Origin of the sequence: Parasaccharibacter sp. TMW 2.1884 (assembly GCF_023337695.1) — a bacterium.
Classification (GTDB): Bacteria; Pseudomonadota; Alphaproteobacteria; order Acetobacterales; family Acetobacteraceae; genus Bombella; species Bombella apis.
On sequence record NZ_QORR01000001.1, the window covers coordinates 1 to 53,970 of the forward strand.

The window sequence follows — 53,970 nt, forward strand, 5'->3', positions numbered from 1 at the left end:
CCAGAATGTACTGCGCCCCCGCCGGGATGGTCACGCCCTGCTGCACCGTCGGAGCCTGTGCCGGATTGTCCGTCACATAAGCATCCGTCACGCCGGGCAGCTCCAGCAGCGCCCCCATGAGGGAAGCATTCTGCCCGATGCTGTTGGCCGCCACGCTGGCCTGCCGCCGGGCCTCGAAGTCGGTGCGGCTTTCGGCATCAGCACCCGTGGCACCGGGGGCAGGATTGGTGAGGGATGCCAGCCCCAGCCCCGCCTGATAGAGCGTCAGGCTGTTGGCGGGGCAGCTCACGGCCCCCGCAGTCTGGCAGGTGAGGTCGAGGCTGGCCGTGGCGGACTGGGGAAGCGTGATGGCCTGCGGGGCCACATAGAGGCTGCCATCCGTCCCCTGTGCCACGACCGTACCGGCGGCGATGGTCTGGCCGGGGGCGTTCACGCTGGCCTGCACCGTGACGGTCGTTGCTGTGGCGGGGCGGCGCTCGATGAAGTAGATGCGCCCGATGGCCTCCTGCATCCGCCCGGAAGAAGAGGCCGGGTCCACGCCATTGAAGATGGCGATCATCGCCCCCAGAAAGTCGCCAAGGATGGCGGTCTCGGAAAGGGCGATCTGCCCCTGCGGGGTGGAAAGGGCCGTGTTGGCCCCGCCGCCCAGGGCGGCGTTCATGTCGGCCAGAACCCCGGCAAGGATGTCCTGCTCGGAAGGGGCGGTGAAGCCCGCATCGGTGAGGATGGGGGCCGGGACGTTGGTCGTGGCGTCAGAACTGGGCATGGTCCGTGCTCCCATCGCTGAAGGTTACGAGAATGACGCCGGTGAGCTGGCGTTCCTTGGTGGGATTGGCGAGGTGGCAGGTGGCCGCCGCCACGCCGGGAACAGACGCGGCGGCATCCTCGATCTCCGAAGAATAGAAGGAGAGGTCCACGTCCGAGCGCAGGATGTCCGTGTCGTAGGGGATGCCCTGCCCGGTGTCGTAGAGCACCTCGCCCAGCCATGTGCGGGCGGCAGAGCATACGTCCTGAAGGATGGCCGCCTTGTCCGTCAGCACGACCAGATTGCCCGTGCTGTCCAGTGTCAGGTCCCAGTCAGGGGTGAGGGAGAGGGTTTTCATGAGAACTCCGGGCAATAAAAAACCCTCCCGGTGAGGGGAGGGTTGGGCACCATGGCGCAGGACGGTTACTCTGGCGGTGAGGTCTTCCCGCCGCCCGCCTGCACGCCGCCATGCGCATGCTGTTTCAGCGAGACGCCGGCCGCCTTCACATCACCGCTTGTCTCGATATCGCAGTTGACCCGCACCTTGGCCGCCTCGATTGAAACCGTGCCCGGCGTCACGATGCGCCAGCCGCTATCTGTCGCCTGAATGAACTGGTCCGGCCCGTTATTGAGGAAGCCGCCCACATAGACACAGTCCTGCATGGCGAACTGCCGGAACGAGGCGGGGGGAGAGGGCTGCCGTGTGGTGACGGCATGGGTGTGATCCCGGCCAGAAATGACGATGAAGCCAATGTCCCCCGGCTTGGGGTCGATGATGAGGGCCGAACTGCCGCCCTGGATGCGGAGATAGGGGACGCTGTGGATGACCTGCCGGGGGTGGGGCTTGCCCTGTTTGTCCTGCTGGTGGACCATCGGTTGCACATCCACCATGCCAGTGATGGAGGCCTGCCCAGCGTGTACCGCCTTCACCTGCACCAGCATGGAGGGGCCGATCTTGCGGATATGGTCCTGAATCCGCCCGTTCATGATCGTGTTGAGATTAATCCCGGTTCCCGTTCGGTCCCAGTAGGGGGTGTTGTTTGTTGGCATGGGTCTTCCCCTTTATTGTTCTGATGCCTTAGATGGACGAATGACCTTACGGGAGTTGACCATGAAACACTTTCTCCTCATTGCCGCCGCTACCATCGTCCTGTCCGGCGTGGCTCGGGCAGATGATGGACTGACCCTTGCCCAGAGGAATGAGCGGCAGATGGAAGCCAACAGGAAAGTAATTGATTCTTTGTGTGCGCCTCATTGCAGCCGTCCAGTCATAGAGCCATCCCAAAGCGATTGGGACGCTGTTTCAAATCGCATGGCTGCGGAAACAGAGATCCATTTGCGTCAACTCGGCATGTCCCCTGATGTCGCCCGTAAGGCTGCATGGGCAACGCAACACAAGCCCTATAGCGCATGTTCTCACTATGTGGCCCAGCTTACAGCTGATTATGACAGAGGATTGTCTCGTAGAGATTATGATGAGGACCTCATCATTTCTATTGAGCGCTCAGGGACATGCGAGAAGAAGAACCTCGACTGACTATTTAACGGCGATTTGCTGTCCTGCGCTCGTCAACTGGCAGTCCACAAAGGTATGCCAGTTGCCGCCCGGTATCTCGGCAGTGACCTCATGAGTAATGCTGACTGGCAACCAGAACCCGTTCCACGGTGCTGAGGCGATGCGCTGTCCCTGCTGGTTCAGGCCGTTTTCGCCGGCCACCCACCCGGCAGGAGTGTACTCTTTTACCACCTTCACGGGCTGATAGTAGGAGATGTCTGGCCGCAGAAGGCAGGAAAAGGAAATCCCGGCCCGGTGCAGCCCCTCTCTCCATGGTGTTGTGACTATTCTCTACGTCGTTGTAAATATTATTTAGTAGGCGGCCTGGTGATAGGAAAAATGTGCTGTTTTGGTTTTCCTTATATCGGGCGAAAAGAGTAATGACGGATAGTGTCTTGATTGTATCATTCTAATATTTCCCAGAGAATATTGCAGTATTACGCGAGGGTGTTTTTGTTTAATTTGGCGTCAACCATGATTGAAGTACTTTTTCAGTTAGAGGTTAGGGAGGTTGTGCGGGTTGTGGACACATGGGGTTACCTGTGCCGAAACGATCCTCCTTCTGATCCAGCAGGTATTGGAGGCAGAAAAAGAGGAGTAGTTACGTGGAGGAGATCATGAAGAAATTAGGCGTTGCTTTTGTTCTGGCTTCTGGGCTTTTGGGATACTCTCTTTCGGCGAGAGCTGAGGAGAATGAGGATCAGGTCAACCAGTTGATGCAATCCATGAAGGCTCAAGACTTCCTGAAAGTTCTGGACCAGTTCTACGGGAAGTAAAGAGGTAAGGGGGGAAGAAAAAAAATTCCTCCTTTACTGCCGACACGCCATCTTTCATCTGTTGCCTGGATGAACTGGTCCAGCCCGTTGTGCGGCTCTCTTTTTCTTTTTTGGAAAAACCGATCGCCACAGGTTTGTGGTAGAAGCAGGCTCTTCCACAGGTCCGTTGAGTGTGGTTTTCATATGTGGCCCTGATGGATCAGGATGTGGTTGTCAGAGTCGGTGGCTGCACCCGGTAGGGTGGGTGCCGTCAATTTCAGGAATGAACAGGATTATGGGCATGAAACATCTGGTGCTGTGCGCCGTGTTCGCACTGGCTTTGCCCGGTGTGGCACGGGCGGAGGCTGTGTATCTGAAAAATGAGGATGGGTCTTTCGCCATAGACCCTCCAAAACTGTACGAATTTCTTCACAAGGCTTATTCTAGCAAGCGGGTGGCGGATAATGCCTATGATGTGCTCATCAACAAACGGCGGGGCAATTGCTACGATGCTGTCGTCCATGTGCTCAGATATTTTGATGATGGGCCAGGAAATGTGCCGAAATATTGTTACAGGCCGGATCTGGCCAGTGATGATGCCGTTACAGACGAGCCGCAGGGCCTGAGAGCGCCCTGAAAGCAACACCCGGCCAGAAAATTGTCTGATTGCCAGCGCATGGGGTGAAACCACATTGGAGAGGTTGTCGGGATGCGCTATTTTCTCCGTAGCCTATGGGGCGTAATGCAGGAATCCTGTCCATGAAACACGTTCTTTTTGTAATTGCAGCCGTTTCTGTTTGGGGCGGAGTAGCCCGTGCGGATGCATTGAGTCACATGCCCGAAACCAGAGGCACCCTCTCTCAGGCGCTGCATAGTGCCAAGGTGCAGGCGCATCAGGGGGTGAATCATCAGGAGCAGCGGACGGATGAGGAGAATTTGCGCCGCATCGGCCTTTCCGCCGAGACGGTGAGGGATGGTCTCTGGGCCGTATCACACCGCCCCCATTCGCCCTGTGCCCAGTATATCCGTCAGCTGACAGCCGATGCAAAGGGCAGTTCGGCGGCCCTGTTGCAGAGTGACCAGCGGCTTGTCACTTACGTCGAGAATTCTGGAATCTGCGAACGCTAACCGGCTGGAGCAGTGGTTTCTCTGCAAGGCAGTCGTGCAGTGATAGAGGGGCCGTGCGCTTGATCGACCGTTCCTGATGGTTCAGTGCTGGGCTGCGCCCTTCTGGAAAAGAGGGCGTCCGATAGTGAATGACAGGAAAGGGAGTATCATGTCCGAGAAGGAAGAACCGGCTGCAAACCCTGTGAAGGCAGTACACGACGTGATCAGGAACATGCCAGCTGAGGAACGTGAAAAGGCTCATGAGCGCCATCATGAAGTGCTCGATGAAGTCTCCAGTGATGAATCCGAAACTGTAACTGACTGAAATCTGTTACGGGCGACATGGGCAGGCGGGCCTGTTCCGTCCTGCCCCCGCCCCTGTATCGTGAGGGAAAGGAAAGTGATGATGCGGACGACACTGTGCATGACAGGCCTGAGTCTGATGCTGCTGGCGGGCAGTCTGACAGATGCCCGGGCCCAGACCCCGCTGGATGTGGCGCAGGATGGAACGGTGACAACAAGTGGTCTGGCCGCTCTTGGTGTATCTCCCAATGGGGGGCAGCGCTTGGGGCAGACCGGTAAATGGCAGATGCTGGAGCTGGACCACACGCTTACGGCTCTTCTGGCAGAAAATGATGTCATGTTGTCTGCATCGCCACGTCGGGGTGGTGATGTCTTTCTCATGTTCGTCCTGAAGAATCATGAGATTCACCAGCCAGAACTGGAGGTCCGTTTCTCCAACGGATACGAGGTGAAAGGCTTCCATTATACAGGCATCATCAACCGGGGCACGCAATGGGGATGTTATGTCTCCGAAGCTGAGGGGCACGCCCTGTTTGATGCCCTGGCAGGCAGTACGTCTGTCAGCATGTCCTGGGCAGGGGGCGCAGCCCACATCGATTTCGATCACGGGGATGAGTTCGTCCGCACACTGGCTGAGACAGCCTGGCGTGGAAATATGCCGTTTCCGAAATGATATTTCATTGCGGGGGAGCGCTTGTGCCCGGACCGGTCTGCACGCCGCCGTGAGTATGCTGTTTTAGCGAGATGCCACCCGCCTGAACGTCGCCGGATGTGACAATATCGCAGGTGGCTTCAATGCGGCTGGCTTTCAGGGTGAGGGGCCCTTGTGCGTCTATGGTGACGGATCCCGGCGTCACGATCCGCCAGCCCTGATCCGTTGCCTGTATGAACTGGTCTGGCCCTTCATTGAGGAAGCCGCCCACATATACGCAGTCCTGCATGGAGAACTGTCGGAACGAGGCAGGAGGTGAGGGCTGTCGGGTCGTGATGGCATGGGTGTGGTCCCGCCCTGATATGATGATGAAGCCAATATCTCCCGGTTTGGGGTCGATGATGAAGGCGGAACGGCCGCCTTGCAAACGCAGGTAAGGAACATTGTGGATGAGGTCATGTGGCAGGGTGCGGGAGAGCGCATCCTGCTGCTGTACCATGGGACGGACCGTGACCTTGCCTGTAATGGCAGCGGCCTCGGTCGTGACTGTTTCTACCTGTACCAGCATGGAAGGGCCGATCTGGTTGATGTGGCTGGCAATGAGTGAATCCAGTGCACCTTTCAGGCTGTTTTTGCCCGCATTGGAGCGCAGGAGATAGGGCGTGGCTGTAGCAGGCATGCTGTGATCCTTCAGGCCGTTCTGGAGGTGGTTGTTCAGGAAGGTGGCGGCCCGTCATCGTCTGCCAAGGGTCGTACGGATGCATTCCATATGTGTATGCCAGGCTCCATGTGAGGTCTCGGTACTGATGTCGTGCCAGACAAAGGTGGCCAGCCACAGGCCGTTCCAAGGTGGGGTGCCGGTTGTGCATGTTCCGGTGACGGGTGCAAAGGTGCTTTCCAGAGCCAGTGGACGCCAGAAGGTGATGTCTGGCCGGAGGAGGGTTGTCAGGGATATGCCGGAACTGCTGTATCGGGGATAGCCGATCATCCCCGTTGCGGCTGAGATGACAGGAACTGTTGATTCCTGCCCTGCTGGCGGGATGCCGGTAAAGGTCGGCCCCCATACTTCAAGGAGCCCCCTGTAGGGAATGGCCCCCTGGTTGCTTTCCATCATGGGGATGAAAGGTGAGAGGTTGAAGGTGCCTTTCGTCGCCGTCAGGATGGCCTGTATCTGCTCAAGAGCCGTTCCCCATCTGTAATGGTTTGTCAGGCTGGCATGGCGTTCCCAGCCACCATGATCCAGCAGCTGGAAGCCTGCTTCTTTGCAGATATCCGCCATCAGGGTGATGACGTCCTGCGGTCCGGCATAGCCTTTGGCCTGTGGCAGGATGGACGCTGGAATGGTGCTGGTCATGGCATGGATATGGAAGGGACTGTTCAGATCATCATAATCCGTCTGGGCACTGTCGACTGTTCCAGTGAACAGGTTTGTCAGCGGGCTCCCTTCATCACCGGCCTGTATGGTGATGAAAGTCTGGCCAGCAGTGATTGTGTTGAGGTTGTCTGGTGCAGGATGGTCGGGAAGGATGGAAAGGCTGTCTCTGTCTATCTGGGAGAGCCCCCTGATGGTGAGGTCAGCTTCGGAACCGGTGGTAAATCCCGCATGTTTTATGGTGGCCTGTATTGCATGTCCCTCGCCAACCGTGAAGCTGTCCAGGCCTCCGTTCAGCCCGGGCATGAAGAATGTGACGGTTATCTGTTTGCGGGCAAAGCTGTGTGTCGTGGTGGCATTGGGATATGTGATGGCTGTCATGATGTATCATCTTCGTAATGAAGCAGGAATCGGGACCCCAGACCTGAAAATGTGGGATCATCAGCCCCTTGTGTGTCGGTGAAGTACAGGCGGCCTGGCAGCAGGCTGGCAGGGTTGCGGATGATGTTGGTCCCGTTCTGGCAGACAACGCCACGGAGAAGGGCTTCGGTACCGACGGTCAGGTCCATGTATAGTCCGGTGGAAAGCTGTCTCAGCCAGATGTGGCATTGCAGCCCGGCAATGGGGCAGGTCATGCTCTGGGCTGCTGTTGGCTGGAGCGGAACCGTGTAGATCATGTCCGTTTCTCCGGCTGAAGGGTGACGGGGCCTGCATTGCGGGTTTGCGCACCCTGTGGGTGGCGGCTTCCCGTCCAGCGGGACGTGTTTCCCTGTCGGACTTCCTGAATGGTGATGTTGGCCGTTATGATGTCAACGCCGCTGTCGACCGTGCGGGTGAAGGTGTAACCGGTGATGTTGGCATTGGGGTAGATGCCCTCTGGCGTGGCGACGAAATAGAGGTTTGTGTCCTTTACGAGCCGGGAAAGCGTTTCCAGAAAATCTTTCCGCACCGTGTCAGACCCCACACCAAGGGTGCTGCGTATGAAGTCTGGCAGCAGGTTTTCACCAAGGGAGCCTGTTTCCGACCCGTCACAGACCATGCGGATCATGGCCCGGTAGGGCAGGAATACCTTGTTGTAGCTCGTGAAGGTACCGTTTTCCTGTGGGGCGGAGCAGATGTTGGCCTGTTCATCCAGTCGCAGGGAATCGACATGGGCGGCGGAGAGGACACGTCTTGGCGCCTGGCCTGACAGGAAACTGGATGGGCCGCCAGCTGATCGGTTGAAACCGGACGATGTGAGGGAACTGAACTGGTCAGCCGTCGGGCGGCGGAAGATGCCCCATTGGCGGGCGGCACGCTGTACGGCCCAGTTTCCCAGCGTTTCACCACCGGTGGCGGAGGCTGACGCCCGGAGAGATGTCAGGATGGACATGAGGACTGCTCCAGAAAGAGATTATCCGGTCTGGGTGAGGGTCTGGCGGGCAAGGGCTTTTATGGTGCTGGCTTCCACGGCACGGGCAATGTCTTGCGGTCTGCCATGACCTGCCGTCACGGTGATGTTGATGGTCGGGCTGTGCGTGGTCGTGTTGTGGGTCGTGAGAGGGTGCGGTCGTGCTGCGGTTTCGACATGCCGGGCAAGGTGGGCAAGAGCCGGCCCTGCACCGGGAGTGGGCCTGCCCGGAACGGCGGGGGAACGGGAACCCGGTGCTGCAGGAAGCATCCGTGAGAGTGTCTGATCCGTACGGGCAAGGGTCAGGGACAGGCGATGCAGCCGCTCCTGGTCCTGCTGCGGCGTGGGTGAGACGTTCAGTTCCCGTGAGGCCGTGCCGGTCAGGTATGGGATGGACATGGCAGGCAGGAGCCTGCCCGGCTGGCGAGGAGGGGGTGTCTTCTGGCGTCCGGTTTCATCATGGGGTGAGGAGAGGCCTTCAGGAGCATGAAGGTTCAGGATGCTGCGGGCCGTCATCATGGCTGAAAAACCTTGCAGGAGGGGGCCGGGGTCCGCTCCCTCCCGTGTCGTATCAACCTGTCGTGCCTGGAGGTGAAGGACACGCTCCAGAGCCTGCTCTGCATTGTGGAGGGTTGGCTCCACGTCCTTCAGGGCCTGTCGGGCGGCAGGGGTGGACTGGGCCAGCAGGGTGGACCAGTCCCGCACGGTCTGTACCGCCGAGGGAGGCATGGGCTGGGGTGAAGGGGCTTTCGCTTCGGGAGTTGTGGCATCGCTCTGGCGGGCCGGTGGCTCCGGCATTGGCATCATGGCGGGCAGAGGGCGTGCCATGACAGGGACATCTGTTCCGTCTGTGTCCTGCTGTTTCAGACCAGTGAGTGATCGCCCCCCGGTGAAAAGGGCCAGTGCCCCCATGACATTCCGCCGGAAGGCTGCCGTGCCCTGTTTCAGGGGGAGATGGGTCGGGGGACGTATCAGGTCCGACTGGGCAATGAGTGTATCAAGAATGGCCATTCATGCGCTCCACGGCCGCAATTTCCCAGAGAAGCCACATGTCTTCGCTGTCATAGAGGGTTTTCAGCTCATGCAGTGTGGCCAGCCCCGCCCCGATGACAAAGGCCATCGGACTGGAGAGATTCACGCAGCGGGCGGGAGGTCCCCGTCCGGCTGTGTCTCCCTCAAGATGGCGATGAGGGGGTATATCTGGTAAATTGCGGCCTTGAAAAAATCCACGTTCAGCCGGAAGGCCTCTGCCCGCAAGGCAGGCAACGTGTTGGGGTCCGTTATGTCCGCCTCGATGAGCGGGGCAGGCTCAAGGGCCCGGTTCGTGGGGTCCCGGCGGATTGTCACACAGTCCAGAAGGCCGGAGAAAGCCCGGTCACAGTCTTCATCGCTCATGTGCCCGAACAGGGCCATGCTCTGGCCGGAGAGACCGGCAATGCCGCTGTGCAGGGCCTCCCGTGGGGTGTTGGCTCCGGCACGGGCCAGGGCACGGACGACATGCCGTGCCCAGCGGTCCGCCGTGAAGGCCGACATGCGGGAAATGACAAAACATTTGCCTGCATCAGGGCCTTCGGCAGGGGTCCATTCGATGGTTTTCATGGTGGGTTGCCTTACAGCCCTGCCGGGAGGACATTTTCCCATGTGATGTTCACGGTCCGGTTGCCCAGCGTTGTATCTCCCGCCGGAACGGGGTCATAATCCGTCAGGCAGCCATTGGTGAAGGTGAAACGCTGTCCCAGCCCATGCAGCAGAAGCTCGCCGTTCAGTTCATAGACTGTCCGGGCCTGCCGGGAGGCCGTGGCGATGGCATCGAAGACGGGAAGGGAGCGTGATCCGGCAGAGAAATGCAGGGCCATGTGATAGGCCGAAGGGACAAATCCCTTGTTGAGACGGCCATCAATGGAGAGGCTCGTCGTGGCCAGCTTCAGCTTCTGGGAGCCACTCCAGCCATGGTCGGTTGCCCAGTTCTCCAGCGTGATGGGCGCATTGAACAGGGTCTTGACCGTGAGGGTGAAAACGGCGTCAGCCGAGGTGATGAGCGCAGTGCGGGACATGACTTACTGGACCTCGATGGATGCAAGATGAATGGACTGGACGGACTGGCCATCCGTGTACCAGAAGCGGCACGGGGGACTTCTGCGGGCGGCCCGGATGTCGGCTGCGGCGGTGGAGGCATTGGGCTGGAAGTACCAGCCCCGGCTCTGCACCGTGTCGCTGATGGTGGTTCCGGCAGCCTGGTCGATCTGCTGTTTCTGAAGGGATGTCAGCTGGATTCCGGGGCGGATGGCCCCGAAGCGCAGGGCCTGGTTGATGGTGTCCTGCACGCTGGCCGAGATCAGCCCATCCCCGAGGCTGTCATACGGAATCTGCCCGGTCTGGAGCAGAAGCGTGGTCAGGGCGGACTGGAAGGACGCATTGAGCCATATCTGGTTGATGTAGCTGTCCGCCCAGAGGAAAGCCCCCGAGACATGCCCGTCCTCCAGCCACTGGAAGCGGCCCAGCCCGTTGGCATAGGCCCCGTAGAAATTGTAGCCATTGGCCCGGAGGGTGGCGGCTGTCGTGGCATCGGTCACGCTGGGGGTGAGCAGCCCGCTGCGGCGAAAGCAGAGCGTGGTGCGCCCGTCCGTTGCGCTGAAATCGAGCGAGGCCAGCCAGCCGAGACAGAAGGCGGCAGCTAGAGGGTCCTGATAGATCAGGGTGGTGCCATCAATGTTCCGGTTCTGCAACCATGTGCCGAAGCTGGCACTGTTCTGCGGGTTGAGGGCCTGCTCGTCCGTGTCCCATGGGACATACCAGTAACGGTCCGTCGTGCCGGCCACCCATGTGGCGAAGGCCTGTTTCTGTGTCAGGGTGGGTTCCCATGTGGTGGTGAAGCCGGTGAAAGCCTGATTCTGGCTGGTGATGAGGTCCATCAGGCTGGCAGGATCGGCTTGGTGGGCCGGGTCCGCCATATGGATCAGCAGGGTGGGCGGTATCTGGGCTGCATCGTCATGGCTGGCGAAATAGACGGCGGCCATGCGGGCTTCCGGGCTGTTGGCGGGGAAGTCTTTCGTCACGTCTGCCAGGGAGCCGTAGGATTTCAGCTGACCTGTACCGAGAGCGGCTGAATCCGAAGGGGTTGTGATGAGCAGCCCGTTCATGAAAGGAACGCCACTGGCGGTGCCGAGTGTGACGGGATTGATGCTGACAGTCTGGGCAAGAGGGATGGTGCCGGTCAGGGAGGCCATGATGGAGTGTCCTTGTCTGTGAAAAAGGAATCAGTGGTCGGCAGATGGGAGGGGAGTGGCCAGGGTGGCTTCCACCATGGAGGCCATGCCGAGGGCTGTGGCCGTCTCGGCCGGGCGTTTCAGGGTGGTCATGATGACGAGACGCAGTGTCAGGGTGGCGGAGGCCTCATACTGCTGTTCTGCACTGGTGAAGTCCTGCTGCGTGAGGGGCCCGGTGTCTATGGGGGCCATGTCAGGCCGTCTGTGGCGGAACCACGCCACGGTCCGCCGGTCCCGCCACAGGGTGCTGACACCGCCCAGAACCGTCAGGGATTCAGGCCCACGGGCGGTGAGCCGGATGGACAGTTCCACGGGCTGGGAGATGGTGACGCCTTCTTCATCATGGCCATGGCTGTTGGTGGCGAGCGGACGGCGTGTGGTTGGCTGCATGACGAGATGGCTGCCTGAAGGCATGGGCAGACGGTTCTGCTGGCCCTGGAAGAGGCCCCAGCCTTCAGGCAGAATTTCTGCTTTCAGCCAGTCTCCCAGCATCTGCATGACCGTGCTGTCTGTCGGGGTCAGCTGGAACTCTGCCGGCATGGAATCTGGCGGGTGACGATCAGGCGGCACCATTCATTGGCTCCCCATTGTTCGAGTATTTTCGTGACCAGCCATTCCGATCCTTCAAACAGGAGGCTGTCGCCCCCGCTCTGCAGAGGGCGACTGAGAGTATGGGCGCTGCCTTGCAGAAAGACGGTGCGGCTTTCTCCCTGCTGGGCGATGTCGCCAATGAGCTGGAGGAGAGTGGCCGGGGCGGGCTGGATGTCGATCAGCACAGGGATGTCCTCATGAAGCGGGGTCGTGCTGTAATCGGCGGCAATCTGGCTGCCTGTCATGCGGCGGAGAATGGCAGGCTGAAGCGGGTTGATGGTGGTTGTCACGCTGCTGGCGAGAGAGAAGAGATTCATGCTGTCTGGCCTTCCATCAGGTGGTGAAACCGGTCAGGCGGGACTGGATTGACGAAAGCGCATGACTGCGCCACCTTACGGCCAGTTCTGGCTGGTTGCGGATGCGTGTTCAGCCAGTGAGACAGGAGTAAGATCGTATGTATGGTGCTGTAACCGGCAAGGCCGTGCTGTTTGCCGTGGTGCTGATCCTGTGTCTGCTTTCTCTGACACGGACCATTTTCCTGATGATGCGGGCCGGTGATGGCAAGCGTATCACCTTCGGTACGCTGGTCCATCTCGTGGTGCCTTTCCTGTTCGCCTATGTTGTCTGGAAGCTGCTCTGGCACTGAGAGCGTCAGGTGATGATGGAAGACGGCCCACCCTTCTGGGGTGGGCCGTTTCCGTATCAGGGCCAGAGGTAGGCTGGATGTGCCTGGCCAGGCAGGAAGCGCATCTGGCGGAGGGGGGCCGTGGCCTGCCAGAAGATCAGTCCATACTGCGTCTGGCTGAACCACCCGGCCTGCCTTGGCAGGGCACTGCCATCCAGTGTGATGGAGACCGCCCCCCGTGTGGCGGAGGCGACCCGTCCGACTGGCGGTGCCGCTGGCGGGCTGCCGGTGGCCTCACCAGACTGGGCTGGTGTTTCGGTGGCGAAGAGCTGCGCTTGGTGCGCTACCAGCAGCCAGAGCAGCGTCCTGCGTCGTGTCATGTCCCGGACAGGGGAGCGGCCCGTATTGTTGAGGATCAGTTCTGCCAGCTGGAAGAAGCTTTCCGCCTGCCCGGCACTGACATGCCCGACGAAGGCCGGATAGGCGGCGAGCCAGTCCTGATAGGAAAAGGTAACCTGCCCTGGGGGGGAGGAGTCCGTCATGGTGGCATTGTCTCCCGGTTGGAGGCCCGTGCCGTTGGGCTGGAGGGCATAAGGCACGGGCGGGTGGTCAGGCTGTTTTCTGTATGGGGGTGACACCTTCGGCCAGGGTGGTGTTGTCAGCCCCTTCCAGCCCCGTGCGGTCCTTGGCCAGTTCGGCCATGGCATTGTCGGCACGGGCGGGCGTGGTTTCGGCAAAGATGATCTTCCGGGTGATGAGGTCGCTCTGCCTGTTCTGTTCCAGCCAGGCTTTCCAGAAGTTGGTCGGCACAGTGGTCCGTCCTGCCCGCCCGAGCAGACGGTTTTCCACGGGATGGTAGAGCGGGTCCTGCCGGATGCCATTCAGCAGTATGGAGGACCGGGCCTGTGGCGGAGTCATGACGGGGGCCGTGGCCTGTGTCCGTTCGCTCAGGCTGGAGAGGTCATGCAGGTCGAGCCGGATGCCGGAAGGCAGACGGCAGAGGACGGTGACAGTATCGGCCATGGTTCAGATTCCTGTCATGGTGACGCAGGCCACCGGGTAGAACCAGATGGTTCCCCATGTGCCCTGGGATTTTTTCTGGCGGATGTAGGAGCTGTAGCGTTCGACCGCATGGGCACGCAGCTTCTCGGTAAAGGCGGTGGTGACACTTTCCTGCCCGTCCACCTCCCGCAGGAAGAGCTGCATCTGCGTGACCTTGCTGAGACCACCAGACAGCGTACTGCCGGCTTCCGGCAGGGTCTCGATCTTCAGGTTGGGCAGGTTCTCCCGCAGCAGTTCACGAAGGGAGACACGGAACTGGTTCGTGTATAGCAGGCACTGCTGTCGCTCCGTCGGAATGACGAGGGTCAGGGGGCTTTCCAGCGTGACATTTCCGCCCATCTGTTCGGAAAGCTGCTGGAAGGCCTTGAGAATGTCGGCATAGACCTGCATCGGGTCGGTCATGCTCAGCCAGTCGCTGCTGCCCGTTGCCGCTCCGGAAGGAGCAATCTTCGGGGTGGGCTGGATGGCCGGTGGCAGGGCTGTGTCATTGAGGGCACCACGCAGCTGGAGACCTTCCATTCCGAAGAGGCTGATGCGGTTGCTCGTCTTGTTCAGGATGGAGATGGACGCCTCATTCTTGCGGGAGACCCAGTCCAGCCGTGCCGCCCCCATGCGTTCCGCCTCCCGTTCTCCCCAGCGGGTCCATGTCTGGAAATGGAAGGACTGCCTCTGCACCCAGTTGGCGTTGACGTCACTGTCCCCGGAGCTGTCATAGTCCCCGTAGGAAGCTGTCTGGCCGGAAAGTTCGACAAAGGGGAATTGTGCCGTGTCCGTCAGCCAGTCGCCTTTCTGGCCCTGGCCATAGATGGCCTCGGCCCGGATGGGTGTGATGAGAGCCTTGATGGTGCGAGGGTCGGCATAGGTGGAAAAGATGGACGGAATGCCGGAATTGGGAGCCGTCACGGCGCTGTCGAAGGCCATGGCGTGGTCAAGCACGCCATGAATGCCGAAGTCACGTTTCAGCATGGCGGAAGAAATGGAGTGGGGCATGGTGATACCTTGCTTGTGGTCGGGAGCGGAGAAGGGGCGGGCGGGTTGAAGAGGGGTCAGGCCGTCATGGGGTGCATGGGGCCGGAAATGATGATCGGTTCTCCCGCACTGCCGCCACGGGAGACCGTCCAGCCTGTGGCCACGGTTCCCTGCGGTGTGTTGCCTGCCGGGGCCGTCTGGAGGCTGCCGTCACCTGTGGAGGCATAGACGGCCTGTCCCGCCGTGGCGGCCGTGCTGGCCACGGCCCAGAAGTCTCCGCCCTCAGCAAGGCTGGCCATGAAGCCCTGCGGCAGGGTCATGGTGGCGGACTGGAGATACTGTGTCGTCAGCCCCTGCTGCGAACGGTAGAGGAAGCCCGCCGGGGTGGTGGTGCCGGTGTGGCTCAGGCTCACGCCGTCTTCATGACGCCAGACGAAACGGGCAATGGTCAGCCCGCCCTCTCTGGCGATGAATCCGCCTTCCGGGGCGATGGCCGTGCGGATGGGGTTGGCACTGGCCGGGGCTCCGGGAAAACCCTGCGGCCATGTGTAGGAGACAGTCTGCTGGAAATCGGACATGGATGTGCTTTCTGTAAATCTGGGCAGGGATGGGGTCAGTAACGGCGTGGGGCCGTATACCCGGTGGCGGTTTCATCAGCGGCAGGAGCGTGCGTGATGGGTGGAGTCATGGCCTCCAGACGGGTCTGGACGAGGGCATGAAGACCGGCCTGATTGATGGCGGCGAGACTGTCCGCTGCCATGCCGGACTGCCGGAGGGCATAGCGGTAGACGTCATCGGCACTTTCCATGCCATGAACCTCTCCGACCAGGGGGCGGACAAGGCGGCGTGCCTCCTCCGTGGCCTGGCGCAGGGCGCGGTCGGCGGAAAGGGCCTTCTGGATGGCCTCGTTCAGGGCAGATTCCGCCTCTTCATGGTGGGGTGCCTCGGCGGTGGGCGTGTCGTCTTTCCGTGTCATGGTGGTGGCTGCTTTCCCTGTGGCTGAAGAATCATGGACCAGCACGTCAGGGCCGGCCCGTCCTTTTGTTACGAGAGCAATATGGTTTCCCCGGATGTTGACCATGCGTCCGTCATAGGGCTGGCCCTCATGGGTGCCCGGTGTCATGTCCGCCTCATAGGCGTAGCCGCAGGACAGTTCCTTCTGGTCGCCGGACTGGATGCGGGTGATGGCAGGACCATCAAAGATGACCATGCCGACCGTCAGGTAAGGGCTTTCGAAGCGGGCATTGTCCATGGTGGAGCCGACCGTCAGTTCCCTTGGGTGGGCATCCGCACTGGTGGGGACGTGTTCCTCCAGAACAGGCAGGGAGTTGAAACTGTCTGCCGCCTTTTCCAGTTCTTTCGGGTCCCGCAGGAGGCGGTAGGACTGGTCCGGGTTCAGGCCCAGCCGGGCATGGTCGGGAATTTCCCGCCCCTGATAGAGGCAGATGTTGGCCTTGCTGATGGGGGTCCGTTCCACACGGAGGCGTCCGTTGTCATCAAAACTGCGGACGGACCCGGTGCGGTCATAGGCGAGAATGGTCATGAGGCCTCGGATGGCTGTGGTTGTGTGGTCTGCTGCCAGAGGGGCTTGAAGGTGATCTCCAGCGCAGGGTCGGTGTCTCCCCAGAGGTTGAGCTGGATCAGGGTGAGCAGGCGGCTCAGCACGGGCCGCATGTGGGCTTCCTGAAAGGCGGCGATCTCATCGTAGAACACCCTGATTTCTCCAGCGGAGGAGGCGTTCAGCCCGTTGGGGGTGATGCCGAAGAGCTTCACGAGCGGTATGCCGGGTATGGAGGCCATGGCTTCCATGGCCTGGGACTGGAGGTCGGCAAGCCCTGTCAGGGGTGTGGCCACGATGGATACATCCTCGTTCTGCCGGTCGGCCACGATGATGTCCTGTCCTTCGGAAATTTTCTGCATGAAGGAGGCCCGCCCCGTGATGGAGGCTGTCGGGTCGGCCTCGTCGCTGGTGCCGGTGGCCATCAGGCCGCCCATGTCGGTCTTCAGGACAAGCCTGGAGAAATTGGTCGTGATGTTGCTGATGCTGTTGCGGGTCCGCAGGAAGTTGTGGACATAGGGGCGCAGCTGCTGTGTCAGGCTCATCCCGCCGAAATTGAATGACGGTTTGAAGAGGTCGGATACGCCATAAGGCACCATGCTGATGAGCCTGTCCCGATGGACAAGGCTACCCTGCACCCACCAGTTGCGGGGCCGGTAATAGTCATCCTGCAGGGGAGAGTCGGCATTGTAGGCGTTGGGCGTGGTCCAGACCGGTTCGATGTTTTTCAGCCCGGCCAGAGTTCCCCTGCGGACCCCGTGGGGGGTGAGGGGCAGCGGGAGTGTCTGCCCATAGGTCGTGCGGGGCGTGTCAGCCATGTTGAGCCAGATATGGCCGATGCCGTAGAGCAGGCTGTCCAGAATCTGCTGGTGCAGAAGCTCGCGGACATTCAGCCGTTTCATCTCCACATCCAGCGCATGAAGGCGGGCTGCGGGATCCGACGGAAGAGCCGGAGAGGGATGGTCTGGGTTGTGCGTGCTGAGGCTGATCCATTCCCGTGTGGCTTCCCGTGCGATGACATCACAGGGTTTGCGGAACTCCGCCCGCTGGGCCATCTGGGCGAGGGTCGGATACCCCAGAAAACCAAGCCCGTCGGCCATCCATGATGGCTGGGCTGCCGTCTGTCCCATAGCCCAGCAGGCCATGTCCATCATGGCCGTGGGGGCAGAATCCATGCCGGGCTGGTCATGTCCTTCCGGCACGACGCCCGGTGGTGGCCGGTAGGGGGAGAATGGCGTGGCTGTCTCTCTGTCATCGGGTGTAGGGATGGTGTGGGAGGCCCGCCATAGGCGGGTCAGCCAGTGGGGACTTGTCTTCCCGGCCATACTGGTGTGACGTGGAGCGGCGGGTTCCTGCCGGGGGCGTGCGGTTGTTGTGGGCTGTTTTTCAAACAGACGGGTGAGAGAAAAACCGGGCATGGGCAAGGCCTATCTGTAACGGAAAGGAGACGTGTCATGAGATGGATCGACTGGAAGGCATCATCACAGCGTATTGCCGGACGGATGCTTCTGCTGGCCCTTCTGGGTGGGCTGATACTGGGGGGAGCCGTAGGGGGATGGCTGGTCTGGGCGCTGGGTCATCCGTGAGAGCCATGTCCATCAGGTAGGTGGTGCAAACCGTGAGAAATCCGGCAGGGGGGACTGGTTGGTGATGAGGCCATCCAGAGCGTAACGCAGGGCGTCGATGTAATGGTTGTTCGCATCTTCCACCTGCGGGAGGACATCGCCTGTCAGCGGGTCCGACCTGTAACGGTAGAGGCGGAACTCACGGACTGTCTGCTGGCAGCGGGGATGGATGCGGATGGACCGGAAGGAGCGCAGCCTCTCGATGCCATCCTGTACGCTTCCGGGCCATTTTCGGGCGGCACTGATGCGGAAATGATGGCGGGTGCGAAGGTAACTGATCGTTTCCGGCCGGGCACCGTCTGCCCGGATGGGCCAGTGGCGGATGCCCGGTATTCTGTCGAACAGGGCAGGCAGGTGGTCCAGTGGAATGTGGGTGCCGCCTGCCTCATGGTCGATATGGAGGATGTCCTCGTGAATGAAGCAGCGTATGACGGCTGTGGGGTCCCGTGAGAAGCCCCAGTCCACTCCAAAATGGAAGCGGCAGCTGCTGGGGGGCCGGAACTCTTCAACCGTGATGCGGTCGGGGAAGATGAGGGCTTCGTGATGCAGCTGATAGCCTCCCTCCCAGATATGCCCATAGTCCTGTGGTCGCAGATGTTGATCCCGTTTTCGTTCCTGATTCAGAACATTTGGGAACCACGGATTGTCTGACCAGTTCGCCCGGATCGTGATGAAGGAGGGGTCACCTTCCGTGGCAGGATCACGCATGAAGGCATCCACAGGGTCGGAGGGATGATTGGGATTCCAGCTGAACCAGAGTTCGGAACCGGGCTGGCGGATGGTCGGGCGCAGGAGTTTCAGGGACCTGGCCGAGAGGGACTGCGCTTCCTCCACCCAGGCGATGTTCATTCCTTCCAGGGATTTTATGGTTTCGGCATTGTGGGACTGCATCCCCTGGAAGAGGATGACACCGCCGCCGGGTGTACGGATTTCCCTGTCCAAAACTGTGAAGAGGTGGGACAGGTTCAGGCGTGCGATGGTGTCCCGGAGCAGCTGGTGAACGGAAACAGTCAGGGATTTCTGGATTTCCCGGATGCAGACCGCCCTCAACCCGGGGCGCAGTGTGGCCTGTTCGATCAGCATTCCGGCAAAGAAACAGGACTTCCCGGAACCTCGTCCTCCCCAGATGCCTTTATAGCGGGCAGGCTGTAGAAGGGGCGCAAAGGCCCGGGGTGTCATGATGGTGACCCGGTCTGTTGTCATGAGGCCCCTGCATTTTATTGCGGTGATGTGTCCGGTGGTGTTGTGCCCGGAGCAGCGGGATCAATGATGAGCCGCTGGATGGTGTGTACGGGGCCGCCATCATGCCCGGCATGTTCCATGGTCTGCCGGTCGCCATACCGCTTTGGGGCACGGCGGGCCATGATCCAGCGGAGCATGTCGAACCTCAGCTTGTGGAAATTGACCGTGGCCGCATCAGCTTTTTCTGGCATGGCCCTGATATGGGAGAGGATGGTGCTTTCCAGACTGTCGGCAGACAGTTCCCGTGCCCGGCGATAACGGGGCAGGAGGGCCGGATGTTTCTGGAGCCAACGATAGAAGCTGCGCAGGGTGGGGCGCTGTGCGCCGGAGCAGATGTCATGCAGGGGAGTGCCGAGCATGAGGTCTTCCATCATTTCATCAAAGAGTTTCTGCGAGAAGGAGACAGGCTTTTTGCGGGGCGTGTCATGAGACATGGGTTGCATGAAGGCGGTTGCGGGCATGTCTGCCAGAGAAGAAGGGCAGCCTGTCACTTTCCAGAGCGTTGACCTGCAGTTCCCGGTGTGTCCGGAGGCGGAGCTGGGTGAGGGTGAAGGCGGAGAGACTTGCAGGCTGGGGGGTGACGGCCTGACGCTGCTTGAGGAAGGGAATGGCCCTGACGACCGCATTTTGTTTCAGTCCCAGAATGAGTTCATCCCTCCATGTCAGAGGAATGTCGGCCCTGTGTGTCAGGGCTGGAGCTTCGTGGATCGGGCAGAGAACAAGACTGTTGCCCTCTTCGGCAAGAACGGTGCAGAGGCCGCGTCTGGTCAGAACGATGCGGCCGCGGCCGAGCGGCTGCCCGGCGGGGGAGGAAGGCATGTGAGCCATGGAAGAAAGTCCGTTTTAATGAATGCAGGTGCCGGGCATGGAAGCCGGATCATGCATGTCCGGCAGGATGGGCCTCGGTGGTGCAGTGGAGGTGGATCATGGCGCATGGGGTCGCACCGCCGGGAAGGGCGGTGGTTTGCGGAATCCATCCTGAAGGGAAAGAAAAGCTGTCTGTCTTGGAACAGCAGTCATGAAAAAAGCCGTACACCCCTCTGGGCGCACGGCTCGTGATGATGTCCTTTTTATAGGCTAAAGCGGGTAAGCTGTCAACAGGAAAAAAGCAATCCGGCTGCCATGGTCAGTTGCGGAGTTCCGCAGCCGTGATCTTCTGGGGTTTGTTCAGGATGATCTCGCCATGCCGGATGATCTTCTCAAGACCTTCAGGGGCCAGATGATAGCGTCTGGACAGGGTCATCATGTCGAGCCCTTTGCGATGTTCCCGGGCAATGGTGACAGCCTGTCTGGCTTTTTCGCGTCTCTGTCCCTGCCAGAAGGCGGCCAGCATTTCCAGTGTGGCGGCGCACTCTTCCGAAGCCTTTTTGCGGGCACTGTCCGGGTGCAGATCGGGATAGAGTTTGGAGCCGAGGGAAGAAAAGGACCAGCCGAGTCCCAGCATGTTCACGAGCAGCTGGTGTCGGGCCCGTCCCGCATGGCGGCGGAAGGCGTTCAGCCGCCCCCAGGCTTTGCCCTGCAATGCATTGAAGGTGAAGACATTCCCCGCCTGTGCGGGGGCGCCGCCATTTTTCATGATGTCGAGATAGCCGTGTTCGGCCAGCATCCAGTCCTTGACCCACTGTTCTGCTTCAGAAATGACATCAGCAGTCAGACGTGAGGAGAGGGCACCAAGAGTGTTGGCACGGCGGCGCCTGCGGCCGATGATTTCATAATCGGGCTTGCGGGTCCGCTCCCGTGTCGGGGTGGTCGTGATGTGCGTGATGCGAGACAAAGGAATTCTCCCGGAAAACTGCGTTATGGTCCGTAATGGGGCATGGCCCCATGACAATCAGGTCATATGGAGAGGATGAAAGCAGTGAGGGTATTTCTTCCTTGGCAGATTGAGTGTCGGAGAGCCTCCTGTAAGGAATTGCTCTGAGGATGCGGGGATATACCCTTAAATGTCAAGAAAAATTAACAGGACCTAGGGTGTCCCCTGTCTGGACATACGCAGGAAAGAGGGATAATCCCCGTACCATGTCTATTGAATCGTTGTTGTCGCATCTGGATTCCCTTCTGGCGGCCCAGGGATTGTCCGACAGGCGGGCCTGTCTGAAAGCCCGTGAGATCAATCCTGCTGTTGGTGTGGATTTTTTGCGGGACATGCGTCGGCGCAAACATCTCCCCCGTACGGACAAACTGGCAGCCCTGGCCCAGGTGCTGGGTGTGCCGGTTGGTCCTCTGGTAGCAGAGATCAGCAGGTCTGAAGAGCAGAAGACAGTCGAACAGCCAGCGCCGTCTCCTAATCTGCCTGTTTCGCAGGTGCAGGTCTGTGGTGAGGTGCAGGCCGGGGTCTGGAAGGAGGCACATGAATGGCCTCTTCCAGACCAGTATGCGATCACCATTCCTTACGATGCAGCCTATCCCGGTCTGAAGCGATACGGGTTGATGGTGAAGGGGCAGTCTATGAACCGTGTGTTTCAGGATGGTTCGGTGGTTATCGTCATCAATTTTTCCGAGCTGGGACGCCGGCCCCGTAATGGGGATTATGTGGTCGCCATGCAACGTTCCAGAGTGTCGGATGGTTTCGAGGCCACCATAAAGGCGGTTCAGGTCAAGGAAAGCGGGCAGATGGTTCTCTGGCCCCAGAGTACCGAGCCGGAGTTTCAGTCACCGATCATCCTGCCTGCACCGGGTGATACGGTCTGCCACAGCGCTGCTGAGAGCCCGGATGTAACCATCCTTGCGCTGGTTGTCGGCAGTTATGTGCCGATGCCAACGGCATCTTTTCAGGGATCGTGAGAGGGGCTGAGGCAGGCATGTCCCATCCGGCGGGGTTGGAAAGGGTGAAAGAGGGTAGGGCTGATGACGCTGCGAGGCGGATCCTGCATGTGGACATGGATGCGTTTTATGCTTCCATCGAGCAGCGGGACAATCCGGCTTTACGTGGCAGGCCAGTGGCTGTGGGGCGTGGGTCGGGTAGAGGTGTCGTGGCCGCTGCCAGTTATGAGGCCCGTGTCTTTGGTGTACGTTCCGCTTTGCCCTCGCACATGGCACTGGAACGTTGCCCGGAGCTGATCTTCGTTCCTCCCCGTTTTGACGTCTATCGTGCTGTCTCGGCTCAGATTCATGCCATTTTCCGGCATTATACGGCGCTCATACAGCCGCTGGCGCTGGATGAGGCCTATCTGGATGTTACGGAACAGTGGCCTCCTTATGGATCTGCTACAGCCGTTGCTGAAGCCATCCGGCGGGATATTCGGCAGCAGACAGGGCTGACGGCCTCAGCGGGGGTATCGTATAACCGTTTTCTGGCCAAACTGGCTTCGGGGCAGCGAAAGCCCGACGGGCTTTTTGTGATTTCCCCCCGGCAGGGCGCTGCTTTCGTGGCGGATCTGCCTGTGGAGAAATTCCATGGTGTGGGGCCGGCGACCACGCGGCGGATGCATGGTCTGGGAATCCACACGGGAGCGGACCTCAGAAAATGGACAGTACCGGAGTTGAGGCAGCATTTTGGCAGTTCAGCCCAGTTCTATCATGATATCGCCAGAGGTCAGGATCATCGCCCGGTAGAGGCCAACCGGCCCAGGAAGTCATTGGGAACGGAGACAACCTTTCCGCATGACGTGGCTGAATGGGACAGGCTGGCAGCGACGTTGAAAGCGATTGTCAGCAAACTGGCTGCTGGCTGTGCGCAGAAGCGCCTTGCCGGACGGACCGTTACGCTCAAGTTGCGCTATGCTGGATTTCATACGGTAACCCGGGCTCGCTCAATGGCTTTCCCTGCCGCCGATGAGTGCGTATTGCTGCCAGTGGCTTTGGAAATTCTGCGCAGTTTCTTCCCGCTGGACCGGCCAGTGCGACTGCTGGGACTGACCATTTCCTCGCTGGTGTCGTATGAGGACCGTTCCCTGCCGGTACAGATGGGTCTGTTTGAGCAGACTGTCTGATTTCCCGGGAGTGCATGGAGAATGGCTTGCCTGATCTTTCGGGAAGAGCGAGGATGAATGAACCGGCGGCACTGGCTGGTGGTCAGTACCGTGTCGCCCAGAATCAGGGAGGGAACATGAGTGATTTTCCCAAGGATGCTGCATCCTGTGTACAGCTGAATGATGGTCATGCCATGCCGTGGATCGGGCTTGGTGTCTGGGAAACACCGCCTGATGAAACAGCTGATGTTGTCAGAACAGCCATAGAGCTGGGCTACAGGGCCGTGGATACGGCCCGGCTGTATCGTAATGAGGCGGGAGTTGGTGAGGGGCTGAAAGGGCACCCCGCCATGTTTGTCACAACCAAGGTCTGGAATGACGAGCAGGGTTATGATTCGACCCTGAAAGCTTTTGATGAGAGTGCCCGTCTGCTGCAGCGTGATGTGGTGGATCTCTACCTCATTCATTGGGCAATGCCGCAGCAGGGACTGTATGTGGAGACGTGGAAGGCTCTGATCGATCTGCAGAAACAGGGGCGTGTCCGGTCTATCGGCGTGTCCAATTTTGAGAAAGATCACCTCCAGCGAATCATGGATGAGACAGGTGTTGTGCCTGCCGTCAATCAGATCGAGATTCATCCTTTCTTCCAGCAGGAGGAGTTGCGGGCTTTTCATAAAAGCGTGGGAATTCAGACCGAAGCGTGGCGTCCTCTGGGCAAGGGGACTGTACTGAACAACGAGCTGATTGGTGATATTGCCAGACGCCACGGCAAAAGCCCGGCACAGGTGATTCTGCGCTGGCACCTCCAGAATGGGGTGATCGTGATTCCCAAATCAGTTCATCGGGAGCGCATGGCAGAGAATCTGGACCTGTTCGATTTTGTCCTGCCCGAGCAGGAGATGGCGGCGATCGCCACGCTCCATAGGGCGGATGGCCGCATGGGAGAGAATCCGGCGAATCCGGTATTCGGCTGACATGGAAAAGGCGCATCCTGTTTGTGGGATGCGCCTCTTCCTGTTTCCGGGGATGCTCGGGCGTGTCAGATATCGAGAAGATTGACCGACTGGGCCTGCTCCTGAATGAACTGGAAGCGCAGTTCAGGCTTGCGGCCCATGAGGCTCTCGATCCGTCTGCGGGTCATCAGGTTGTCTTCTGTCGGGACGGTTACACGCAGGAGTGTGCGGCGTGCAGGGGACATGGTGGTTTCCTTGAGGTCGGAAACCGGCATTTCCCCCAGCCCTTTGAAGCGTGAAATTTCAACTTTGGCATTGGGCTTGAAGTCCGTCTTCAACCTGCGGTCACGGTCGAGGTCGTTCATGGCGTAGACGGTCTTGCTGCCATGAGTGAGCCGGTAGAGTGGTGGCTGCGCCAGGTAGAGGTGCCCCTGCCGGACGAGGTCCGGCATCTCCCGGAAGAAGAAGGTCATCAGCAGGGAGGCGATATGGGCGCCATCCACGTCAGCATCTGTCATGATGATGATGCGGCCATAGCGCAGTTTTTCAAGGTCGAGAGTCTTGCCAAAGCCACAGCCAAGTGCCTCGATCAGGTCTTTCAGCTCCGTATTGGCCAGCAGTTTTTCCTGTGTGGCAGAGGCGACATTGAGTATCTTGCCCCGCAGGGGCAGAACGGCCTGTGTTTCCCTGTCACGGGCCTGACGGGCAGACCCCCCGGCTGATTCGCCTTCCACGAGAAAGATTTCCGTCTCATGGGCATTGCTGCGGGAGCAGTCTGTCAGCTTGCCGGGCAGACGCAGGCGCTTTGTCGCCGTTTTGCGGGTTGTTTCACGGGCTTCACGGCGGCGCAGGCGTTCTTCTGCCCGTTCGACCATATAGCCGACCAGACTGTCAGCCTGCTGGGGATTGCCCCCCAGCCAGTGGTCGATCCGGTCCCGCAGGGCACCTTCCACGAGGCGGCTGGCCTCCTGTGTGGTCAGTCTGTCTTTTGTCTGTCCCTGGAATTGTGGGTTGCGGATGAAAACGGACAGACGGGCATTGATGGTGCCCAGCACATCTTCCGCCGTGATGGTGCTGGAACGGCGAATCTTGCGCTGGTCCCCCCAGTTGCGGAAGCCTTTGACGAGTGCCGCTCGCAGGCCGTTCTCATGGGTGCCACCCTGCGGTGTGGGAATGGTGTTGCAGTAGGAAATGAGAGCGCTGTTTCCCTGGTCGAGAAAGGCAACAGCCCACTCGACACGCCCACCGGGTTGGCCATCGGCAGCCACAGGCAGCTCAGCCTCACCAGCCCAGAGGGGGGTAAGCAGGGCAGGTGAGGGACCAAGATCAGCCGTCAGGGCATCTTCCAGACCATTTGGATAGGCGATGATAGCTTCGGCTGGTGGAGCATTGTCCCCTTTCAGAAGTTCCGGGGCACAGGACCATGTGATGCTGACCCCCCGGAACAGCGCTGCCTTGATCTGGCACTGGCGGTACAGGCGGGCCGGGGAGAAATGCAGGGGGCCGAAAATGTCACTGTCCGGGGTGAAACGCACCATCGTGCCACGCCGGATGGCAGGTTTTGTGCTTTCCAGCGTACTGGTTGGCAGACCACGGGAGAAAGTCTGTCGCCATCCCTTGCGGTTGCGGTAGACCTCGACTTCCAGATGGGAGGCCAGTGCGTTGACGACAGAGCTGCCCACACCATGCAGACCGCCTGATGTGGCATAGGATTTGCCAGAGAATTTCCCCCCCGCATGGAGCGTGGTGAAAATGACCTCAAGGGCTGATTTTTTCGGGAAGCGGGGATGGGGGTCAGTCGGAATCCCACGGCCATTGTCACGGACCATCAGGGTGTGGGCGTCTTCCAGACAGACCTCAATGGTCGTGGCATGACCCGCCACGGCTTCATCCATGGCGTTGTCAATGATTTCGGAAGCAAGATGGTGGTAGGCCGCATCGTCCGTACCCCCGATATACATGCCAGGGCGACGGCGTACCGGCTCCAGCCCTTCAAGGACCTCAATGGCCCCGGCATCATACTGTTCAGCTGGCTGTACATGGGAGGGGGCAGGTGTGGAACCCTGCTCGAACATATCGGCCATCCTGTGATCCTGTCTGTCGGGGCGTGGGGAGGGGCGGGAGGTCAGCCCCGGCGCCTGCGGCGGCTCGTGGCCCGGTGGGGAGGCTGGGGTGCCGTGCAGCTTTCGTAGGAAGAAGGCTGAACAATATCCTTGGCCTCGGCATAATGGGCGAGGTCGCTGTTCGAATCGTCCAGCGCCTCGATCTCGTCATACATCGGCACACGTTGGGCACAGAAGGCCGTACCGGACTTCAGCCCCCCCAAGGACTGCACATCCGCCAGCTGGGTGATGTAATCATCATGTTTTTTCTGCGCCTGGCGGCCAAATGTCCGGTGGAAATAGGAATCCAGCCGTCTTTCCGATTCTGTCAGGATGGGGCGGAAGCGTGTGATGAACTGGTTGTAACGGTCCTGCGTCTGGCAGGAGAGAGCCGTCACCATGAGTTCCGATTTCAGACCAGCCAGATTGAAGGCTGAATGGTCTTCTGCCGAAGAGTGGCAGGCTGCTGCCCATGAGGCAGGGGCAATGGCAAAAAAAGCCGCAGTGGCAAGGGCCAGTCCAGTCCTGGAGAAGGACAGGCCGTAGGACAGAAGAGACATATGAAAACTCCCGCTGACAGGTTCTCTGCCTATATCATGGTCATTTGGGAAAGTCTGCCCTGAGACGGGCAATTCTTTGGTGGATATGGCCGTGTAATGATGAAGGAAACGTTAAACATAACTGACAGAGAAAGAAATATGGAAGACCTCATTCTCATGATGGTGCTGAAAGCGTATCGTGCGTTCTGAAAACTGGCGGATTGCGGGCAGGGGCCTGGATGCGCCTTTTTTATCTGTTTTTAGTTTTCTCTGGAGTGGACTGTGCAGCAGAGCAGTTTTCTAGTGCGGGCAGGGGTTGTCGGTGCAACTCTTCTGGCCCTTGGCGGGTGTGTCGGCCAGCAGTCAAGGGGGCCGAGTGGCATCGAGATTCCTCCCAATCCTTTTGCCAACGAGAAGCGGGCTGCTCATTGTGAGGTATCGCCTGTGCAGACAGACGCCACGGGCCGCATGAGTGTGAGCATGACGGTCAGCGCTGGTGATGGCGGTACCTGCCCGTTTTCTGTCAGCAAAGGGGGTGGAGGCAGTTACGTGTCTTTTGGTGTGGTTCCTCCGCCGGAGAATGGCAGGGCCTTTCTGTACAATTATGATAACCGCACATATGTGGAATACACCCCTGCGGCGGATTACAAGGGGGCTGACAGCTTCACCGTGGAGCTGATTCCTGCCCATGCACAGCCACGCCGTCAGCTTCAGGTCCGTGTGCAGGTCGAGCCGGCTGTCGTTGCAGCTGCCCCTGCCCCCTCTGAGGAACCGGGCAAGAAGGTGGCCGAATCAGCTGAGAAAAAGACGCCTCAGGCTGTCCATCATGCGACCTCCCGAACGGTGCACCATGCCGTCAGCAGGCACGCTCCGGCAGCCAAGACGAAGTAACAGGGCGTAGAGACCTGTCAGAAAAAACGGGCCGGACACACTGAATACGTGTCCGGCCCGTTTTTTGAGAGGGCACATCAGGATGTCTGACCGGCAGGCGAAGGCCGGTCAGACTCTGAAGTACCTGTTTACTGGAAGTCGATTTCCACCCGACGGTTCTGCGGTTCTGCCGTACCGGGGCGGGTGGAGACCAGTGGCTTCGAATCACCAAAACCATGAACCTCGATGACGCCAGCCGGTACGCCATCGCGGATCAGCTCTGCCTTGATGGTCTGCGCGCGGCGGAGAGACAGGGCCATGTTGTAGGCCTCAGCCTTCCGGCTGCCAGGATGGACAGCCGAAGAATCGGCATGGCCATTGACCTGGATCCGGGTGAACTGGGCTGATGTGGAGTTGCGGGCAGCTGTTTCCACGATGGCCCGCGCCCGGTCGGACAGATTGGCACGATCCCAGTCGAAGAACACCAGATAGGTGCGGACGGGGGCAGGTGCCGGGGTGGAGAGGGTGGGGGCCTGTGTCGGTGGCGGCGGAGCCGGGTTGAACTCATAGCGCAGCCCGAGCATCAGGGAATGGTTGAAATCTGTCCGGCTGCCACGCTTGCCGCTGACGGGTCCACTGTCGGGGGCAGCGATGTTGTAGGATGCTGTCGTGAAGTGCCTGTGGCGGCCCGTGATGGTGTAGAAGCGATATTCCATTGTGGTGGAAAGGCCAACAACCCATGGCACGGGCAGTGAAACACCAAAGATGCCCTGATAGGCAAAGCCGCCTGCGCTGTCACGGGTCCGCTGCCTGTAGCCCCTGTCTGCGCCTGTCCCCTGGATTCTGGTGTTCGTGAACTGGCTTCCATAACCGATACCAGCCCCGAAATAGGGGTAGATCCAGTTCTGGCCGATATCCATGTCAAACAGGGCATTGGCCATGCCCCCGTATTTCTGCTGGTGACCATGGGCTGTGCTGCTGAAGCCGGGGGAATGGAACCGGGAAAGGCGGTTGTTGCGGTAGTTGCCCTCCACTTCCACACGGAAACCGTTCCCCAGTCCCCAGCCGATGCTGCCCAGCCCGGTGATGCCTGTCGCAAAGTCGTCCCGACCATGCGCAAAGAGCTTCGTGTGGGGATTGACGGTCTGGGACTGGTTGAAGCTCGCCCCCGCTGCCCCGCCGACATAGAGGCCACGGACAGGCTGTGCCCGGGCCGCACCAAACGCCATGACTGACAGGCAGGCGGCACAGGCGCTGCGGGCCAGCAGTGATGTAATGGAGGGGCGTGCGGTCATGTAATTACTCTCCAGCCAGACAGGTGGCTACCCTTTTCACTGAAAGTGACAGTAAACGCAATGGATTGCCGGGACATACCTGTGCCGTTTGCGTCTGAATCGGGAAAAGATGTGTCCTATGTGTTACAGGTGGATGAGGCGTCGGTCGGCCCCCGGGGAACATGGGGCTGGTCAGTCTTCATGGCTGAAGCGGCGTGTGGTGATGTCATGTTCCAGCGGGTGGGTGCTGTCTAGGACATCAACCTCCATGATCCAGAGGTCAGGGTCGTACCGTTTCTGCCGTTCCAGATAGGCATTGGCCTGCATCATGGCACTTTCCGTGTCGCTGTCCTCAAAGGTCTGGCGCAGCCATGTCGCACCCTGTTCCCGTAATATGGCGATGCGTCCATCCCGGCCATTCAGCATGATGAAGACACTGCCAGCATCTTCGTCACCTTTACGGACCAGAGCGGCCATCAGGCCATTCTGGTTGAGGTGCCTGAGGGTGGCACGGACCCAGAATCCGGTTTTCAGGCCATGGAACATGAGTCCGGTCTCCCTGCCAGATGGTGCATAGTCGTCATGGGGTGGTGTTGGCCGCCGGGTGAATTGCCGTGTTGTCCGGCAGATGCAGGAGGGCAGCACGATAGGTGTGGGGGATGATGAAAAGTGCCAGAGCGGCGGAGATGTCGGTCGGGCTGGCAGCGGCAGGGGGGCAGACCTGTCGCAGGGCACGCCGTGCCGCCTCCGGGCTGTCTGTGTGGATGAGGCGGGACTGGCGCAGGGCATCGGTCATGAGGGACTGGTCAGCACGAAGCGCTGCCAGCTGGTCCCGGAGGGAAAACTGTCCCTGGGGGCTTGTGCAGAGCTGGGGCAGGACACCAAGGTCCTGCAGGGCCCAGCCTTGGGGAGCGGTGATGTGTGCCCATGTCAGGGACAGGTGCCCCCCGTTGGGCAGGGTGGAAGAAATCTGGACCATGCCTTTGCCAAAGGTGCTGCTGCCGGTCACAACGGCCCTTTGCTGGTCGGCCAGCGCTGCTGCCAGAACTTCGGCTGCACTGCCCGTATCCTGGTCAACCAGCAGGGCCAGCGGGGTATTGTTGGTCAGATCCCCGCCCTGGATGCTCCAGACGTGATTGGCCTCCGCCGCCCGTCCTTCGGTCGTGGCGATCACGCCGTGGTCGAGGAAGAGCGCCGCCGTCATGACCGCCTGTTGCAGGATTCCTCCATGGTTCCCGCGCAGGTCCAGCACGAGGCCGGGCAGGGTGGGCGCTGGTGGGGTCCGGCCGTCTGGAGGGTGGGGCAGACTGCTATTTGGGGGTGTTTCTGGCAGGAGCGTGGAAAGATACTGGCTGACTTCTTCGGCCGTCCGGCTGGAAAAATGGGTGACCCGCAGGATGGGGAACCGCCCGGCCTGTTCAGGGAAGACACTTTCTTCTGCCATGCGCCCACGGGTGAAATTCCTGATGAGATGATGTCCGTCCTGGGTGCGGAATTCCAGCTCCACCGTACTGCCAGCAGGGCCAGTCAGCATGGCCTGGAGGGCGGGCAGGGCCATCTGGCGTGTGCTCTGGTGGTCGAGGCTGGTCAGGCTGTCTCCCGGTATGATTCCGGCATCCCACAGAGGGCTGTCGAGGTTGAGGGCCGCCACGACAGGGAAATGGGCTCGTGTCCGGCGGAGGGTCAGCCCGACGCTTGCTGCGGGTTCGGGTGGGGGCTGGGCAGGGGTGACGGCATCAGACTGGCTGGGCGGCGGTGGAGGAGACTGATAGCGGGAATAGGGGTCCAGCCTGGCCAGAAGGCCATTGAGAAAACGGCTCAGCAGGGTTTCATCATTCATGAGCTGGTAGGATGGCACATCACGTCGCAGGAGCGTGATGAGCTGGAGGCTCAGATGGCTCCAGCCGGTCACGTCGTCCTTGCCGGGTGTCCGGACAGACAGCAGAGGGTGCCTGTCATGGAGCAGGCTCATGTGAGCCGGGCTGAACATGGTTCCGGGCTGGACGGCGAGGGTGAAGCTGGATGATGGCGCCTGCCCATGGTCCGGCTGTTGTAAAGGCTGGGGGACTTCCAGCAGGGCCTGCATCCCCCAGAGGCAGAGTTCCTGCGGTGTGTGCGGGGTCAGCGTCCGGGGAAGCATGAATGTAAGGGCGGTTGATAATGTCAGCTCTGCCAGCCGGTCTTCATCCGTGAATTCCGGGAGAGCCGGAGCGGTGGGGACGGGGGTGGGTCGGGAGGAGCTGCCTGTCCCTGCGGGTTGGGATGTTGTGGTGGTGATGGATCCGACCGGGGTGGAGGAGGGTGCTCCAGGGCGGCCGGCAAAATGGTGGAGCAGCCGGTTCCAGAAAGGATGGGCCTGAACAGGCTGGGCGATGGCAGAGCCGACTGTCAGCACGCCGGACAGGGCAACCCCGGTGAAGGCTGTGCAGACGGGACGCAGGAGGCGAACTGGCATCATGAAGGCGATGGACCGGACTGGTAAGAAAAAGGGAAGATGAAAAGCCGGGACACTGTCACATGGTTTCTTTCGGGGACAGAGGCCGGGCAGGGCGGATCGTGCCCGTCGCGGGCCGGGGGCGTGCCATCATGGAAGACACATCCCCCGCTATTATGCCGCATTCATGGAAGAAGGGAAATCAGAAAGGAAGGTCATCCTTGCTGATGGGCGCCTCTGGTGAGGTTTTGCTGCGGCTGCCGGTTTTTGTGGTTCCGCTTTTTGTCGTTTTGGCTCTGCTGGTTGCCTTCCCTGTCGCTGCCTTTTTGGTGGCCGTTTTTCTGGTCGTGCTCTTCGCCGTAGTGGTTTTTCTGGTCGTGGTCTTTTTGGCGGCCGTTTTTTTCGTGGTTGTCTTGCGGCCACCTTTCAGCGGTTTGCCTTTTTCATCCAGCAGGGTGAGGGCCTCTTCCAGCGTGACGTCATCCATCGAGTCCCCTTTGGGGAGAGTGGCAATGGTCTGGCCATGCTGCACATAGGGACCAAAACGTCCCTTGCGGACCATGACGACCTCACCATCCTTGGGGTGCGTACCCAACGTGCGGATGGAAGCCAGCTTTTTGGCCAGAGCATCAACGGCCCGGTTCAGGCCGATGGTCAGCACGTCATCATCCTTGCTGAGCGTGCCGTAGATGCTGCCCATCTTGACGAACGGTCCGAAACGGCCAAGACCGGCCGTGATCATCTCGCCCGTTTCCGGGTGGGGGCCAACCTCACGGGGGAGGGAGAGAAGGCCGATGGCTTCCTCAAGGGTGAGCGTTTCGCCGTTACGGTCCTTGGGGATGGTGGCCCGTTTTGGTTTGGCCTTCCTGTCTTCAGGGTCCGGCTCGCCACGCTGGACATACAGCCCGTAAGGCCCACGACGGAGGGTGATGTCCTCGCCCGTGGCAGGGTCATGGCCAAGCAGGCGCATACCGTCCGGTAGGGCAGTCTCCTCGCCATTATCAACCGCCAGGGGGCGGGTGACACGGCACTCCGGATAGTTGGAGCATCCCAGGAAGGCTCCATGCCGCCCCAGCTTGAGGCCCAGCCGTCCATCAGTGCAGGACGGGCAGCTGCGTGGATCACTGCCATCCGGTCGGGGTGGGAAGAAATGGTTGCCGAGGTCCTGGTCCAGCGCCTCAATGACATCAGAGATTTTCAGGTCTTTTGTCTTGGCAACCGTGGCCGAGAAGTCGTTCCAGAAGGCGGACATGACATCATGCCAGTCAGCCCGGCCATCCGAGATGTCATCCAGCTGCGTCTCCAGCGAGGCTGTGAAGCCCGTATCCACATAACGCTGGAAGAAAGAGGTGAGAAAAGCCGTGACCAGCCGCCCCCTGTCTTCCGGCACGAAGCGTCGGGCATCAAGGCGCACATAATTGCGGTCCCGCAGGACGCTGAGGATGGAGGCATAGGTGGAAGGCCGTCCGATGCCGATTTCTTCCATCTTCTTGACCAGTGATGCTTCGGAATAGCGGGGAGGTGGCTGGGTGAAGTGCTGTTCGGCTGTCACGTCCTTCGTGCCCAGCTGGTCGCCTTCCTTCATGGCGGGGAGAAGGCGGTTCTGGTCATCATCCCCGCCTTTTTCCTTGTCATCATGGCCTTCGATATAGAGCTTCAGAAAGCCGTCAAAGGCGATGATGGAGCCGGTGGCCCGCAGCAGGGTCTGCTCCTGTTCATCACCGATGGTGACGGCTGTCTGGTCCAGCTCGGCAGACTGCATCTGTGAAGCAACGGAGCGCTTCCAGATCAGCTCATAAAGGCGTTTCTGGTCCGCCGTGAGCACGGAGGCGACAGAAGAAGGTGTACGGGACACATCGGTAGGGCGGATGGCCTCGTGGGCTTCCTGTGCGTTTTTTGCCTTCGTGGTGTAGGAGCGTGGCTTGCCCGGGCAGTAATCTTTGCCAAAGGATGAGCTGATATGGGAGCGGATGGCCTGCACGGCCTCCGAGGCCATGGTGACGCCATCGGTACGCATGTAGGTGATCAGGCCGAACGTCTCGCCATTCAGGTCCACACCCTCATAAAGCTGCTGGGCGGTGCGCATGGTGGTCTGTGCACTCATGCCCAGCTTGCGGGAGGCTTCCTGCTGGAGGGTGGAGGTGGTGAAAGGCGGTGCCGGATTGCGGCGTGTCCGCTTCCGCTCGATCTTCCGTACGCTGAGGGCGGAGGAGCGGACCAGATCACGGGCCCTGTGGGCCATGTCCTCATTGGTCAGGGCGAACTGGTCGAGTTTTCTGCCTTCAAGATGGGTCAGTTTTGCGGTGAAGTCCGCCTTGGCGGGAGTTGTGAAGAGACCTTCCACACTCCAGTATTCCCGGGGTTTGAAGGCCTCGATTTCCGCTTCCCGTTCGCAGATCAGCCGCAGGGCGACAGACTGCACACGCCCTGCACTGCGGCTGCCCGGCAGTTTGCGCCAGAGAACGGGAGACAGGGTGAAGCCGACCAGATAGTCCAGCGCACGGCGGGCCAGATAGGCATCAATCAGGGGGCGGTCCAGCGTACGGGGGGCCTTCATGGCCGCAGCGATGGCGTTTTTGGTGATCTCGTTGAAGGTGACCCGCTCGACCTCAATATCCTTGAGGAGCTTTTTTTCCTCGAGGGCACTGCGGACATGCCACGAGATGGCCTCACCTTCTCTGTCCGGGTCGGTGGCGAGAATCAGTTTGCTGGCCCCTTTGAGAGCCTTGGCAATGGTGGCAATCTGTTTCGAGCCACGATCATCGGTCTGCCACGACATGGCGAAATTCTCGTCAGGGCGCACGCTTCCATCCTTGGGAGGAAGGTCCCGCACATGGCCGAAGGAGGCGATGACGGTATAATCGCTGCCGAGATAACGGTTGATGGTCTTTGCCTTGGCAGGGCTTTCTACAACCACAACATTCTTCACTGCCATGAGTCTTTCCCGGTCTCTGGTGTCCTGGTGGTAAGGCTGTCTGGCCGATGCCCGCTAGCTGGGAAGTGTGATCTGCCCATCGTCGTGGCGTTGGACAGCTCCGTTCATTTCCAGCTCGATGAGTATTGCCGCAACTGCTGAGATGGACAACTGACAGCGTGATGCAATCTCGTCAACAGTGGAGGGGGTATGCGCCAGCAGGGAGAGAATATTTTTTTCGTCAGATTCCGGTAATGATTGACTGGCCGCAGGGGCTTTCCGGGGGGCAGCTGGCGGGGCGGTCGGTACTTTTTCAGTGGGTGTGAAAAGGGATGGCTGGCGTGAGGGAGGCCTGCTCCATGGGGCCAGTCCGGGGTCTGGTGAGGGCGTGTCTGCCAGGGCGGACAGGATGTCCTGAACCTGCTCGACCAGTATGGCCTGATTCTGTTTCAGCAGGTCATTCCCGCCACTGGAGCGTGGATCGCCGGGAAAGCCAGGCACGGCAAAGAGCAGACGCTGGAAGGTTGCAGCGAGTCGGGCCGTGATGAGTGTGCCGGAGCGTCTGGCTGCCTCAACCAGCAGGCAGCCACGGGCCAGACCGGCAATGAGAAGGTTGCGCCGTGGAAAATGGCGGGCATTGGCCGGCATGCCGGGAGGATATTCCGTAATCAGGCAGCCCTGCTGGGCTATGGCGGCCTGCAAGCCTGCATGTTCGGGAGGGTAGGTAATGTCCAGCCCGCCGGGCAGGGCGGCGATGGTCCGTCCAGAGGGCAGGGCTCCCCGGTGGGCCGCTCCATCAACTCCACGGGCCAGACCGGAAACGACAGTCAGGCCGGCTTCTGCCAGACCGGCGGCGAATTCCTCTGTCAGTTTCAGGGCCGGATTGGAGGCCTTGCGGGCCCCGACAATGGCCAGGGAAGGTGTGGAGAGCAGGTCTGTATTGCCTTGGGTGAATAGAAGTACGGGAGCATTCGGCAGTCCGGCCAGCAGGCGGGGATAGGCAGGGTCGGAGCGTAGCAGATGGTGGCCTCCCCGTTTTCCCAGCCAGGCAATTTCGTCTTCCATGCGGGATGCGGAGGGAATGGCTGGCGCCGGACGGCCGGAAAGGCGGGCACGGGCAGGCAGCGCTGCAATGGCCTGCTCTGCCGTGCCGTAAAGGCCCATCAACCGGCTGAATGTGGCGTTGCCAATGCCCTTTGTGCGGGCCAGCCGCAATCGAGCCAGACGTTCCGTTGCTGTCAGGTTGGCTTCTGATAATGCAGCTGGCTCATTTCTGTCCGACACGGGGTTCCGTTCCGCTACAGAGGCGGGCAATGTTGCCGTAATGGCGCAGGAGGATCAGCAGGGTGATGCATGCTGCTGCAATGGGACGGGCCGACATGATGGGTGCCAGAGAGAAGGCCACCATCAGGAACGGTGCTGCCAGAAAAGCCAGAAGCGCCCCCACGGAAGAAATCCTGCTCAGACGGACACCAGCCAGCCAGAGCAGGGTGCAGAGCAGCCCGACCGGCCAGCACATGCCCCAGAAAACACCGATGCCTGTAGCAACGCCCTTGCCGCCACGAAACCTGAGCCATATGGGGAAGCAGTGCCCCACGACAGCGGCACACCCTGCTACGGAGAGGCACAGGGCCGTGTCGTGAGGGGAGAGGGCCTCCGCCAGCAGGACGGCCAGAAGCCCCTTGAAGGCATCCAGAAGCAGGGTTGCCGCAGCGAGGCCTTTGCGGCCTGTCCGCAGCACGTTGGTGGCCCCGATGTTGCCGGAACCGATGCGCCGGATGTCACCCTGCCCACTGAGTGCGGTAAGCAGGAGGCCGAAAGGGATGCTCCCCAGAAGATAGGCCCCCAGAGCGATGACAGGCAGGCTGGGGGGCATGAGGGACCAGGTCAGGATGCCGCTCATGCAGGGAGACCTTTGGCAGTGAAGACTTCGCGACCCTGACGGAAGGTCCGCAGGACACGTCCTTTGAGGTTTCGGCCATCAAAGGGGGTATTCTGTGCCCGGCCGGGCAGGCTGCCCGCGGTGACGGTCCATTCTTCTTCCGGGTCAAATAGGCAGAGGTCTGCCGGGGCACCGACGGCCAGCGTCCCGGCTTCCAGCCCCAGAAGACGGGCCGGAGCCACGGTGAGCAGGCGCAGGGCCTCCAGCAGCGGCAGGCCAGCCTGAAGCGTGACACCCAGCAGGGTGACGAGGCCGGTCCCGCCAGCCCGGGCCTGGGCAAAGGGAAGACGCTTGTCATCCGCATCGGCCGGGCTGTGATCGGAGGCGATGGCATCAATGGTGCCGTCTGCCAGACCCGCCAGAACGGCCTGCCGGTCAGCTTCCAGCCGCAGCGGCGGGGAGAGCTTGGCGTAGGTGCGGAAATCCCCGATATCCGCCTCCGTCATGGCGAAATAGGGCGGTGCCGTGTCGCAGGTGACCCGGATGCCCCGCTTTTTGGCATCAGCAATCAGGCCGAGGGCTTCCCCGGTGGAAACATGCCCGAAATGGATGCGTGCGCCCGTCAGTTCGGCAAGGCGAAGGTCACGGGCGATCATCATGGCCTCGGCGCAGGCGGGAATCTGTGGCAGGCCCATTTTCACGGCCTGCGGGCTGGCAGTGGCGCAGCCCCCTTTGGCCAGGGAGGGATCTTCCGGGTGGAGGACAATGACGGTATCCAGAAAGCCGGAATAGGCCAGCAGGTTGCGCATCTGCTTGGTGTCGGCAATGGCCCGGGCACCGTCGGTGAAGCCGATGGCCCCGGCTTTTTTCAGCAGGCCGATTTCGGCCATGTCCGTTCCGGCGCAGCCTTTTGTCAGGGCTCCATAGGGATAGATGGAGACAAGACCGGTCTCTTCCCCACGGCGGCGGATGTAATGGACGAGTGCCGGGTTGTCGATGGCAGGCTCGGTATCGGGAAGCAGGGCCAGGGAGGTGATGCCTCCTGCCACGGCAGCCTGAATACCGGAATCAATGCTCTCCCGGTATTCAGCTCCGGGTTCGCCAAAGCTGGCCCGCATGTCTACGAGGCCGGGGCAGAGGACGGCCCCTTTGCCATCCACGATGCGGGCAGCCTTGGGAGCATCTTTTGGGTCGAGGGCGGCAATGCGCCCTTTCTCGACCAGAAGGCTCCCTTTGCCATCCCGCCCGGAGGCAGGGTCAATCAGCCGGACATTTTCAAAAAGGATGCTGCTCATGCGGGATTCTTCATGCGGGAAAGACGGTCGAGGACAGCCATGCGGACGGCCACGCCCATCTCGACCTGTTCAGAAATGACGCTCTGTGGTGAATCGGCGACATCGGAGGCAATTTCAACACCCCGGTTCATCGGGCCGGGATGCATCACCAGGGCTCCTGGCTTGGCCAGAGCGAGGCGGCGGCGGTCCAGCCCGAAGAGGGAGAAATATTCCCGTGCGCTGGGGACAAGGCCGCTGCCCATGCGTTCCCGCTGGACACGGAGACACATGGCCACGTCCGCATCCTTCAGGGCCTCATCAATGTCATGATGCAGGGTGACGCCTTTCAGCGTGCCGAGGGCACCGGGCAGCAGGGTAGGGGGACCTGCCAGATGGATGTCGTTGCCCATGGCCCGCAGGAGGTGAATGTCCGACCGGGCCACACGGCTGTGGGCGATGTCGCCGCATATGGCGATTTTCAGCCCGCTGAGGCGGCCGAAATGCCGCCGGATGGTCAGGCCGTCCAGCAGGGCCTGCGTGGGGTGCTCGTGCATCCCGTCCCCGGCATTGACGACACTGGCCTCGACCTTCTGCGAGAGCAGGGCTGGGGCACCGCTCTGGGCATGGCGGACCACCAGCAGGTCGCAGTGCATGGCGTTGAGGGTGGAGGCCGTGTCCAGCAGGGTTTCGCCCTTGTTGACCGAGCTTGTGGCGACGGTCATGTTCACCACATCGGCACCCAGCCGCTTGGCGGCCAGCTCGAAGCTGGTGCGCGTGCGCGTGCTGTCCTCAAAGAAGAGATTGATGACGGTACGGCCCTGTAGCACGTCCCGTGGTGCATTGCGGGAACGGCTGAGCAGGGCATAGCTCTCGGCGAGGTCCAGAAAAGGCGTGATGTCCTTTTCTGTCATGCCTTCAATGCCGAGAAGATGGGGCGTGTGGTGTGTGGGGTTCATGCGGACAGGACACTCCGGATGCGGGCGAGAACCTCATCCCGGCCCAATGCGGCGAGCGTGAGGTCGATTCCGGGCGATGTCGTGGTACCTGTCATGGCAGCACGGAGCGGCTGGGCGACGGCACCCAGTTTCAGCTCATGCTCGGCAGCGAAGGCCCGCAGCGTGCTGTCGATCCCTTCTGTCGTGAAAGGTTCCAGCCCGGCGAGTTTTTCCTCCAGCCCGGCGAGAACCTTCCGGCCTTCCTCGCCCAGATGCTTTTCCGCCTTGGGGGTGATGGTCAGCGGCAGGCGCAGCCCGGCGAAGGCGGCGTTGTCGGCCAGCTCCACGACCGTCTTTGCCCGTTCCTTCAGCCCCGGCATGAGGGCAAGCACACGGGCACGGACCGTCTCGTCATGGTCAAGGTCATCACGTCGCTCCAGACGCTGCATGACAAGGGCCGTCAGCCGCTCGTCATCGGCACGGCGCATCCAGATGCCGTTGAGGTGGCTGAGCTTGACGTAATCCATCCGGGAGGGAGAGCGGCCGATGCCGTCCATGTCGAAAAGCCTGATCTGTTCCTCACGGTCCAGCACCTCGGCATCGCCATGCCCCCAGCCGAGGCGCAGCAGATAGTTGCAGAGGGCCTCCGGCAGGATGCCTTCCTCACGGAAGTCCACGACGGACTGGGCACCATGACGTTTGGAGAGCTTGGCTCCATCCGGCCCGTGGATGAGGGGCAGATGGGCGAACTCCGGAAGGTCCCAGCCCATGGCCCGGTAGATCATGGCCTGACGGAAGGTGTTCGTCAGGTGGTCGTCACCCCGCATGACGTGCGTGATGCCCATGTCGTGGTCATCCACCACCACGGCGAGCAGATAGGTCGGTGTCCCGTCGGAACGGAGCAGGATGAGGTCATCCATCTCCACATTGGCGACACGGACCTCTCCCTGCACATGGTCCCTGATGATGGTCTCACCCTCTTTCGGGGCCTTGAGACGGATGGCATAAGGCACGCCTTCCGGGGCTTCGGACGGGTCACGGTCACGCCATGTGCCATCATAGCGGGGCGGGCGTTTCTCGGCCCGGGCCTTCTCCCGCATGGCGGCCAGCTCTTCGGGCGTGCAGTAGCAGCGGTAGGCCATGCCCTTTTCCATGAGCTGGGCCACGACCTCGGCATGACGGTCCTGCCGGCTGGCCTGGAAGACAGGCTCTCCGTCCCAGTCCAGTCCCATCCATTTCAGGCCATCAAAAATGACGTCCACGGCGTGCTGGGTGGAGCGTTCCCGGTCTGTATCCTCGATGCGCAGGACAAATTCTCCACCGTGATGACGGGCGAAGAGATAGTTGAACAGGGCAGCACGGGCGTTGCCGATATGGAGCAGGCCGGTGGGCGAGGGGGCAAAACGGGTACGGATCTTCATGAGCAGGCCTTATAACATGCCGGGATGGGTCGGGCCATCCACTTCAATGTGTCATCATGGGCTTTATCACAGGCAGCGGCACTTGTGGAATGGACGGGCCAGGGGTGGATGCAGGAGGCGGCAGAGCGGAGGATGATGGGGCAGGCTGTACTCAGGATGGTAGCGTCGGGGCTGGCCCGTCAGGGCAGTCGCCTGACCTGCTGGCTGCCTGTCGGTGTAGCCTTGGGCATTGTGGGGTATTTTGCCCTGCCGGCAGAACCTGCGTGGAGCACAGGCCTGATGATGGGTGGTTTGGTGGGCATGGGGCTGGTGTTGCTGGCCTGCTGCCGCTGGATGGTGGCCGGGACGGAACAGGCGGCACACTGGCAGGTGTTGGGGCATTGTCTGGGAAGTGGCCTCCTGGCGATTGGCCTGGGGTTTCTGCTGGCCTGGGGGCAGGCTGTCCGGCAGTCCCCCATGCCGCTCCTGCCCATGGAATCGGTCTGGCTGGAAGGACGGCTGGCGGCTCTGGAACCTGTTCCAGGCCGACATGAAGGGCAGAAGCCCAGCTGGCATGTGGTGGTGGAGGGGGCCGTGTTCGACTCTCCATGGTGGAATGGCATGGCGCCCCTGCAACGGCGGGTGACTGTCACCTTTCTGCCCAGAGAGGGGCAGGAAGATGGCCTGATGGCGTTGGTGACAGGCCAGCCTGTGCGGATACGGGCGCTTCTGCGCTCTCCGCCCCCACCGCTCTGGCCAGGAGGGCATGATGGGCAGCGTGCGGCCTGGTTTGCTGGACGTGCCGGAGCGGGACTGGCCCTCTCACCGCCCTTGCCGCTGAGAGCTGCACCGGCAGGTGGTGTTGTGGGCCGTCTGGATGACAGGCTGGTCCACCTGCGGCAGACAATGGCCTGGATGATCGGAGCGGCCCTGCCGGGGCAGGTGGGAGCGGTGGCATCCGCCGTGCTGTGTGGCGAAACGGGCCGTCTTTCTGCCGAGACGAGGCAGAGCTATGCGGCTGCCGGGCTGGCGCATCTTCTGGCCGTGGCGGGCCTGCATCTGGGGCTGGTGATGGGGCTGGTGTTTGCCACGGTCAGACGTTGCCTCAGCCTGTCGCAGCGCCTGTCGGCCTACTGGCCCTGTCGTGAGGTTGCCATGCTGGTCTCTTTTGGGGCCGGGGTAGTTTATGTGGTGCTGACAGGGTTGCATGTGCCGGGGCTGAGAGCGCTGGGCATGGCGGGGTTGGCCGTGTTGGCCCTGCTGCTGGGGCGGCGGGCCGTTTCCATGCGGGGGCTGGCTCTGGTCTGCCTGGTGCTGGAGGTGATGTCTCCTGTTCTGGTGCTGGATGTTTCCTTCCAGATGTCTTTCGCAGCTGTGATGGCTCTGATTGCGGGTCACGAATCATGGAGGAACTGGCTGTTCCGGTTGGGAGGGCATCATGGGCAGCAGGCCCCGGCTCTCTGGCGGCGGGGGGCAGCTCTGCTGGTGGCCCTTGTTCTGACCTCCCTGCTGGCCGGACTGGCGACCCTGCCGCTCAGCATGGCGTATTTCGGCGCCTTCCAGCCATGGTTTGTCATGGCCAATCTTCTGGCAGTCCCCTTGATGGGTGTCTGGGTGATGCCTGCCGGGATTGTGGCCCTGCTGCTGATGCCATTTGGCCTTTCTTCGGGGCCACTGCACGTGATGGGGTGGGGCATAAAGGGTATCGGCTGGCTGGCAGGGTGTGTGGCGGCGGCTCCGTTTGCATCATTGCCGGTGCCGTCTTTTCCGGCCTGGGGGGTGGGGCTGTATCTGCTGGGGCTGACCGTGATGTGTCTGTGGCGGGGATGGGGCCGGTTTGCTGGCGTGGGTGTGATGGCTGTGGCGCTTTCAGCACCCTGGCTGGTGGACCGGCCCGTGATGCTGCTGGTGGAGCAGGGTGCCGTTTTGGCTGTCCGGCAGGAAGGGGCCATGAGGGTGATGGAGGGGCGCCCTGGTAGCGGGCTGGTCCGACAGGAGATGCAGCGTGCCTTGGGCTGGAATGTCAGAGGGCTGGGGCAGCCGGACTGTGCGGCAGGTCTCTGTCATCTACGCCTTGGGAATGATCGGCTGGTTTTGTGGCGTGGGGTTGCCGGGCCGGAGCGTGGTGGAGAGGCATCATGCCGGGATGTTGTGTTGGAGATACGTATGGGCGGACAGCATCCTCTCTGTCCGTCTGTCCGGCAGCTTGGCCCGGCTGATCTGCGGCGGGAAGGAAGCTGGGCCGTTTATGGGACGGGGGCGGGTGGTATCAGGCTCGTGTCGGACAGAATGGTGCAGGGGGATCGCCTCTGGACCGGCGAAGGAGCGTTCCAGAATGTCGTGCCCCTGCCACCAGCTCCGGCTGAGTGAAAGGGAATCAGGACCCGCACAATGTACGGATCAGTGGCGGGGCAATGCGGCTGAGGCGCTGCTCCAGGGCAGCGGAGAGGCGCCGGTAATGGCTGGCACCAGGCAATGCCGGGTCTTCCCACGGTTTGGTCCCCTCGGGGAACTGGATGATGCAGCGTTTCAGCCGTTCGCTTTCCCGGCGTTTCTTCCATGGTTCCGGGAGATGCAGGCAGAGATTTTCCGTCAGCTTGCCAGTCAGGAAGTTCCAGCGTTCGGGCAGGAGATGGACATGGTCGTGGAAGACCTGATTGAGGATGTCTGTCCCCGGGCAGAGATAGGGGCGTGTGGCAAGGGTGAAGCAGCGGTTTATCTGCGACGGTGAGATGAGCCGGGGGCGGAGCAGCATCATGCTGCTGTTGAAGTAGTCTTCCGGCCGGGCAAGGGAGAGATGCTGGCGGGTATAGTCGGGCAGGGAGACATCGGGCAGCCCGGCAGCGGGAGCATCGCCCAGCAGGGTATGGATGGGCACTTCATGCTGGCGGAGAATCTGGGCGACAGGGTCGGCCACGGCACCGATGGCGGCCTGCCGGGGAAAACGGTTCAGCAGGGGGGGCAATGGTCCGGTAACGAGCAGGGCACTGTCCAGCCAGAGCACATGGACATCATCCCGGAACAGCACCGGGAGATAGCAGCGATAGAAACATTCATTGCGCCATCGTTGATGGGTGTGCAGGCGCAGGGCTGCGGCTTTCTGTCCGACATCGTGAAAGGTCAGCAGGCTGTATTCTGTTCGGAACAGGTCACTGATGATGAGCTGGAGGGCTGGCGCCACATTGGTGTGGAGGATGTGGAAATCGAGCTTCGTGCGGGGATTGTGATCCACGACGGACTGGATGGCACAGAGCGTGGCCCAGAGGTCTTTGCCATTCGTGCCAAAAACGATGGCCGTCTCTTCCAGTCGAGGCGATGGCATGGTCTATCTCATGGTTTGATCGTAAAATTAGACACAAAAGGTCTTTTATAGACTTTTACGATAAAATAAAGGCCTTGATATGAAGGCCTTTTTGGGAGGAGAAGCTTGTGGCCTGCTCAGCGCTTGGGGGGTATTTTGTTCTTTTCCCTGTAGAGACACCATTCAGTGACGGGGCAGCGCCAGCATTCCGGTGTGCGGGCCTTACAGACATAGCGGCCATGCAGGATGAGCCAGTGATGGGCAGGGCGGAGCATCTCTTTGGGGATGCGGCGGACCAGCTCATCCTCCACGGCACGGACGGTCTTGCCCGGTGCGAGGCCAGTACGGTTGCCGAGGCGGAAAATATGGGTATCGACAGCCATGGTTGGCTGGTCGAAGGCGATGTTGAGGACGACATTGGCTGTTTTCCGACCCACGCCGGGCAGGGCTTCCAGCTCTTCCCGGCTTCCGGGGACCTGCCCGTCATGTTTTTCCAGCAGCTGCTGGCAGAGCAGGGCCACGTTATGGGCTTTTGAGCGCCAGAGGCCTATGGTGCGGATATGTCTGGCGATGCCTTCCTCACCCAGTGCGGCCATGCTGGCAGGGTCGGGGGCTTCTTCGTACAGGGCACGGGTGGCCTTGTTGACGGAAACATCCGTCGCCTGTGCTGAAAGCACGACACTGACGAGCAGCTCGAACGTGTTGTGATAGATCAGCTCGCTGCGGGCGTCCGGGTGTGCTTTTTCCAGCGCGGCCAGAAAGGCGCGGACGGCCTTCAGGCTCATGCGGGGCTGGGAGCTGGTCGAGCGTGTGCGGGGCGTGCTGGTAGAAGCCATGAGGGTATGGTGGGTCCGGCCATTATGGGAAAAACTCTGTCCGTTCCTAAGGGGAGTCGGGTTTTTCTTCAAGCGGAGGGGCCGGGTGTGGTCTGACAGGTTTTGAAGGAGGAAAAGGCAGACGTGGCAGAGAATGGGGATGGACGGGACAGCATGAAGAAACTCTCCTTTGGGGCGATACTGGCTTTTGTGGTGAAGCGCTGGCTGGGCCAGCCTGCCATGCTGGCATGGACGCTTGGCGGTGTGGCCTTGGCCACGGTAGCTGATATATGCACTCCTCTTCTGGCTGGTCGCCTGGTGGGTGATATTTCCACGACGACATCTGCCTCATCGGCTGCTGGTGGCCGGGAGGCTTTGCTGCATGATGCCCTGCTCATGGTCAGCGGGCTGCTGGTTCTGGGGCTGGTGGGCGTCATGGGCCGGCGGTCTTCCTATCTGGGGATCAGCAAACTCAGCCTTGCTGTCATGCGCCGGGTGCTGGATGATGCTTTCGCCCGGGTGCAGCGTTTCTCGTCAGACTGGCACGCCAACAATTTTGCGGGCTCTACCGTGCGGCGGATCACCCGGGGAATCTGGGCCATTGATACGCTGGATGACACGCTTCTCCTGCTCATTACGCCAGAGGTTCTGGTCCTGCTGGGGACGACCCTGGTCCTGCTGGTGCGGGCGCCCCTCATGGGGCTGGTGCTGGCCGTGATGGTCGGGCTGTTTGCCTGCATGTCCATCTGGCTGGCTCTGCGTTATGTGGCGCCAACAGCCCGGATATCCAACGCCTGTGATTCCAGGATGGGGGCCGTGCTGGGGGATGCCATTACCTGCAATGCGGTGGTGAAGAGCTTCGGGGCGGAGGAACGGGAGGAGCGGCAGCTCCATGCCGTAGCCCGCACGTGGGCGGACAAGACCTATTACAGCTGGTATCGGGGGACGAACAGCGCCAACTTTCAGGCGTCCTATACGCTGCTGATGCGTGTGGTGATGATTGGTCTGGCTGTGCTGCTCTGGTGGCGTGGTATGGCCGGGCCGGGTGATGTGGCCTATGTGCTGACGATGATGTTCCTCATCCAGGGTTATCTGCGGGATCTGGGGCAGCAGGTGAGCCAGGTTCAGCGGTCGGTCAATGAGATGGAAGAACTCGTCGGGCTGTTCTCGAGCGAACCGGCCATCCGGGATATCCCCGGTGCCATTCCGTTGGAGGTGACGGCGGGGGAGATTGTCCTTCTGGATGTGAGTTTCCGGTATCCATCCCAGGAAAAGCCGATCTATCAGGGGCTGTCGCTGAGGATCGCACCGGGGAGCCGTGTGGCCCTGGTCGGGGCGTCCGGGTCGGGCAAGACGACGCTGACACGGTTGTTGCAGCGTCTGTATGATGTGGATGGTGGCAATATTCTGATTGATGGGCAGGATATTGCTTACGTCACCCAGCAGAGCCTGCGGCGCCAGATTGCGCTTGTCCCGCAGGAACCCATGCTGTTCCATCGAACATTGGCTGAGAACATTGCCTATGGTCGGCCTGATGCCACCCGGGAGGAGATCGAGCAGGCGGCACGGCTTGCCAATGCTGATGGATTCATTACCCGTCTTGCCGAAGGGTATGAGACGCTGGTTGGTGAACGTGGCGTGAAGCTCTCCGGGGGAGAGCGCCAGCGCGTGGCGATTGCCCGGGCTTTTCTGGTTGATGCGCCGATTGTGATTTTTGATGAAGCCACGGCAAGCCTCGATTCTGAATCAGAAATGCTGGTGCAGGAGGCCATGACCCGCCTGATGGAAACACGCACCGTACTGGTTGTGGCGCACCGTCTGGCCACCGTGCGTGACCTGGACAGGATTCTGGTATTTCATCAGGGGCAGATCGTTGAGGATGGCACGCACGAGAGTCTGATGGCTCTGAAGGACGGGGCCTATCGGCGGCTCGTGTCGCTGCAATCGCTTGATGCAGCCAGCCCGTAACGGGCTGGCTGATGCTGGATGGTCGTCTCCTGCCCTGCGGAAGGGTCAGATGTAATGTTCATCCAGTGGTGGAAAGCCATTGAACCCGGTCGAGCAGTAAGTGGACACATAGGCACCAGTGGCGAGGATGTTGATCCTGTCTCCTGCCTTGAGCTCTTCTGGCAGGGGAACGGGATTTTTCTCGTATAGCACGTCCATGCTGTCGCATGTCGGCCCGGCCAGGATGCAGGGTGAGCGGCTGCTCGTGGTGTCGTCATGGGGTGTCTGGAAGACATAGCGGATGGATTCGCCTTCTGTTTCCGCCAGACCACCAAAGCGGCCGATATCCAGATAGACCCAGCGGGGAGTGTTGTCCTCACCGCCCCGCCTGCTGGCCAGCACGACCTCGGTATGCACGATTCCCGCACTGCCAACCATGTAGCGGCCCGGCTCCAGCAGAATGCGGGGGGCCCCTTGTGGGAAATGCGCTGCCATGGCCTCCGTTATGGTCGTGCCGAACTGGTCGATGCTGGGGATGGGGCTGTTGTAATAGGTTGGAAAGCCCCCGCCCATATTGATGAAGTCCAGCGTGATGCCCTGCTTCTGGAGGCGGTGGCAGATTTCGGCAGCCTGAGCAATGGCGTCGGCATAGGCTGTCGTGCTGGTCTGCTGGCTACCGACATGGAAAGACAGGCCAGCTGGTTTCAGGCCCAGCTCACGGGCTTTCTGCAACAGGGTAAAAGCGCTTTCCGGCGTCGTGCCAAACTTGCGGGAGAGCGGCCACTGTGCCCCGGTATTGAGAACTCCCAGCCGACAGAAAACCTCACAGCCGGGGGCGTGTTCTGCCAGTTTTTCCAGCTCCTCCATGCAGTCGAATGCATAGAGTGTCAGGCCTTTCTGATGGGCATAGGCAATGGAGCGCACTGTCTTGACGGTGTGGCCGAAAGAAAGCTTCTGCGCCGGAATGCCTGCTTGCAGGCAGATGTCGATCTCTCCGGGGGATGCGATGTCGAAGAACGAGCCGAGGGCATGCAGCTCCTTCAGGATCGCTGGTGCCGGATTGGCCTTTACGGCGTAATGGATCCGGGCGGAGGGAAGGGCATCGTGCAGGGCGTGGTACTGCGTGCGTACGCAGTCCAGGTCCACGACAAGGCAAGGGGTGGCGGGTTTTTGTTCGGTGAGAAAACGGGCGATTCTGGGAGTCATGATACTCACGTCCCCTATAAATTCTCCCCGGTCGGGGGAGATGTTGCGAAACGGTCGAACGGACCGGCGGGATTCCGCCTGCCCCCTGCAGGCAAGGGGATACGGGGCCAGAGCGCTTGACGTCGTTGCGTAACCTCATGAGGGCCAGTGGCACGTGCGTTGCTGCGTGGAGTGCGTGACAATGCCCAGATTTTTTTTCAATGCAAGGGGAAACTGAAGGGTGGCTTCCGGGTATGGTTCTCATCACAAAAAAGTGATGTCAAGCCAGCCATTCAGCAGGAGGGGACGGGAAGGGAGCGCTCTGTTCAGGAAGGATTTTTATTAAAATTCAGTGTGTTGTTGAGTGGGGTCAGTCATGGCCGGTAGATGCCATGTCGATAGGGTGACTTTCAGTTAAGAAAACTGTTCTGGTAACAGTGTAACGTCTGCGTGGACTGGTTTGATGTGTTTTCTGCTAATGGAGGACATGATGACGGCAGGTCATGATGATAAGAAAAAACGCCCCTTTCTTGTGCGGGTTGGCAAGGCGCTGCGCCCCTTGTTCAATGCCCTGATTGCCAGAGGGTCACTGGTCCCCAATACACCTCTGCTGGACAATGGCCTGTTTCCTTGGGCGGTGGCCCTGGAGAAGGCTGCCCCGCTGATGCAGAAAGAGTTTCAGGCCATCATGGCTGAGCGTGAGAAAATTCCGCCCCTGCGTGACCTTTCGCCCGATCATGAGCGCATTGCGCCGGACAGTCGCTGGAAGTCATTTTTTCTGTACGGCTACGGCATTCCTGTTCCAGAGAATTGTGCCAAGGCCCCTGTTACGGCCCAGCTTGTGGCCGGGATTCCCGGTCTCTGTTCCGCCCTGTTCTCTGTTCTGGAGCCCGGTGGGGAAATTCCACCCCATAAAGGGGTTACCAAAGGGATGCTGAATGCACATCAGGGCTTGGGGGTTCCACGAGATCGTGATAATTGCTGGATCAAGGTCGCAGATCACACGCTGCACTGGGATGATGGCAGGCTGTTCATCTTTGATGATACCTACCGGCATACGGTGCAGAACAACACCGATGAGGTGCGTGGCATACTGTTCATTCAGTTTGAGCGGCCTACCCGTGGTCTGGGATGGTTGATGCAGCGTATTTTCCTTGGAGGGGTGAAAAAATCCGCCTTTGTCAGGGATGCCCAGAACAATATCGAACGCTGGAACCGTATTCAGGCTGAACTGGAGAAAGTGTGATGATGGAGCCGTGATCTTGCTGTCACGGCCTCGCAGGGAGAGGAAAAGCGCACCCCGTGCCCGACAAGATCGAGATGCCATTGGAGCCTCCGCCACCACCAAAAGGCCTCTGGGCCACGTTCAGGCAGGTCCTGAGCAACAGCGGAGACAGCCAGACGTCCCTCAGTGCGGCGGGATGCGCCTTCTTTGCAACCCTGTCGCTGTTTCCCGCCCTGACGGCGCTGATCTCTGTCTATGGGCTGGCTTTTGACGTACAGACGGCAGAAGAGCAGCTGCGTGTCGTCAGGCACATGCTCCCTCCTGCCGCCTATGAGATGATCTTCGACAGGATCCATGCGCTGGTGACTCAGCCTCAGTCCTCACTGACCCTGGGGCTGGTTTTTTCCCTGCTGGTGGCTCTCTGGTCCGTCACGGCCAGCAGCAAGTCCATCCTGTCTGCCCTGAACATCGTCTATCATGCCAGGGAAACTCGTGGTTTCCTGCATTTTCAGGTTCTGGCCTTCGGCACAACTCTTCTGGCCGTGATAGGGGCCTGCCTGACGTTGGCGCTCATGGTGGCGGCTCCGGCCATCGTGGATTATCTGCCACGCTATCTGAGTTATGTGGGGGTGACGATAGATAGCCTGCCGCCATCGCTCCATTTTCTGGTGGAGCAGGGCACGCCCGTTCTCGTTCACTGGCTGGCCCCTTCCATCATGCTCTGTTTCGTCTTCATGGCGCTGATCGTGCTGTATCGTATCGCCCCGTGCCGGGAGCGCATGACATCATGGCGCTGGATCCTGCCCGGTGCGTTTCTGGCGACCCTGCTCTGGGTTGGCGTGTCCATTGGTTTTTCGTGGTATGTCTCGCACTTTGCCAGTTATGGTACGACGTATGGGCCACTGGGTGCCGTGGCGGCTGTCATGATGTGGCTTTTTGTCAGTGCGTATGTCGTGCTGTTTGGCGCCGTGCTGAATGCCGAGCTGGAGGAGCGGGGCTACCGGCGGATCGTCCGCAAGGAAATGGGAATCCCCGTCAGGCCAGCGGATCACTGAGGAGCTGCCGGTTACCGGAGCGGGCTGTCCTGTGCGATTTTTTCGGCCTGACGGGCCTGGTCCTGAAGAATCTCGTGCATGTCGGTAGGGTGGCGGAAACGGGAGCGGCGGCGGGGAAGGACCGTTATGGTGATGTGGCTGACACCGTGATTCATGATTCCCAGGCTGGCCGCAGCCCCCTGTGAGAGGTCGATGATGCGGTCGTTGTCGGCTGGCCCGCGGTCATTGACCCTCACGATGACAGATCGGCCCGTGACGGATGAATGGACCAGCAGTTTCGTTCCCAGAGGGAGGGACGGATGGGCGGCCGTCAGCGCATCGGGGCTGAAGCGTTCGCCGCTGGCAGTCCGTTTTCCGATCAGCTTTTTGCCGCCATACCAGCTGGCCAGCCCGCTTTGCGTGGGAGGGAGTGCAGCTTCTTCCGTCTTCTCCACGTCTGATGACATCCCGGCCGCCAGAGCGGATGGGCTGGAGGCGACATGCCCCAGACATGCAAGAATGATCAGACACGGCAGGGTAGAGGTTGTGAAGGGGAACCGCCTGTTCCGCCCATGAGGGACGACAGCTTCCATGGAAGCAGGGAAAGGTGTGTTTGCCTTCATGTTACCCACGGATATTGTTGATGGTCATCCCGAGTGTGTCACAACTTGAACAGATGGGCCAGCGTGGGCGTCCAGATGATTGTAAACTATTGGATAACATATGAAGATTGCGGTGCCAGACTGTAAAAGAAGTGGCTTTACCTGATGAAGATGAAGGTGCTATCAGCCGTTCGGATGAAGCGACCTCTTATTGTTGTCCTGAACGGACCGAACCTGAATATGCTGGGGCTGCGGCAGCCTGAGATTTACGGCGAAGCCACACTGGATGATGTGGAGCAGCTGTGCCTTCAGGCTGCGGAGCGGCTCGATGTGACGATCGACTTCCGCCAGACCAATGGCGAGGGGGAGCTTGTGTCATGGGTGCAGGAATGCCGGGGCCGTGCAAGCGGTATTGTCATAAATCCTGCGGCCTATGGGCACACATCGATTGCTTTGCTTGATGCGCTGCTGGCTGTTGAGCTGCCAGTGATTGAGGTGCATATGTCTAACATTCATCGCCGGGAAGCATTTCGTCATCACACGTATGTTTCACAGGCAGCCCGTGGAGTCATCTGCGGGCTGGGGATACGCGGGTATGCCCATGCTCTCCAGGCGGTGGCAGATATGATTGAGGATGAAGGATGAGCCGTATGCTCGTGGACAAGGAGGCCATTCGGGCACTGGCCGATATCCTGACGGATACAGGCCTGACCGAGATTGAAGTTTCCGAAGGCGACAGCCGCCTTCGTGTTGCCCGGAATGTGACCGTACAGGCTGCGGCTGCTCCCGTGGCCGCTGCTCCTGCTGCGGCTCCCGCCCCCGTGGCGGAAGAGGCCGTGGCCCCGGCAGACCCGTCATCCCATCCTGGCGCTGTTCCCAGCCCGATGGTGGGCGTGGCCTATCTGACACCGGACCCCTCCTCCCCTCCGTTCGTGCAGGAAGGAGGCCAGGTCGCTGCCGGGCAGACCATCATGCTCATCGAGGCGATGAAGACCTTCAACCAGATCAAGGCACCGCGTGCAGGCAAGCTGGTCCGCTACTGCGTGGCATCTGGCGATCCGGTTGAATTCGGGGCAACATTGGCGATCATCGAGTGATGTTTTCCAAGATCCTGATAGCCAATCGTGGCGAGATTGCCCTGCGGGTGCTGCGCGCCTGCCGGGAGATGGGCATCAAGACGGTGGCGGTGCATTCCACGGCAGATGCTGACGCCATGCATGTGCGTCTGGCCGATGAGGCTGTCTGCATCGGGCCGCCAAGCTCCCGTGATTCTTACCTGAATGTGGCGGCTATTCTTTCTGCCGCCACCATCACCGGAGCAGAGGCCATCCATCCGGGCTATGGCTTCCTTTCCGAAAATGCGGAATTCGCCGAAACGGTGGAGGAGCACGGCATCGCCTTCATTGGCCCGACAGCCGAGCACATCCGCATGATGGGTGACAAGATCACCGCCAAAACGACCATGGAGGCCCTCGGCGTGCCGCTGGTGCCCGGGTCGGACGGGGCCCTGCGGAGCCTGGACGAGGCCCGGGAAGTTGCGGCCCGTGTCGGGTATCCGGTGCTCATCAAGGCCGCTGCCGGTGGTGGTGGTCGTGGCATGAAGGTAGCCCAGACCGCTGATGAGCTGGAGGAAGCCTGGAGCGTGGCCCGGACGGAAGCCCGTGCCGCTTTTGGCAATGACGAGGTCTATCTGGAGAAATATCTCGACAAGCCCCGTCATATCGAGCTTCAGATCATGGGTGACACGCACGGCAATGTCGTGCATTTCGGGGAGCGTGACTGCTCCCTCCAGCGTCGCCACCAGAAGCTGCTGGAGGAAGCCGGTTCCCCCGTCATCACGCCAGAGCAGCGCAACGAGATTGGCAAAACTGTTACGGATGCCCTGTCACGCATGGGGTATCGCAATGCCGGTACGCTCGAGTTCCTGTATCAGGACGGGCAGTTCTGCTTCATTGAGATGAATACCCGCCTTCAGGTGGAACATCCGGTGACGGAAATGGTCTGCGATGTGGACCTCGTGCGGGAGCAGATCCGTGTGGCCGCTGGTGAAAAGCTGAGCTACCGGCAGGAAGACATCGTGATGAACGGCCATGCCATCGAGTGCCGCATCAACGCCGAGGACCCGGAAACCTTTGCGCCCAACCCGGGGACGGTCAAGGTGTTCCATGCTCCCGGTGGTCTTGGTGTCCGTATGGACAGTGCGCTCTTTGCCGGTTACAGGGTGCCTCCCTATTACGACAGCATGATTGCCAAGCTGATCGTTCATGCTCCCACCCGTGCGCTGGCCATCAGCCGCATGCAGCGGGCCCTGACGGAGTGTGTTGTGGAGGGGGTGAAGACGGTCATTCCTTTGCATCAGAAAATTCTGGCGGACCCGGAGTTCCAGAAGGGTGAATATACCATTCACTGGCTGGAGAATTTCGTGGCGAAACTTCAGGCCGATAAAGCCTGAAGATTTCTGCTTCGGCCTGTCCGTTCAGAAAGCCGTTCCCGTAGCAGGGAGCGGCTTTTTTTATGGTCAGCCCCGTGCTTCTTTCAGGCTGGCTCCAGCGATGAGGGGGCAGCCCGGCAGGGCCAGAAGGAAAAGGGCCGCCAGAAGGCTCAGATTAGCCGTACAGGCTGTTCCTGTCGGGGTGGTGCAGGCCAGTGTGCCGAAGATGAGACCAGGAGTCATCAGCGGCAGTGTCAGCACGGGGAGCAGAAGGCTGTTGCGGCGTGCTCCCAGTGTTATGGCCGCTGTCATGCCCCCTGTGAGAGAGAGGGTCAGGCTGCCCAGAGTAAGGCTGAGCATGAGCACCGTCAGGTTATGGGCTGGCAGCTGGAAGAACAGGGCCAGCAGAGGGGTGGCCAGCAGGATGGGCAGTCCACCTGTCACCCAGTGGGCGAACATTTTCCCCAGCGCAATGAAGGCAGGGTGCAGGGTGATCTGGAGCATGTCCAGTGATCCGTCTTCCGCATCTTCATCATAGAGGCGCTCCAGCGGCAGGAGTGAGGCCAGCAGGGTACAGACCCACAGAATGGCCGGGCCGGTCTGCTGGAGCAGGGCGGGGGTGGGGCCGAGGGCAAGAGGGAAAAGTGTGCTGCAGACTGTCAGGAACAGCAGCCCCCCTACGGTTTCGGCACTGTTCAGGCGGGCCAGATGCAGCTCCCGGCGCAGATGCAGGAGCAATGGATGAAGGGTCTTTTTCGAGGCTGGCTCCTCATGCACTGGCGGGGTTTGCATGGTCAGGTCTGGCGTGATGGATGGTGCCACCATGCCGGGTGTGAGGTGCTGGCTGCCCGGTAGGGATAGTGGCGCATGGGAGGCAATGGCCACGGCCCCCCCACGGGCACGATGCTCTGCCAGCAGGGTCTCCAGCAGGGCAAGGCTGGCAGCATCCAGACCATTGGCAGGCTCATCCAGCAGCCACAGCCGGGCATCGGGAAGGAGCAGCAGGCGGCTCAGGGCTACACGACGTTTCTGCCCCAGCGAGAGCAGGCGGACAGGGCAGTCCAGAAGATGGGCCAGCGCCAGACGCTTCAGGGCAGCATGGATGGTTTCTGTCCCATGAGGCATGAAGAGACAGAGATTCTGCTCAACCGTCAGGGTGGATTTCAGGGCGTCAGCAGGGCCAAGCCAGGCAATGTCGGCCCGGCGGGTCACTGTGCCTCCAGCAGGGGGACACAGCCCTGCCATCAGCCGCAGAAGTGATGATTTGCCCGTACCATTTGGCCCGGTAAGGAGTAGGGCATCACCGGTAGCGAGGTTCAGGGAGAGATCAGGGACCAGACAGCGTCCTGCCCGCTCCAGCCGGACATGATCCAGCCGGAGAAGGGATTGTGGTGGAGAGGCAGGCGGGCATGAGGTGCTGGAGGCCATGGTGATGTTTCATGTGGAGCTGGAAGGGGCCTGGGGAAGGTCCGGGAGAAAAATATGCCCTTCCGGGTGGAAAATACAGAAAAGGATGTTTTGCTTGAAGGGTGGTTATGGTTAAGAAAGCGCATGGTGAATGACTACAGGATGGTTGTCCATGTTGTAGCGTGCAGGAGGATGTTCGGAACTGACTGACTGGGTGCTGAAGGCGACCGGTATCGCCAAGTCTTTCGCCGGGAATGAAATTCTGCGGGGAATTTCTCTGGAAGTGGAACGTGGGGAGCTGATTTCCATCATCGGGCCGTCCGGCTGTGGGAAATCAACGTTCCTCCGCTGTCTCAATTTTCTGGAACATCCTGATGCCGGAGAGGTGCGGGTTGAGGATGTGACCGTGGCCAGTACGGGCTCATGGCGTCGTGCGGACGAGGTTCAGGCCCACCGTCTGCGCAGCCATGTGGGCATGGTCTTCCAGTCCTTCAACTTGTTTCCACATCGCACGGTGCTGGAGAACGTCATGCTGGCCCCCATGCAGGTCAAACGCATGAGTGAGACGCAGGCGAAGCATGTTGCCTGCGAACTGCTGGAGAAGGTTGGCCTTGCCGCCGTGAAGAACCGTTACCCGGACAGGCTCTCCGGTGGGCAGCAGCAGCGTGCGGCCATTGCCCGGGCTCTGGCGATGAAGCCTTCCGTCATGCTGTATGAT

Annotated in this window: 60 protein-coding genes and 1 pseudogene (1 of these 61 only partly in view); 20 read left to right on the plus strand and 41 right to left on the minus strand. The window is 60.6% G+C overall.

Annotated elements, in window-relative coordinates; all coding sequences use genetic code 11:
* The 3 genes from DTI93_RS00005 to DTI93_RS00015 form a co-directional block, all read right to left on the minus strand.
* Positions 1-766 (minus strand): baseplate J/gp47 family protein (locus tag DTI93_RS00005; protein ID WP_249079250.1); only part of this gene is annotated, 766 nt, incomplete at its 3' end.
* Positions 753-1,103, minus strand: coding sequence for a hypothetical protein (locus DTI93_RS00010; RefSeq protein WP_249079252.1), 351 nt, complete (start codon positions 1,101-1,103; stop codon positions 753-755). The genes DTI93_RS00005 and DTI93_RS00010, both read right to left, overlap by 14 nt.
* Before the next feature lie 65 nt (positions 1,104-1,168).
* Positions 1,169-1,795 carry a Gp138 family membrane-puncturing spike protein gene (locus DTI93_RS00015; protein WP_249079254.1) on the minus strand — a complete coding sequence of 209 codons (627 nt, stop codon included), beginning with the start codon at positions 1,793-1,795 and terminating at the stop codon, positions 1,169-1,171.
* 61 nt (positions 1,796-1,856) lie between these two features.
* On the opposite strand from DTI93_RS00015, the gene DTI93_RS00020 reads away from it, so the two are divergent.
* The 6 genes from DTI93_RS00020 to DTI93_RS00045 all read left to right on the plus strand — a co-directional run bounded on the left by DTI93_RS00020 (position 1,857) and on the right by DTI93_RS00045 (position 5,138).
* Positions 1,857-2,282, plus strand: coding sequence for a hypothetical protein (locus tag DTI93_RS00020; RefSeq protein WP_249079255.1), 426 nt, complete (start codon positions 1,857-1,859; stop codon positions 2,280-2,282).
* A 623-nt stretch (positions 2,283-2,905) separates the two neighbouring features.
* The gene (locus tag DTI93_RS00025) at positions 2,906-3,076 is read left to right on the plus strand and encodes a hypothetical protein (protein ID WP_193699485.1); all 171 of its coding nucleotides are present in this window, start codon (positions 2,906-2,908) and stop codon (positions 3,074-3,076) included.
* 280 nt (positions 3,077-3,356) lie between these two features.
* On the plus strand, positions 3,357-3,692 hold the full coding sequence (locus DTI93_RS00030) for a hypothetical protein (protein ID WP_143539976.1): 336 nt from the start codon (positions 3,357-3,359) through the stop codon (positions 3,690-3,692).
* Positions 3,693-3,814: 122 nt separating this feature from the next.
* Positions 3,815-4,183 carry a hypothetical protein gene (locus DTI93_RS00035; protein WP_043562104.1) on the plus strand — a complete coding sequence of 123 codons (369 nt, stop codon included), beginning with the start codon at positions 3,815-3,817 and terminating at the stop codon, positions 4,181-4,183.
* Positions 4,184-4,331: 148 nt separating this feature from the next.
* Positions 4,332-4,487 carry a hypothetical protein gene (locus DTI93_RS00040; protein WP_156878807.1) on the plus strand — a complete coding sequence of 52 codons (156 nt, stop codon included), beginning with the start codon at positions 4,332-4,334 and terminating at the stop codon, positions 4,485-4,487.
* A gap of 78 nt (positions 4,488-4,565) precedes the next feature.
* On the plus strand, positions 4,566-5,138 hold the full coding sequence (locus DTI93_RS00045; RefSeq protein WP_043562106.1) for a hypothetical protein: 573 nt from the start codon (positions 4,566-4,568) through the stop codon (positions 5,136-5,138).
* Positions 5,139-5,142: 4 nt separating this feature from the next.
* On the opposite strand, the gene DTI93_RS00050 is transcribed toward DTI93_RS00045, so the two are convergent.
* From DTI93_RS00050 to DTI93_RS00100, 11 genes are read right to left on the minus strand one after another with little or no spacing between them, the layout of a single operon-like run.
* Positions 5,143-5,796, minus strand: a complete 654-nt coding sequence (locus tag DTI93_RS00050; protein WP_043562108.1) for a Gp138 family membrane-puncturing spike protein — start codon at positions 5,794-5,796, stop codon at positions 5,143-5,145.
* A 54-nt stretch (positions 5,797-5,850) separates the two neighbouring features.
* The gene (locus DTI93_RS00055; RefSeq protein WP_249079257.1) at positions 5,851-6,870 is read right to left on the minus strand and encodes a hypothetical protein; all 1,020 of its coding nucleotides are present in this window, start codon (positions 6,868-6,870) and stop codon (positions 5,851-5,853) included.
* Positions 6,867-7,166: a phage baseplate plug protein gene (locus DTI93_RS00060; RefSeq protein WP_043562113.1), complete on the minus strand. Its 300-nt coding sequence runs from the start codon at positions 7,164-7,166 to the stop codon at positions 6,867-6,869. Before DTI93_RS00060 ends, DTI93_RS00055 begins: the two co-directional genes overlap by 4 nt.
* Positions 7,163-7,861, minus strand: a complete 699-nt coding sequence (locus tag DTI93_RS00065; RefSeq protein WP_086431786.1) for a hypothetical protein — start codon at positions 7,859-7,861, stop codon at positions 7,163-7,165. Before DTI93_RS00065 ends, DTI93_RS00060 begins: the two co-directional genes overlap by 4 nt.
* 21 nt (positions 7,862-7,882) lie before the next feature.
* Entirely contained in the window at positions 7,883-8,890 is a 1,008-nt protein-coding gene (locus tag DTI93_RS00070; protein ID WP_249079260.1) for a hypothetical protein, read from the minus strand.
* On the minus strand, positions 8,877-9,017 hold the full coding sequence (locus DTI93_RS00075; RefSeq protein WP_156878805.1) for a hypothetical protein: 141 nt from the start codon (positions 9,015-9,017) through the stop codon (positions 8,877-8,879). Before DTI93_RS00075 ends, DTI93_RS00070 begins: the two co-directional genes overlap by 14 nt.
* Positions 9,014-9,478, minus strand: coding sequence for a phage tail assembly chaperone (locus DTI93_RS00080; RefSeq protein WP_081562633.1), 465 nt, complete (start codon positions 9,476-9,478; stop codon positions 9,014-9,016). Before DTI93_RS00080 ends, DTI93_RS00075 begins: the two co-directional genes overlap by 4 nt.
* Before the next feature lie 11 nt (positions 9,479-9,489).
* A complete protein-coding gene (locus tag DTI93_RS00085; protein ID WP_081562632.1) occupies positions 9,490-9,933 on the minus strand; it encodes a phage tail fiber protein in 444 nt (147 codons plus the stop codon).
* Between the two features lie 3 nt (positions 9,934-9,936).
* The gene (locus tag DTI93_RS00090; RefSeq protein ID WP_103765807.1) at positions 9,937-11,106 is read right to left on the minus strand and encodes a DUF3383 family protein; all 1,170 of its coding nucleotides are present in this window, start codon (positions 11,104-11,106) and stop codon (positions 9,937-9,939) included.
* A gap of 30 nt (positions 11,107-11,136) precedes the next feature.
* Positions 11,137-11,718, minus strand: a complete 582-nt coding sequence (locus DTI93_RS00095) for an LIC_12616 family protein (RefSeq protein ID WP_146046947.1) — start codon at positions 11,716-11,718, stop codon at positions 11,137-11,139.
* Positions 11,664-12,053: a hypothetical protein gene (locus tag DTI93_RS00100; RefSeq protein ID WP_043562126.1), complete on the minus strand. Its 390-nt coding sequence runs from the start codon at positions 12,051-12,053 to the stop codon at positions 11,664-11,666. The genes DTI93_RS00095 and DTI93_RS00100 overlap by 55 nt, the downstream gene beginning before the upstream one ends.
* 137 nt (positions 12,054-12,190) lie before the next feature.
* Here DTI93_RS00100 and DTI93_RS00105 point away from each other — a divergent pair, with 137 nt between their 5' ends.
* Positions 12,191-12,382 (plus strand): hypothetical protein, encoded by a 192-nt coding sequence (locus tag DTI93_RS00105; RefSeq protein WP_043562128.1) that lies wholly within the window; start codon positions 12,191-12,193, stop codon positions 12,380-12,382.
* 56 nt (positions 12,383-12,438) lie between these two features.
* Here the strand turns inward: DTI93_RS00105 and DTI93_RS00110 are convergent, their stop codons facing one another.
* From DTI93_RS00110 to DTI93_RS00135, 6 genes are all read right to left on the minus strand, one after another.
* Positions 12,439-12,903, minus strand: a complete 465-nt coding sequence (locus DTI93_RS00110) for a DUF4054 domain-containing protein (RefSeq protein WP_248630321.1) — start codon at positions 12,901-12,903, stop codon at positions 12,439-12,441.
* Positions 12,904-12,970: 67 nt separating this feature from the next.
* Positions 12,971-13,384, minus strand: a complete 414-nt coding sequence (locus DTI93_RS00115; RefSeq protein WP_249079262.1) for a hypothetical protein — start codon at positions 13,382-13,384, stop codon at positions 12,971-12,973.
* A gap of 3 nt (positions 13,385-13,387) precedes the next feature.
* On the minus strand, positions 13,388-14,413 hold the full coding sequence (locus DTI93_RS00120) for a hypothetical protein (protein ID WP_052349250.1): 1,026 nt from the start codon (positions 14,411-14,413) through the stop codon (positions 13,388-13,390).
* Between the two features lie 56 nt (positions 14,414-14,469).
* Positions 14,470-14,970, minus strand: a complete 501-nt coding sequence (locus tag DTI93_RS00125; protein WP_081562629.1) for a hypothetical protein — start codon at positions 14,968-14,970, stop codon at positions 14,470-14,472.
* Between the two features lie 35 nt (positions 14,971-15,005).
* Positions 15,006-15,935, minus strand: a complete 930-nt coding sequence (locus DTI93_RS00130; RefSeq protein ID WP_052349251.1) for a DUF2213 domain-containing protein — start codon at positions 15,933-15,935, stop codon at positions 15,006-15,008.
* The gene (locus DTI93_RS00135) at positions 15,932-17,368 is read right to left on the minus strand and encodes a DUF1073 domain-containing protein (RefSeq protein ID WP_154980962.1); all 1,437 of its coding nucleotides are present in this window, start codon (positions 17,366-17,368) and stop codon (positions 15,932-15,934) included. The genes DTI93_RS00130 and DTI93_RS00135 overlap by 4 nt, the downstream gene beginning before the upstream one ends.
* A gap of 36 nt (positions 17,369-17,404) precedes the next feature.
* Here DTI93_RS00135 and DTI93_RS09465 point away from each other — a divergent pair, with 36 nt between their 5' ends.
* Positions 17,405-17,536, plus strand: coding sequence for a hypothetical protein (locus DTI93_RS09465; RefSeq protein WP_256462226.1), 132 nt, complete (start codon positions 17,405-17,407; stop codon positions 17,534-17,536).
* 12 nt (positions 17,537-17,548) lie between these two features.
* Here DTI93_RS09465 and DTI93_RS00140 read toward each other — a convergent pair whose 3' ends face one another.
* From DTI93_RS00140 to DTI93_RS00155, 4 genes are all read right to left on the minus strand, one after another.
* Positions 17,549-18,778 (minus strand): PBSX family phage terminase large subunit, encoded by a 1,230-nt coding sequence (locus DTI93_RS00140; RefSeq protein ID WP_249079263.1) that lies wholly within the window; start codon positions 18,776-18,778, stop codon positions 17,549-17,551.
* A 14-nt stretch (positions 18,779-18,792) separates the two neighbouring features.
* A complete protein-coding gene (locus tag DTI93_RS00145) occupies positions 18,793-19,260 on the minus strand; it encodes a hypothetical protein (RefSeq protein WP_143539806.1) in 468 nt (155 codons plus the stop codon).
* A complete protein-coding gene (locus DTI93_RS00150) occupies positions 19,241-19,645 on the minus strand; it encodes a hypothetical protein (RefSeq protein ID WP_086431794.1) in 405 nt (134 codons plus the stop codon). Before DTI93_RS00150 ends, DTI93_RS00145 begins: the two co-directional genes overlap by 20 nt.
* 298 nt (positions 19,646-19,943) lie before the next feature.
* Positions 19,944-20,591 carry a hypothetical protein gene (locus DTI93_RS00155; RefSeq protein ID WP_043561032.1) on the minus strand — a complete coding sequence of 216 codons (648 nt, stop codon included), beginning with the start codon at positions 20,589-20,591 and terminating at the stop codon, positions 19,944-19,946.
* Between the two features lie 245 nt (positions 20,592-20,836).
* Between DTI93_RS00155 and DTI93_RS00160 the strand changes: the two genes are divergently transcribed.
* The 3 genes from DTI93_RS00160 to DTI93_RS00170 all read left to right on the plus strand — a co-directional run bounded on the left by DTI93_RS00160 (position 20,837) and on the right by DTI93_RS00170 (position 23,702).
* Entirely contained in the window at positions 20,837-21,601 is a 765-nt protein-coding gene (locus DTI93_RS00160; protein ID WP_166651630.1) for a LexA family transcriptional regulator, read from the plus strand.
* 95 nt (positions 21,602-21,696) lie between these two features.
* Positions 21,697-22,749: a DNA polymerase IV gene (dinB, locus tag DTI93_RS00165; protein ID WP_249079264.1), complete on the plus strand. Its 1,053-nt coding sequence runs from the start codon at positions 21,697-21,699 to the stop codon at positions 22,747-22,749.
* A gap of 116 nt (positions 22,750-22,865) precedes the next feature.
* Positions 22,866-23,702: an aldo/keto reductase gene (locus DTI93_RS00170; protein WP_043561701.1), complete on the plus strand. Its 837-nt coding sequence runs from the start codon at positions 22,866-22,868 to the stop codon at positions 23,700-23,702.
* Positions 23,703-23,767: 65 nt separating this feature from the next.
* On the opposite strand, the gene DTI93_RS00175 is transcribed toward DTI93_RS00170, so the two are convergent.
* Positions 23,768-25,765 (minus strand): type IIA DNA topoisomerase subunit B, encoded by a 1,998-nt coding sequence (locus DTI93_RS00175; protein ID WP_408863021.1) that lies wholly within the window; start codon positions 25,763-25,765, stop codon positions 23,768-23,770.
* Between the two features lie 41 nt (positions 25,766-25,806).
* Entirely contained in the window at positions 25,807-26,343 is a 537-nt protein-coding gene (locus DTI93_RS00180) for a hypothetical protein (protein WP_081562618.1), read from the minus strand.
* 261 nt (positions 26,344-26,604) lie between these two features.
* Between DTI93_RS00180 and DTI93_RS00185 the strand changes: the two genes are divergently transcribed.
* Positions 26,605-27,213 (plus strand): Ig-like domain-containing protein, encoded by a 609-nt coding sequence (locus DTI93_RS00185; RefSeq protein WP_249079265.1) that lies wholly within the window; start codon positions 26,605-26,607, stop codon positions 27,211-27,213.
* A 128-nt stretch (positions 27,214-27,341) separates the two neighbouring features.
* On the opposite strand, the gene DTI93_RS00190 is transcribed toward DTI93_RS00185, so the two are convergent.
* The 9 genes from DTI93_RS00190 to gltX all read right to left on the minus strand — a co-directional run bounded on the left by DTI93_RS00190 (position 27,342) and on the right by gltX (position 39,326).
* Positions 27,342-28,487, minus strand: coding sequence for an OmpA family protein (locus DTI93_RS00190; RefSeq protein WP_086441364.1), 1,146 nt, complete (start codon positions 28,485-28,487; stop codon positions 27,342-27,344).
* Between the two features lie 171 nt (positions 28,488-28,658).
* On the minus strand, positions 28,659-29,012 hold the full coding sequence (locus DTI93_RS00195) for a DUF1491 family protein (protein WP_086431799.1): 354 nt from the start codon (positions 29,010-29,012) through the stop codon (positions 28,659-28,661).
* 34 nt (positions 29,013-29,046) lie between these two features.
* Positions 29,047-30,924 (minus strand): S41 family peptidase, encoded by a 1,878-nt coding sequence (locus DTI93_RS00200; protein WP_249079267.1) that lies wholly within the window; start codon positions 30,922-30,924, stop codon positions 29,047-29,049.
* A gap of 178 nt (positions 30,925-31,102) precedes the next feature.
* Complete coding sequence (topA, locus tag DTI93_RS00205; protein ID WP_249079716.1) at positions 31,103-33,829, minus strand: type I DNA topoisomerase; 2,727 nt, start codon at positions 33,827-33,829, stop codon at positions 31,103-31,105.
* A 60-nt stretch (positions 33,830-33,889) separates the two neighbouring features.
* Positions 33,890-35,098: a DNA-processing protein DprA gene (gene dprA / locus DTI93_RS00210; RefSeq protein ID WP_248460359.1), complete on the minus strand. Its 1,209-nt coding sequence runs from the start codon at positions 35,096-35,098 to the stop codon at positions 33,890-33,892.
* Complete coding sequence (gene plsY, locus DTI93_RS00215) at positions 35,082-35,717, minus strand: glycerol-3-phosphate 1-O-acyltransferase PlsY (protein ID WP_043561018.1); 636 nt, start codon at positions 35,715-35,717, stop codon at positions 35,082-35,084. The genes dprA and plsY overlap by 17 nt, the downstream gene beginning before the upstream one ends.
* Entirely contained in the window at positions 35,714-36,991 is a 1,278-nt protein-coding gene (locus DTI93_RS00220) for a dihydroorotase family protein (protein ID WP_103765816.1), read from the minus strand. Before DTI93_RS00220 ends, plsY begins: the two co-directional genes overlap by 4 nt.
* Entirely contained in the window at positions 36,988-37,926 is a 939-nt protein-coding gene (locus DTI93_RS00225; RefSeq protein ID WP_249079269.1) for an aspartate carbamoyltransferase catalytic subunit, read from the minus strand. The genes DTI93_RS00220 and DTI93_RS00225 overlap by 4 nt, the downstream gene beginning before the upstream one ends.
* A complete protein-coding gene (gltX, locus tag DTI93_RS00230; RefSeq protein ID WP_249079271.1) occupies positions 37,923-39,326 on the minus strand; it encodes a glutamate--tRNA ligase in 1,404 nt (467 codons plus the stop codon). Before gltX ends, DTI93_RS00225 begins: the two co-directional genes overlap by 4 nt.
* An 84-nt stretch (positions 39,327-39,410) precedes the next feature.
* On the opposite strand from gltX, the gene DTI93_RS09530 reads away from it, so the two are divergent.
* Positions 39,411-41,675 carry a ComEC/Rec2 family competence protein gene (locus DTI93_RS09530; protein WP_249079272.1) on the plus strand — a complete coding sequence of 755 codons (2,265 nt, stop codon included), beginning with the start codon at positions 39,411-39,413 and terminating at the stop codon, positions 41,673-41,675.
* Between the two features lie 7 nt (positions 41,676-41,682).
* Here the strand turns inward: DTI93_RS09530 and DTI93_RS00240 are convergent, their stop codons facing one another.
* Positions 41,683-42,627 carry a glycosyltransferase gene (locus DTI93_RS00240; RefSeq protein WP_043561007.1) on the minus strand — a complete coding sequence of 315 codons (945 nt, stop codon included), beginning with the start codon at positions 42,625-42,627 and terminating at the stop codon, positions 41,683-41,685.
* Between the two features lie 116 nt (positions 42,628-42,743).
* Entirely contained in the window at positions 42,744-43,442 is a 699-nt protein-coding gene (gene nth, locus DTI93_RS00245; protein ID WP_373364563.1) for an endonuclease III, read from the minus strand.
* A 153-nt stretch (positions 43,443-43,595) separates the two neighbouring features.
* Between nth and DTI93_RS00250 the strand changes: the two genes are divergently transcribed.
* On the plus strand, positions 43,596-45,389 hold the full coding sequence (locus tag DTI93_RS00250; RefSeq protein WP_192848641.1) for an ABC transporter ATP-binding protein: 1,794 nt from the start codon (positions 43,596-43,598) through the stop codon (positions 45,387-45,389).
* A 45-nt stretch (positions 45,390-45,434) separates the two neighbouring features.
* Here the strand turns inward: DTI93_RS00250 and DTI93_RS00255 are convergent, their stop codons facing one another.
* Positions 45,435-46,574, minus strand: coding sequence for a type III PLP-dependent enzyme (locus tag DTI93_RS00255; RefSeq protein ID WP_043561002.1), 1,140 nt, complete (start codon positions 46,572-46,574; stop codon positions 45,435-45,437).
* Between the two features lie 466 nt (positions 46,575-47,040).
* Between DTI93_RS00255 and DTI93_RS00260 the strand changes: the two genes are divergently transcribed.
* Positions 47,041-47,799: an aspartyl/asparaginyl beta-hydroxylase domain-containing protein gene (locus DTI93_RS00260; protein WP_232317268.1), complete on the plus strand. Its 759-nt coding sequence runs from the start codon at positions 47,041-47,043 to the stop codon at positions 47,797-47,799.
* Positions 47,800-47,855: 56 nt separating this feature from the next.
* Positions 47,856-48,833 (plus strand): YihY/virulence factor BrkB family protein, encoded by a 978-nt coding sequence (locus DTI93_RS00265; RefSeq protein ID WP_227449777.1) that lies wholly within the window; start codon positions 47,856-47,858, stop codon positions 48,831-48,833.
* 11 nt (positions 48,834-48,844) lie between these two features.
* Here the strand turns inward: DTI93_RS00265 and DTI93_RS00270 are convergent, their stop codons facing one another.
* Entirely contained in the window at positions 48,845-49,435 is a 591-nt protein-coding gene (locus DTI93_RS00270; RefSeq protein ID WP_086431804.1) for a septal ring lytic transglycosylase RlpA family protein, read from the minus strand.
* Between the two features lie 174 nt (positions 49,436-49,609).
* Here DTI93_RS00270 and aroQ point away from each other — a divergent pair, with 174 nt between their 5' ends.
* Genes aroQ through accC form a run of 3 tightly spaced genes read left to right on the plus strand, consistent with a single transcriptional unit; the run spans position 49,610 to position 51,866 of the window.
* Positions 49,610-50,059: a type II 3-dehydroquinate dehydratase gene (aroQ, locus tag DTI93_RS00275; protein ID WP_043561671.1), complete on the plus strand. Its 450-nt coding sequence runs from the start codon at positions 49,610-49,612 to the stop codon at positions 50,057-50,059.
* Complete coding sequence (locus tag DTI93_RS00280) at positions 50,056-50,511, plus strand: acetyl-CoA carboxylase biotin carboxyl carrier protein subunit (protein ID WP_043560999.1); 456 nt, start codon at positions 50,056-50,058, stop codon at positions 50,509-50,511. Before aroQ ends, DTI93_RS00280 begins: the two co-directional genes overlap by 4 nt.
* The gene (gene accC / locus DTI93_RS00285) at positions 50,511-51,866 is read left to right on the plus strand and encodes an acetyl-CoA carboxylase biotin carboxylase subunit (protein ID WP_043560997.1); all 1,356 of its coding nucleotides are present in this window, start codon (positions 50,511-50,513) and stop codon (positions 51,864-51,866) included. Before DTI93_RS00280 ends, accC begins: the two co-directional genes overlap by 1 nt.
* Before the next feature lie 66 nt (positions 51,867-51,932).
* On the opposite strand, the gene ccmB is transcribed toward accC, so the two are convergent.
* Positions 51,933-52,637 (minus strand): heme exporter protein CcmB, encoded by a 705-nt coding sequence (gene ccmB / locus DTI93_RS00290; protein ID WP_249079718.1) that lies wholly within the window; start codon positions 52,635-52,637, stop codon positions 51,933-51,935.
* 54 nt (positions 52,638-52,691) lie between these two features.
* A pseudogene (gene ccmA, locus DTI93_RS00295) lies at positions 52,692-53,273 on the minus strand (heme ABC exporter ATP-binding protein CcmA); the annotation flags it as partial.
* 193 nt (positions 53,274-53,466) lie between these two features.
* Here ccmA and DTI93_RS00300 point away from each other — a divergent pair.
* Positions 53,467-53,970 carry the 5' portion of an amino acid ABC transporter ATP-binding protein gene (locus DTI93_RS00300; RefSeq protein ID WP_052349171.1) on the plus strand. The gene runs 240 nt beyond the window's last position, so 504 of the gene's 744 nt are visible here — the first part of the coding sequence; its start codon is at positions 53,467-53,469; its stop codon lies beyond the right edge, outside the window.

Coding starts and splice junctions, on each gene's coding strand:
- DTI93_RS00010 (WP_249079252.1), bottom strand. CDS start 1,103: ATGAAAACCCTCTCCCTCACCCCTGACTGGGACCTGACACTGGACAGC.
- DTI93_RS00015 (WP_249079254.1), bottom strand. CDS start 1,795: ATGCCAACAAACAACACCCCCTACTGGGACCGAACGGGAACCGGGATT.
- DTI93_RS00020 (WP_249079255.1), top strand. CDS start 1,857: ATGAAACACTTTCTCCTCATTGCCGCCGCTACCATCGTCCTGTCCGGC.
- DTI93_RS00030 (WP_143539976.1), top strand. CDS start 3,357: ATGAAACATCTGGTGCTGTGCGCCGTGTTCGCACTGGCTTTGCCCGGT.
- DTI93_RS00035 (WP_043562104.1), top strand. CDS start 3,815: ATGAAACACGTTCTTTTTGTAATTGCAGCCGTTTCTGTTTGGGGCGGA.
- DTI93_RS00040 (WP_156878807.1), top strand. CDS start 4,332: ATGTCCGAGAAGGAAGAACCGGCTGCAAACCCTGTGAAGGCAGTACAC.
- DTI93_RS00045 (WP_043562106.1), top strand. CDS start 4,566: ATGATGCGGACGACACTGTGCATGACAGGCCTGAGTCTGATGCTGCTG.
- DTI93_RS00050 (WP_043562108.1), bottom strand. CDS start 5,796: ATGCCTGCTACAGCCACGCCCTATCTCCTGCGCTCCAATGCGGGCAAA.
- DTI93_RS00055 (WP_249079257.1), bottom strand. CDS start 6,870: ATGACAGCCATCACATATCCCAATGCCACCACGACACACAGCTTTGCC.
- DTI93_RS00060 (WP_043562113.1), bottom strand. CDS start 7,166: ATGATCTACACGGTTCCGCTCCAGCCAACAGCAGCCCAGAGCATGACC.
- DTI93_RS00065 (WP_086431786.1), bottom strand. CDS start 7,861: ATGTCCATCCTGACATCTCTCCGGGCGTCAGCCTCCGCCACCGGTGGT.
- DTI93_RS00070 (WP_249079260.1), bottom strand. CDS start 8,890: ATGGCCATTCTTGATACACTCATTGCCCAGTCGGACCTGATACGTCCC.
- DTI93_RS00080 (WP_081562633.1), bottom strand. CDS start 9,478: ATGAAAACCATCGAATGGACCCCTGCCGAAGGCCCTGATGCAGGCAAA.
- DTI93_RS00085 (WP_081562632.1), bottom strand. CDS start 9,933: ATGTCCCGCACTGCGCTCATCACCTCGGCTGACGCCGTTTTCACCCTC.
- DTI93_RS00090 (WP_103765807.1), bottom strand. CDS start 11,106: ATGGCCTCCCTGACCGGCACCATCCCTCTTGCCCAGACTGTCAGCATC.
- DTI93_RS00095 (WP_146046947.1), bottom strand. CDS start 11,718: ATGGTGCCGCCTGATCGTCACCCGCCAGATTCCATGCCGGCAGAGTTC.
- DTI93_RS00100 (WP_043562126.1), bottom strand. CDS start 12,053: ATGAATCTCTTCTCTCTCGCCAGCAGCGTGACAACCACCATCAACCCG.
- DTI93_RS00105 (WP_043562128.1), top strand. CDS start 12,191: ATGTATGGTGCTGTAACCGGCAAGGCCGTGCTGTTTGCCGTGGTGCTG.
- DTI93_RS00110 (WP_248630321.1), bottom strand. CDS start 12,903: ATGACGGACTCCTCCCCCCCAGGGCAGGTTACCTTTTCCTATCAGGAC.
- DTI93_RS00115 (WP_249079262.1), bottom strand. CDS start 13,384: ATGGCCGATACTGTCACCGTCCTCTGCCGTCTGCCTTCCGGCATCCGG.
- DTI93_RS00120 (WP_052349250.1), bottom strand. CDS start 14,413: ATGCCCCACTCCATTTCTTCCGCCATGCTGAAACGTGACTTCGGCATT.
- DTI93_RS00125 (WP_081562629.1), bottom strand. CDS start 14,970: ATGTCCGATTTCCAGCAGACTGTCTCCTACACATGGCCGCAGGGTTTT.
- DTI93_RS00130 (WP_052349251.1), bottom strand. CDS start 15,935: ATGACCATTCTCGCCTATGACCGCACCGGGTCCGTCCGCAGTTTTGAT.
- DTI93_RS00135 (WP_154980962.1), bottom strand. CDS start 17,368: ATGCCCGGTTTTTCTCTCACCCGTCTGTTTGAAAAACAGCCCACAACA.
- DTI93_RS09465 (WP_256462226.1), top strand. CDS start 17,405: ATGAGATGGATCGACTGGAAGGCATCATCACAGCGTATTGCCGGACGG.
- DTI93_RS00140 (WP_249079263.1), bottom strand. CDS start 18,778: ATGACAACAGACCGGGTCACCATCATGACACCCCGGGCCTTTGCGCCC.
- DTI93_RS00145 (WP_143539806.1), bottom strand. CDS start 19,260: ATGCAACCCATGTCTCATGACACGCCCCGCAAAAAGCCTGTCTCCTTC.
- DTI93_RS00150 (WP_086431794.1), bottom strand. CDS start 19,645: ATGGCTCACATGCCTTCCTCCCCCGCCGGGCAGCCGCTCGGCCGCGGC.
- DTI93_RS00160 (WP_166651630.1), top strand. CDS start 20,837: ATGTCTATTGAATCGTTGTTGTCGCATCTGGATTCCCTTCTGGCGGCC.
- dinB (WP_249079264.1), top strand. CDS start 21,697: ATGGATGCGTTTTATGCTTCCATCGAGCAGCGGGACAATCCGGCTTTA.
- DTI93_RS00170 (WP_043561701.1), top strand. CDS start 22,866: ATGAGTGATTTTCCCAAGGATGCTGCATCCTGTGTACAGCTGAATGAT.
- DTI93_RS00175 (WP_408863021.1), bottom strand. CDS start 25,765: ATGGCCGATATGTTCGAGCAGGGTTCCACACCTGCCCCCTCCCATGTA.
- DTI93_RS00180 (WP_081562618.1), bottom strand. CDS start 26,343: ATGTCTCTTCTGTCCTACGGCCTGTCCTTCTCCAGGACTGGACTGGCC.
- DTI93_RS00190 (WP_086441364.1), bottom strand. CDS start 28,487: ATGACCGCACGCCCCTCCATTACATCACTGCTGGCCCGCAGCGCCTGT.
- DTI93_RS00195 (WP_086431799.1), bottom strand. CDS start 29,012: ATGTTCCATGGCCTGAAAACCGGATTCTGGGTCCGTGCCACCCTCAGG.
- DTI93_RS00200 (WP_249079267.1), bottom strand. CDS start 30,924: ATGATGCCAGTTCGCCTCCTGCGTCCCGTCTGCACAGCCTTCACCGGG.
- plsY (WP_043561018.1), bottom strand. CDS start 35,717: ATGAGCGGCATCCTGACCTGGTCCCTCATGCCCCCCAGCCTGCCTGTC.
- DTI93_RS00220 (WP_103765816.1), bottom strand. CDS start 36,991: ATGAGCAGCATCCTTTTTGAAAATGTCCGGCTGATTGACCCTGCCTCC.
- DTI93_RS00225 (WP_249079269.1), bottom strand. CDS start 37,926: ATGAACCCCACACACCACACGCCCCATCTTCTCGGCATTGAAGGCATG.
- gltX (WP_249079271.1), bottom strand. CDS start 39,326: ATGAAGATCCGTACCCGTTTTGCCCCCTCGCCCACCGGCCTGCTCCAT.
- DTI93_RS00240 (WP_043561007.1), bottom strand. CDS start 42,627: ATGCCATCGCCTCGACTGGAAGAGACGGCCATCGTTTTTGGCACGAAT.
- nth (WP_373364563.1), bottom strand. CDS start 43,442: ATGGCTTCTACCAGCACGCCCCGCACACGCTCGACCAGCTCCCAGCCC.
- DTI93_RS00250 (WP_192848641.1), top strand. CDS start 43,596: ATGAAGAAACTCTCCTTTGGGGCGATACTGGCTTTTGTGGTGAAGCGC.
- DTI93_RS00255 (WP_043561002.1), bottom strand. CDS start 46,574: ATGACTCCCAGAATCGCCCGTTTTCTCACCGAACAAAAACCCGCCACC.
- DTI93_RS00260 (WP_232317268.1), top strand. CDS start 47,041: ATGATGACGGCAGGTCATGATGATAAGAAAAAACGCCCCTTTCTTGTG.
- DTI93_RS00270 (WP_086431804.1), bottom strand. CDS start 49,435: ATGAAGGCAAACACACCTTTCCCTGCTTCCATGGAAGCTGTCGTCCCT.
- aroQ (WP_043561671.1), top strand. CDS start 49,610: ATGAAGCGACCTCTTATTGTTGTCCTGAACGGACCGAACCTGAATATG.
- DTI93_RS00280 (WP_043560999.1), top strand. CDS start 50,056: ATGAGCCGTATGCTCGTGGACAAGGAGGCCATTCGGGCACTGGCCGAT.
- accC (WP_043560997.1), top strand. CDS start 50,511: ATGTTTTCCAAGATCCTGATAGCCAATCGTGGCGAGATTGCCCTGCGG.
- ccmB (WP_249079718.1), bottom strand. CDS start 52,637: ATGCAAACCCCGCCAGTGCATGAGGAGCCAGCCTCGAAAAAGACCCTT.